Consider the following 46,380-nt stretch of genomic DNA (forward strand, 5'->3'; position numbering starts at 1 on the left):
CGGCCAGAACTCCATCGTCGTCTATCTCGCCTTCTTCCTGCCGATGGTCGTCTCGCGCGAGGTGATCCTGCGTTCCGGCCTCGTCAGCGATGTCAGCCTCATCGCGCTTTTGGTGACGGCGGCCGGCGTCATCGGACCGATTATCCTCTACGAGCTGACGCGGCGCACCGGCTGGTGCACCTTCCTCTTCGTGCGGCCTTCCTGGGCGCGCATCGACCAACCCTGGCAGAAGGGCGCGGCGCGCGGCCAGAAGGCGGCCATCGCCCCGGCAGAATAGGCTCGCGGCCGCGGGCGGCGCCGTGCCCAGGCGCCGCCTTCGCTCCGCCGGACTTTGCTTGAAATTGCCGCCCGGCCGGTCAAATCTCCGGCCATGACCGCCTCATCCCCCGAATCGAAAGCCGAATCGAAAGCCGCCGGCATCAAGCCCGGCGACCATCTCGTCCTCGTCGACGGCTCCGCCTTCATCTTCCGCGCCTTCCACGCCCTGCCGCCGCTGACACGCAAATCCGACGGCCTGCCCGTCGGCGCCGTCTCCGGCTTCTGCAACATGATCTGGAAGCTGCTTCAGGAAGGGCCGACGCCACAGCCCGGCGACGAGCCGACGCATTTCGCCGTCATCTTCGACTATTCGGCGAAGACCTTCCGCAACGACATCTACGCCGAGTACAAGGCCCACCGTCCCGAGCCGCCGGAGGATCTGATCCCGCAATTCGGCCTCATCCGCGAGGCGACGCGGGCCTTCTCGCTGCCTTCCATCGAGCAGCGGGGCTTTGAGGCCGACGACCTCATCGCCACCTATGCGCGCCTTGCCAGCGCGGCGGGGGCGGCGACCACCATCATCTCCTCCGACAAGGATTTGATGCAGCTTCTCGGGCCTTCCGTCGTCATGTTCGACACCATGCGCGATCAGCTGATCGATGCCGCCTTCGTGGAGGGCAAGTACGGCGTCCTGCCGGAGAAGATGATCGACCTTCAGGCGCTCACCGGCGATTCGACCGACAACGTGCCGGGCGTGCCGGGCATCGGGCCGAAGACGGCGGCGCAGCTTCTGGAGGAATATGGCGACCTGGAGACGCTTCTGTCGCGCGCCGCCGAGATCAAGCAGAACAAGCGCCGCGAGAACCTCATCGAATTCGCCGAACAGGCGCGCATCTCCAAGAAGCTGGTGACGCTCGATGACGATGTGCCGCTCGATGTGCCGCTCGCCGATCTCAAGGTCGAGGCGCTCGACGGCAAGAAGGCGATCGCCTTCTGCCGGGCGATGGAGTTCAACACCCTGACGCGCCGCGTGGCGGAAAAGCTCGGTGTGGAAGCCTCCGAGATCGAGCCGGCGAGCCTCGTCATCGAAGGTTGGGGCGAGGGCGGGGGCGGCCCGGCGCATGGGCCGGATCTGCAAGAAACCCCTTCGGGGGAGGAAGGCACGGAGGCCGCCGGGAAGGCGGCTTCGCACTTCGCCGGCGAGCGCGGCTATCTCGGCGCTCCGGCGGGCCTGGCGCGGGCGCGCGCCGAGGCGGCCGAGACGCCGAAAATCGATTATGACTCTTATGACTGTGTGCGCGATGCCGCCGCGCTGCGCGCCTGGATCGAGGCGGCCTATGAGACCGGCCTCGTCGCCTTCGACGCCGAGACGACCGATCTCAACCCGCTGCGCGCCAGGCTGTGCGGCATCTCGCTGGCCGTAGCGCCCGGAAAGGCATGCTATGTCCCGATCGGCCATCGCCCCGCGGCGGATGCGGCGGGCGAGGACCTCTTCGGCGGCGAAGCTTCTCCGAAGAACTCTTCAGGCGAAGATGACGATAGTGACGAGGATGGCTATCGGCAGATTTCCGAGGCGGAGGCGCTGGAACTGCTGAAGCCGCTCCTGGAGGACGCCGCCATCCTCAAGGTCGGGCAGAACCTCAAATACGACTGGCTGCTGATGAAGGCGCGCGGCATCGAGATCGCCCCCTACGACGACACCATGCTGATCTCCTACGCGCTCGATGCCGGCTTCGGCCAGCAGCACGGCATGGATCTCCTCGCCGAGCGGCATCTGCACCACAAGCCGATCGCCTATAAGGACGTCTGCGGGTCCGGCCGCGACAAGGTCACCTTCGACCTTGCGCCGATCGACAAGGCCACCGCCTATGCCGCCGAGGATGCCGACATCACCTTGCGCCTGTGGCGCGTTCTGAAGCCGCGGCTGGCCGCCGAGGGGCTGACGCGCGTCTACGAGCGGCTGGAGCGGCCGCTTGTCCCGGTTCTCGCCAGGATGGAGGAGCGCGGCATCAAGGTCGACCGCGATATCCTTTCGCGCCTTTCCGGCCGCTTTGCCCAGAAGGCGGCGGCGCTGGAGGCGGAGATCGTCGAGATGGCCGGCGAGAGCTTCAACATCGGCTCGCCCAAGCAGCTCGGCGAGATCCTCTTCGGCAAGCTCGGCCTGCCGGGCGGCAGGAAGACCAAGGGCGGCCAGTGGTCGACCGACGTGAAGGTGCTGGAGGATCTGGCGGCCGAGGGCCATCCCCTGCCGATGAAGATCGTCGCCTGGCGCCAGCTCACCAAGCTGAAGGGCACCTATACCGACGCCATCCCCGCCTATCTCGACGAGCGCGGGCGCGTCCACACCTCCTATTCGCTCGCCTCCACCACCACCGGCCGGCTATCCTCCTCCGAGCCCAACCTGCAGAACATTCCGGTGCGCACGGAGGAAGGGCGGGCGATCCGCACCGCCTTCGTGGCCGAGGAGGGCACCAAGCTCCTTTCCGCCGATTATTCGCAGATCGAGCTGCGCGTCCTTGCCCATATGGCCGACATCGCGGCCCTCAAGCAGGCCTTCGAAGACGGTCTCGACATCCATGCCATGACCGCCTCCGAGATGTTCTCCACCCCGATTGAGGGCATGGACCCGATGATCCGTCGCCGCGCCAAGGCGATCAATTTCGGCATCATCTACGGCATTTCCGCCTTCGGCCTGGCCGCCCAGCTCGGCATTCCGCGCGAGGAGGCGGGCGATTACATCAAGACCTATTTCAAGCGCTTCCCCGGCATCCGCGACTATATGGAGGCGACCAAGGAACGCGCCCGCGAGAGGGGTTACGTGGAGACGCTCTTCGGCCGGCGGGCGCATTTCCCCAATATCAAGCACTCCAACCACGCCATCCGCGCCGGCGCCGAGCGCGCCGCCATCAACGCGCCGATCCAGGGCTCGGCCGCCGATATCATCCGCCGGGCGATGATCGGCATGGAGGGGGCGCTGCAACAGGCGAAGCTGTCGGCCCGCATGCTCCTGCAGGTGCATGACGAGCTCATCTTCGAGGTGCCGCAGGAGGAGGTGGAGGCGACGATCCCCGTCGTCGCCAGGGTAATGGAGGAGGCGCCGCTCCCGGCGCTGCGGCTGAAAGTGCCGCTCAAGGTCGATGCCCGCGCCGCCGACAATTGGGAAGCGGCGCATTAGCGCCACACCTAGGAAGCGGCGCATGCGCGCCGCAGAATGGCGAGCGACACGGCAAGCGGCGCCTGGACGCCGGAATGTCGAACGCCAAGCAAAGCCGGCCTGGCGACGGCCGGCCCGTTCGCGTCACAGCATCGGGCGGCCGCGTCAGCTGGCGGCCGCGGATCTGAGCTTACGCGGCGTTGCCGCCGCCGTTGGGCGGTCCCGCCGGAGCAAGGTCGAGCACGGCGCCGGAGGCCTTCGGCTCGATCGGCGCCAGCTGCTTGCGCTCCTCGTCGGTCCAGGCGGCGATATGGATGACGGCCGCCGGCTCGCCCGGCTGGCTCGGATCGTCGACCGGCTCCAGGACGAGCAGCCCGGTATTGTCGACATAGAAGGTGTGGTCGCCGAAGTTCTGCTTCAGCGGCTCCATCGCCGGATTGTCTTCCGGAATGGGCTCCGCGCCCACGGTCTCGCGGACCGCGGCGATCTGATCTTCTGAGAGTTTCAAGACTGGCCCCCAAAGCTTGGGGTTCGGACCCTCTTTGCCGCCGAAAACTACACGGGTCCATCTTCAAGGTGAAGGCGGCTCATCTGCAAGAGAGTAGGAAATGACGGCCGATCCGCAAGGGGTAAGGGAAAAATCGATGCGCCCGGCCGCCTCTTGTCCCGCCCGCGGCGCTGGTGCGCACCGATCTGCAAAAGGATTGTCCGGCGATCGCCGGCTGAGCTCGCGGCAATTCGGGCCGTTGCCTAAGCCGCCGCCTCGCCCGGTGCCGCTCTCAGCACGCCGTCCGGCGCCTGCTCGCGGTGCTGGATGCGCTTGTGCACATGCACCATGAAGGCGGTGGCAAAGAGCGGCGCCAGAAGGTTGAGGATCGGAACGGCGGTGAAGCCGGCGATGAGAAGGCCGGCGAGGAAGATGCGCCCCGAATGCCTCAGCCGCAGCACCTTGGCCGTGCGCCGGTCGTGGAAGCGCCGCGCCGCGAGGTCGAAATATTCCCGGCCGAGGAGATAGCCGTTGGCGATGAAGAAGATGACGACGCCGGAGCCCAGGAAGAGGACGAGCGGCAGGGCGACAAGGTTGACCGCCACAACCACCGCGGTGAATTGCAGCGTCGTGACAATGCCTTCCAGGAGCGGCAGCGGCCGGCCCGCCGGCTCGCCCGGATAATGCTGCGCCTCCACCACCTCGGCGATCTCGTCGAGGAAGATGCCGGCAAACAGCGACGTCGCCGGCGCCACCAGGAAGGCGAGGCCGACGATGAGGCCGAGGCCGGAGAAGATCTCAATGCCGGTCTCAAGCCAGCCATAGGGCAGGGCGAGGAAATAGGCGAGAAGGCCTTGCAGGGCGAGCCAGACGAGGAAGAGAAGGCCGAGCGTCAGCCCGACCGACTTCCACAGGACGCTGCGGAAGGGCGGGGAGAAGATTTCGTCGAAGGCGCGCTTGGCGTCGAGGAACATGGCCGGCTTCAGATAGGCGCCGCCAGGGGCGCGGGCAAGCGGCGATCCGCCGCCGCGGCGGCCGACGATTTGCATCTGCGGGTGGGATCGGCTAGGCGGCCTTGCCGCCGAAAAAACGCCCAGCCGAGGGGGGAGCATGTCCAACGCCGCATCCCGAGCACGATACGATGTCCTGACGATCGGCAATGCCATCGTCGACGTCCTCGCCCAGACCGACGAGGCCTTTCTCGTCAGGGAAGGACTGGCGAAGGGGTCGATGCGTCTCATCGAGGCACAGGAGGCGGAGCGCCTTTACGAGGCGATGGGCCCGGCCCAGCTCGTCTCCGGCGGCTCGGCCGGCAACACCGCCGCCGGCATCGCCTCCCTGGGGGGCAACGCCGCCTTCATCGGCAAGGTCGCCGAGGATGATCTCGGCCATTTCTTCCGCCACGACATGAACGCCGTCGGCATCGCCTTTCCGACCGCCGCGCTTCAGGAGGGCGCCCCGACCGCGCGCTGCATGATCCTGATCACGCCGGATTCGGAGCGCACCATGAACACCTATCTGGGCGCCTGCCAGGAGCTGACGCCGGCCGATATCGACCGCGACACGGTGGAAGGCTCGGCGATCACCTATATGGAGGGTTATCTCTGGGACCCGCCCAAGGCCAAGGAGGCCTTCCGCGCCGCCGCCGACATGGCGCATGCGGCCGGGCGCAAGGTGGCGCTGACCTTGTCCGATTCCTTCTGCGTCGACCGCTTCCGCGGCGAGTTCCTGGAGCTTCTGCGCTCCGGCGTCGTCGACATCATCTTCGCCAACAACCACGAGGTCGCCGCGCTCTACCAGACGGGCGACCTTGAGACCGGCATCGCCGCGCTGGCCGAGGATGCCGAGCTCGCCGCCGTCACCCTCGGCGCCAAGGGCTCCCTGGTTCTGAGCGGCGGCGAGCGCATCGCCGTGCCGGCGCCCGATGTCGACGAGCTCCTCGACAAGACCGGGGCGGGCGACCTTTTCGCTTCGGGCTTTCTCTTCGGCCTGGCGCGCGACATGCCGCTGGCACGCTGCGCCGAGCTCGGCAGCCTCGCCGCCGGCGAGATCATCTCCCATATCGGCGCCCGCCCGCAGCATTCCCTGAAGGCGCTCGCCGAGCAGCATCGCCTTTTGGGCGACATGGCGGCGTAGCGCGGCCCCTTTCTCTCCCCTTGCGGCGCGAGCGGCGCTCTGCGGCCGGCGCCTTCCTGCTTGGAGAGCGGAACGGAATGGATGCCAAGGCGGGGCCTTGGCATGACGACAAAATAGGCTCAGCGCTCCCAGGCCCCGCGTCTGCCTTTACACCCCGTCGTCCTGGCCGGGCCTGACCCGGCCATCCATGCCTCGACGGTTTCGGCGCCGGCGCCTGCGATCGCAGAGCCGCGCCCGCGGGCCCTAGAGAATGAACCGGCTGAGATCGGTGTTGCGGGCAAGGTCGCCGATATGCTCCTCCACATAGTCGGCGTCGATCCTCACGCTCTCGCCGTGCCGGTCCGGCGCGGTATAGGAGATGTCGTCGAGGATGCGCTCCATCACCGTCTGCAGGCGGCGGGCGCCGATATTCTCCACATTGGAGTTGATCTCCACGGCGATGCGGGCGATGGCGTCGACGGCATCGTCGGTGAAGTCGAGGGCGACGCCCTCCGTGGCCATCAGCGCCACATACTGCTTGACGAGGCTGGCTTCGGTCTCCGTCAGGATGCGCCTGAAATCCTCCTCCGTCAGCGCCCGCAGCTCGACGCGGATCGGCAGGCGCCCCTGCAGCTCCGGGAGAAGGTCGGAGGGCTTGGCGACATGGAACGCGCCGGAGGCGATGAACAGGATGTGGTCGGTCTTCACCGGCCCGTGCTTGGTGGCCACCGTGGTGCCCTCCACCAGCGGCAAGAGATCGCGCTGCACGCCTTCACGTGAAACGTCGCCGCCGACGCGCCCGTCGCGGGCGCAGATCTTGTCGAGCTCGTCGAGAAAGACGATGCCGTCATTCTCCACCGCCTGGATCGCCTCCTGCACGATCTGCTCGTCGTCCAGGAGCTTGTCGGATTCCTCGGCGATGAGCAGGTCGTAGGAATCCTTCACATTGGTCTTGCGCGTCCTGGTGCGTCCCTGGCCGAAGGCCTTGCCGAGCATCTCGCCGACATTCATCACCCCGACGGAGGCGCCGGGCATGCCCGGCACCTCGAAGGCACCCATCGGGTTGGAGGTGTCGCGCACCTCGATCTCGATCTCCTTGTCGTCGAGAAGGTTGTCGCGCAGCTTCTTGCGGAAGGCGTCGCGCGTCGTCGGGCTGGCGTGCTGGCCCACCAGCGCGTCCAGCACCCGCTCCTCCGCCTGCTGGTGCGCCTTGGCGGCGACCTCCTTGCGGCGTAGCTCGCGCACCAGGCCGATACCGGCCTCCACCAGGTCGCGCACGATCTGCTCCACGTCGCGGCCGACATAGCCGACCTCGGTGAATTTCGTCGCCTCCACCTTGATGAAGGGAGCGTTGGCGAGCTTGGCGAGCCGCCGGGAGATCTCCGTCTTGCCGACGCCGGTCGGTCCGATCATCAGGATGTTCTTGGGCAGGACCTCTTCCTTCAAAGGGCCCTCCAGCTGCTGGCGGCGCCAGCGGTTCCTGAGCGCGATGGCGACGGCGCGCTTGGCCTCTTTCTGGCCGATGATGTAGCGGTCGAGCTCCGAGACGGTCTCGCGGGGGGAAAAGGTGGTCATGCGGAAAGGCTTTCGATGATGATGCTATCGTTGGTGTAGACGCAGATTTCCGCGGCGATCTGCATGGCGCGGCGGGCAATCGCCTCCGCATCGGCGGCATCGTCGCTTTCGGCAAGGGCCCGCGCGGCGGCGAGGGCGTAATTGCCGCCCGAGCCGATGGCCGCGACGCCGCCCTGCGGCTCAAGCACGTCGCCGGTTCCGGTCAGCACCAGGGTCGTCTCCTTGTCGGCGACGATCATCATGGCTTCCAGGCGCCTCAGATAGCGGTCGGTGCGCCAGTCCTTGGCGAGCTCCACGCAGGCGCGCATCAACTGGCCGGGATATTGCTCCAGCTTGGCCTCAAGCCGCTCCAGGAGCGTGAAGGCGTCGGCCGTGGCGCCGGCGAAACCGGCGATGACGTCGCCCTTGGCGAGCGGGCGCACCTTGCGGGCATTGGCCTTCATGATGGTCTGGCCCATGGTCACCTGGCCGTCGCCGGCGATGACCACCTTGCCGTCCTTGCGCACCGTGACGATGGTGGTGCCGTGCCAGGGCGCGGCTGAATGGGTGTCGTTCACGAAATACTCCTCTGCAAGCGGGCGCGGGCGAGCCGGTGTCGGCCTCCTCCGGCGCCCCTTGTTGCGCCCTATGTAGGCATGGAGAAAACCGCTGCAAACCGGCCGCGACCTGCGTGACCTGCGCGCCGGGCGCGCTTCGCATTTGCAAGCCGGGCGCCCGCTGATAGAAGACCGGCACGAGGAGCGGGCGAAGGACAAGCCATGCGCAAGGCCGAGATTTCCCGAGATACCAGCGAGACCAGGATCGGCCTCGCCATCAATGTCGACGGCACGGGCCGCTACGACATCGCCACCGGCATCGGCTTCTTCGACCATATGCTGGAGCAGCTCGCCCGCCATTCGCTGATCGACATCAGCTTGAAGGCCGATGGCGATCTGCATATCGACCAGCACCACACGGTGGAGGATGTCGGCATCGCCCTCGGTCAGGCGCTCGACCGCGCCCTCGGCGAGCGGCGCGGCATCACCCGCTACGCCTCGCTGGATCTGGCCATGGACGAGACGCTGACGCGCGCCGCCATCGATGTTTCCGGCCGGCCCTATCTCGTCTGGCGCGTCGATTTCCCGCGTCAGAAGGTCGGCGATTTCGACACCGAGCTCTTCAAGGAGTTCTTCCAGGCCTTCGCCCAGAACGCGCGAATCACGCTGCATGTGGAAAATCTCTACGGCAACAACACCCATCATGTCGCCGAGACCTGCTTCAAGGCGCTCGCCCGCGTGCTCCGTGCCGCGCTGGCGCTCGATCCGCGCATCGCCGACGAGGTGCCCTCCACCAAGGGCACCTTGATCGCCTGAACCCCGGAGATTTGCGACGATGCGGCACTACACCGTGCATCTGCCGGCCGAGCTCGCCGAGCGCCCCTTCGCCGAGGCGGCCGTGGAGCGCGCCGTTTTCGTCAAGGACGGCTTCAACTGGCCGGCGCTCTTCATTCCGCTGATCTGGCTCCTGTTCCGGCGCATGTGGCTGGCGCTGCTGCTCTATTTGGCGGCGAGCGCGGCGATTGCCGGCATCGGCGCCTTCGCCGGCGAGACGGCGGCGACCTGGAGCGGCATCGCCTTTGCCATTCTCTTCGCGCTGGAGGCGAACAATCTGCGCCGCTGGACGCTGGAGCGGCGCGGTTATCGCGAAGTGGGCTCCGCCTCCGGCGCCGGCGAGGAGGAGGCCGCGCTGCGTTTTTTCTCCGACGGCGGGCTGGCCGGCTCTTACCGGCCGGCGGTGGGCGAAGCGACGCTTGACCGGGCGCCGGCGAGCGTGCCGCGCTTTTCTCCGCGGCGGGCGAGCGGGCGCGCCGATGGCGAGGAGCCAGCGGTGATGGGCCTCTTCCCGGAGCGTGGCGGATGAGCGTTGCCATCGTCGATTACGGCTCGGGCAATCTGCGCTCGGCCGCCAAGGCCTTCGAGCGCGCCGCCCGCGATGTCGATTACGGCGGCGATGTCGTCGTCACCGCCGATCCGCAGGCGGTGCGCGCCGCCGATCATATCGTTCTGCCGGGCGTCGGCGCCTTCGCCGATTGCCGGCGCGGCCTCGATGCGGTCACGGGCATGGTGGAGGCGCTGAACGAGACGGTGCTGTCGGCCGGCCGCCCCTTCCTCGGCATCTGCGTCGGCTGCCAGCTGATGGCCACGCGCGGCCTGGAGAAGGAGACCTCGGCCGGTTTTGGATGGATCCCGGGCGATGTCGTGGAGATCGCGCCATCCGACCCGGCGCTGAAAATCCCGCATATGGGCTGGAACGAGCTTGAGGAGAGGGCCGAGCATCCGCTGCTGGCCGGCATCCCGGAGGGGCTGGACGCCTATTTCGTCCATTCCTACCACCTGCTTGCCGCCGATCCGGAGCATGTCCTGGCGAGAGCGGAATATGGCGGCAAGGTGACGGCGATGGTGGGGCGCGACAACCTTGCCGGCACCCAGTTCCACCCTGAGAAGAGCCAGGGCCTCGGCCTTCAATTGATCGCCAATTTCCTCAACTGGCGGCCTTAGAGCGTGTCCAGACCCTAGCGAAAGACCCATGGGATGATTCTGTTTCCGGCGATCGACCTCAAAGGCGGCGAATGCGTGCGCCTTCAGCGCGGCGAGATGGACCGCGCCACCATCTACAACGCCGATCCGGCGGCGCAGGCTCTGGCCTTCGCCGAGACCGGCTTTTCCTGGCTGCATATGGTCGACCTTGACGGCGCCTTCGCCGGCGAGAGCCGCAACGGCGCCGCGGTCGAGGCGGTGCTTGCCGCGGTCGGGCAGAGCCTGCAGGTGCAGCTCGGCGGCGGCATCCGCCGCCAGGAGCAGATCGAGGCCTGGCTGGAGAAGGGGGTGGCCCGCGTCATCCTCGGCACGGCGGCCTTGCGCGACCCGGCCTTGGTGCGCGAGGCGGCGCAACGTCATCCCGGCCGCATCGCCGTCGGCATCGATGCGCGCGGCGGCCGCGTCGCCGTCGAGGGCTGGGCGGAGACCTCCGACATGGAGGCGCTCGATCTCGCCAGGCGCTTTGAGGATGCCGGCGTCGCCGCCATCGTCTACACCGATATCGACCGCGACGGCGTTCTGGCCGGAATCAACTGGGAGGCGACCATCGCCCTTGCCGAAGCCGTCGCCATTCCGGTCGTCGCCTCCGGCGGCCTTGCCTCCATGGCCGATATCGTGCGTCTGACGATGCCCGATGCCAGGGTTCTGGAGGGCGCCATCTCCGGCCGCGCCCTCTATGACGGCCGCATCGACGCCAGGGCGGCATTGCAACTCTTGGGTGAATAGAGCGCCATTAGCTCTGTGTTCACCGCATCGGTAGGATGGAATTGAGCCCCGTGCCATAGACACTTATCACGCATGAGACGAGACAACCGTCTGTTGCTGTCATGCGCGACAAGAGCCGTAGCCTGAGAATCGCTCTGCTGCTTGGCCTCGTCCCAATCATCGCGATCGGGGCGGCGCTTCTGGTGGGTTCGCAGGCGGTGGAGAAGGGGCTTCGCCTCTCCGCCGAGACCGCGGCGCGCGACTGGGCCCGCTATATCGGCGGCCACATGCGCGACCTGGAAGAAATCGCGCTCGGCGCTCCGCCCTCGCAGGAAAGCCTCGACGTCATTCGCCGGGCGCGCGCGGCCGGCAGCGTCTTTCTCGTCAAGATCTACGGGCCCGACGGCACGCTGCGCCTGAGCCTCGACGAGCATGGCCGCCTGCGCGAGGAGAAGACGTCCTTGATGGACCACAGCCCCGCCGCCGCCCGTGCGGTGGCGCGCGGCGACAGCGTCATCGAGGTCAAGCGCGCCGACGCGGCGCATCGCCCGGCCTACTATGCCGAGGCCTTCCTGCCGGTGGTGCGGAACGGCGTCACCGTGGCGACGGCGGAAGTCTATGTCGACCAGACGGAGCCCTATGAGAGCATCACCGCGATGGTGCGCGAGAGCGCCGTTCTGCTTTCGCTGATCATTGGCGTCGCCTCCGCCCTGCCGGCTTTCGCCTTCGTGCGCCGCAACAACGCCAAGGTGAAAGCGGAGGAGCGGATCGCCTTTTTGGCCGAGCATGACGGCCTGACGGGCCTTCTCAACCGCGCCGGCTTGATCGCCTGCAAGAAGGAAGCCTTCGGCGCGGATGTCTCGCTGGCGCTTGTCAGCATTGGCATGAACGGCTTCGGCGCCGTCAATGCCGGCTTTGGCGCGGAGGTCGGCGACAAGTTTCTCATCGAGATCGCCGCGCGGTTGCGCAAGGTCGCCCCCGGCGGCGCGTTGCTGGCCCGCCTCGACGGGGCGGAATTCGCCTATGCCTTTCCCGCCCGCAGCGTTCGCGAAGCCGCCGGCTATGCCGAGCGCGCCCTATCGGAGCTTCGCCAACCCTTCTTCGCGCATGACAAGGCCATGCGCCTCACCGCCAGCGCCGGCCTTACCATCGGCGATCCGGAAGAGGATGCGGGAAGCCCTCTGGCGCGCGCCTCCATCGCCATGCGTCGCTCCAAGGCGCGCGGCGGCGATTGCCTGACGATTTTCGACCGCCGTATGAGCGCGGAGATCCGTGCCGGTCACGATCTGGAATCGTTGCTGCGCCAGGCGGTGGAGAGCGGGAGCTTCGAGCTCTATTTCCAGCCCTTCTTCGGCGCCGGCGGGCACCGGCTGGAGGGCTTTGAGGCTCTTCTTCGCATGCCCAACGGCGAGGGTGGCCACATCCCGCCGGGCGATTTCATCCCGCTGGCGGAGCGGCTCGGCCTCATCTGCAACATCGGCCGCTGGTCGCTGCGGCGGGCCTGCGAGGTGGCCGCCGCCTGGCCCGATGAGATCACCGTCGCCGTCAATATCTCGCCGGTCCAGTTCGAGCGCGGCGATATCGTCAATCTCGTCCGCGAGGCGCTGGAAGCCACAGGCCTGGCCCCGCACCGCCTGGAGCTGGAATTCACCGAGGGCGTGCTGGCCGCCGATGCGCTGGAAGTGACGCGCCAGTTGCAGACGTTGCGTGAGCTCGGCGTGAGACTGGCGCTCGACGATTTCGGCACCGGCTTCTCCAGTCTCAGCTATCTATGGAAGTTTCCCGTCGACAAGCTGAAGATCGACCGGTCCTTCCTGCGCGGCATGCACAACGGCGAGGAGGGCGCGGCCTCCATCATCTGCTCCATCGTGGCGCTCGGCCGCTCCCTCGGCTTGAAGGTGACGGGCGAGGGCGTGGAGACGCTGGAGCAGATGCGCTTTCTCACCGAGGTCGGCTGCGAGGAGCTGCAGGGCTTTTATCTCGGCCGTCCGGCGCCGGCCGGTCTTGCCGCCGCCCAGGTGATACGGGCGACGCACCGCCGGCTCGCCGCGCCGGGCCGGCCTTCCTCGCAGGCGCCGGCGGCGATTTGCGATCCCGTTCCCGCCAAAGCTCTACGCAACGCGTAGAACATCTCGGCCTTGGACCGATAGGCGACGCGGACATCCTATCGCGGGGCGCGGCCGTCTCGCCCGTTGCACTTGCCGGCGCGCGGCTTTAGATCGCTCTGGTGTTGAAGGCTCGTCTCATCCCCTGTCTCGACGTCAAGGACGGCCGTGTCGTCAAGGGCGTCAATTTCGTCGATCTTGTCGATGCCGGCGATCCCGTCGAAGCCGCCAAGGCCTACGACGCGGCCGGCGCCGACGAGCTGTGTTTCCTCGACATCACCGCCAGCCACGAGGAGCGCGATACGCTCCTCGATGTCGTCGCCCGCACCGCCGATGAGTGCTTCATGCCGGTCACCGTCGGCGGCGGCGTGCGCTCCACGGAGGATATCCGCCAGCTTCTCCTGGCCGGCGCCGACAAGGTGTCCATCAACACCGCCGCGGTGGCCGACCGCGCCTTTGTCGGCCGCGCCGCGGAGAAGTTCGGCGATCAATGCATCGTCGTCGCCATCGACGCCAAAGAGGTGGCGCCGGGGCGATGGGAGATCTTCACCCATGGCGGGCGCCGGCCGACCGGCATCGACGCGGTGGACTATGCCCGCGAGGTCGTCTCGCTGGGCGCCGGGGAGATTCTCCTGACCTCCATGGACCGAGACGGCACCAAGAAGGGCTTCGACATCGAATTGACGCGCACCGTCGCCGACGCGATCCGCGTGCCCGTCATCGCTTCCGGCGGGGTCGGCACGCTCGATCATCTCGTGGAAGGCATTCAGGAGGGCCACGCCACGGCGGTGCTGGCGGCCTCCATCTTCCATTTCGGCACCTATTCGATCGCCGAGGCGAAGGCCCATATGGCGAAGGCGGGTATACCGATGCGCCCCGTTTCGCATTAGAAGGCTGTGCCAGAAGGCCGTGCCGGCACGCCGTGCCGGAACGTGCTGGCGGAACGCCCCGAAGGAGACCCGACGCCTCTCATGACTGGCTTCACCCTGGAAGAGCTTGCCGAGACCATCCGCCAACGCGCCGCTTCCGGCGATGCCGGCTCCTATACAGCGCGCCTTGCCGGCAAGGGCGTGGCCAAATGCGCCCAGAAACTTGGCGAGGAGGCGGTGGAGGCGGCGATCGCCGCGGTAGAGCGCGACCGCGCCGGCCTCACCGGCGAGGCGGCGGATGTGCTCTATCACCTTCTCGTCCTCTTGGAGGTGTCGGGGGTGCCCTTTGAGGATGTGAAGGCGGAGCTCGGGCGCCGCACCTCGCAGAGCGGACTTGAAGAAAAGGCCTCGCGGCCGGCGGCAAAGGGCGGGCGGTGATGGATCAGGTATCGCCGTGCTCGCTCTCGCCCTACCGCTATTTCAGCGTCGAGGAATGGTCGAAGCTGCGCGCCGATACGCCGATGACGCTGTCGGAGCGTGAGATCGACACGCTGAAATCGCTGAACGATCCGATCTCCATCGAGGAGGCGGAAGCCGTCTACCTGCCGCTGTCGCGTCTTCTCTCCTTCCATGTGGAGGCGCGCGACAAGCTCTATGCCGTGCGCTCGCGCTTCCTCGGCTCGCAGGAGGGCTCCATGCCCTTCATCATCGGCATCGCCGGCTCCGTGGCGGTCGGCAAGTCGACCACCGCCCGCATCCTGGAGGAGCTTCTCGCCCGCTGGCCCGGCCATCCGCGGGTCTCTCTCGTCACCACCGACGGCTTCCTCTATCCCAACGCGGTCCTGGAGGCGGAAGGGCTGATGGAGAAGAAGGGCTTTCCGGAAAGCTATGACGTGGCCGCGCTGTTGCGCTTTCTCTCCGACATCAAGGCCGGCAGGCAAAGCGTGACGTCTCCGGTCTATTCGCATCTCACCTACGATATCGTGCCCGGCGAGACGATGACGGTGGAAAAGCCCGACATCCTCATCCTGGAGGGGCTCAACGTCCTGCAGAGCCGGGCCCTGCCCAAGGACGGCAAGGAGGTGCCCTTTGTGTCGGACTATTTCGACTTTTCCATCTACATCGACGCGGAGGAGGCCGATATCCGCCGCTGGTATATCGACCGCTTCATGCGCCTGAAGGAAACCCGCTTTCGCGATCCGCGCTCCTATTTTCATCGCTACGCCGATGTCGACGACGCCAAGGCGCGCGAAGTGGCGCAGGGCCTGTGGGACCGCATCAACCTCGTCAATCTCGACGAGAACATCCGGCCGACCAGGCCGCGCGCCGATCTCATCATCGCCAAGAGCGCCGATCATTCGGTGCGCGAAGTGGCGCTGAGGAAGCTGTGAGCGCGAACTTCGCCAAGGCTCTCGGGGCCGGGCAGGGCCGGCTTTCCCGCCCCGCTTCGGCGCGCGAGCGCCTCATCGTCGGCCTCGACCTGCCCGATTGCGCCGCGGCCGAGGCGATGGTCGCCGAGCTCGGCGATGCCGTCTCGTTTTACAAGATCGGCATGGAGCTCGTCTTTGCCGGCGGCCTTGCCCTGGCCGAGCGGCTTGTCGGCGAGGGCAAGCGGGTCTTCCTCGACATGAAGCTCCTCGATATCGACAACACCGTCGCCGGCGGCATCGCCAATATCGTCCGCCTCGGCGCGACGCTGACGACGGTGCATGCCTATCCGAAGGCGATGCGCGCCGCTGCCGCCTCCCGCGGCGAAGCGGCGCTCGGGCTTCTCGCCGTCACCGTCCTGACGTCGATGGACGATAACGATCTCGCCGAGGCGGGCTATGGCGAGAGCGCCGCCGAGCTGGTGCGCCGCCGCGCCTTGCAGGCGCGTGAGGCGGGTATGGACGGCATCGTCTGCTCGCCCTTGGAGGCGGCGAGGATGCGCCAGCTTCTAGGCTCCGACATGCTCATCGTCACGCCCGGCGTGCGCCCGCAAGGGGCGAGCGCCGGCGACCAGAAGCGCGTCCTGACGCCGGGCGAGGCGGTGAGGGCCGGCGCCGATTATCTCGTCGTCGCCCGTCCGGTGGTGAAGGCGGAGCGGCCGCGGCAGGCCGCCGAGGCGATCGTGGAAGAGATGGCAGCTTTTTCCTGAGGAAGGGGGATTTTCATGCCCAAAGGCTACTGGATTGCCCGCGTCGATGTGCGCGAGCCGGAGCGCTACAAGGATTACGTCGCCGGCGCCGCCCCCGCCTTCCGCAAGTTCAAGGCGAGGTTCCTGGTGCGCGGCGGGCCGGCGCATTCGCTGGAAGGCAAGACCCGCGCGCGCAACGTCGTCATCGAGTTTGCCTCCGTGGAGGACGCGCTCGCCTGCTACCATTCGCCGGAATATCAGGCGGCGCGCGAGATCCGCTCCGCCGTCTCGGAGGCCGAGCTCGTCATCGTGGAAGGCTATGACGGCCCGCAGCCGGGCGATGGCTGAGCCGGCGTGAAGGCGGCCGCGCGCTCGTGAAGGAAGCAACCGATGACCTGGCGCCCGATGAGATCGAGCGCTATGCCCGCCATATCGTCCTGCCGGAGATCGGCGGCGCCGGCCAGCGGCGTCTGAAGCGCGCCCGCGTGCTCATCCTAGGCGCCGGCGGCCTCGGCTCGCCCGCCGCCCTTTATCTCGCCGCCGCCGGCATCGGCACGCTCGGCATCGTCGACGACGACGTGGTGGCGCTGTCCAATCTGCAGCGGCAGATCGTGCATGCCACCGACGATATCGGGCTGGCCAAGGTGGAGAGCGCGGCAAAGGCGCTCCGCCGCGTCAATCCGCATGTCGCCGTCGAGCCGCATCGGCTGCGCCTGAGCGAGGAAAATGCCGATCAAGTGCTTGCGAGCTACGATGTCGTTCTCGACGGCAGCGACAATTTCGCCGCCCGCGCCCTTCTGGCGGAAGCGTGCGAGCGGGCGGAAAAGCCCCTGGTGACGGCCGCGGTCGGCCGGTTCGACGGCTCCGTCACGGTTCTGAAGCCCTATGAGGGGGACAATCCGCGCTTTGCCGATCTTTTTCCCTCGCCGCCGCCGGAGGGGCTGGTGCCGAGCTGCGCGGAGGCGGGCATCGTCGGCGCGCTGACCGGCGTCATCGGCTGCATCCAGGCGCTGGAGGCGATCAAGCTCGTCGCCGGTTTCGGCGAGCCCTTGATCGGCCGGCTGTTGCTCTATGACGCGCTTGCCCAGCGCTTCGAGACCATCCGCTACAAGCGCCGCAAGGGCTGAGCGCCGGCGCGGGCGGCCGTTTTCGAGCCTTTCCGGTCAGACCGAGCCCGGCAGCACCCTGTCGGGCGGCTTGTGCCCGTCCATCCAGGTGCGGATGTTGATGATGACCTTCTCGCCCATCTCCACGCGGCCCTCGATGGTCGCCGAGCCCATATGCGGCAGGATCACCGCCTTGCCCTCGCGCGCCAGCTTGGCGAGCTTGGGATTGATCTTCGGCTCGCCCTCAAAGACGTCGAGCCCGGCGCCGGCCAGCGCCTCGCTTTCCAGGCATTCGATGAGCGCCGTCTCGTCGATCACCTGGCCGCGCGCCGTGTTGACGATGAAGGCTTCCGGCCGCATCAGCTTCAGCCGCCGGCGCGACAAGAGATGGAAGGTGGCCGGCGTGTGCGGGCAGTTGACCGAGATGATGTCCATGCGCGCCAGCATCTGGTCGAGCGAATCCCAATAGGTCGCCTCCAGCTCCTCCTCCGTCTGCGGATCGACGGGCCGGCGGTTGTGGTAGTGGATGGACAGGCCGAAAGCCTTGGCGCGGCGGGCGACGGCCGTGCCGATGCGTCCCATGCCGACGATGCCAAGGCGCTTGCCCCAGATGCGATGGCCGAGCATCCAGGTCGGCGACCAGCCGCTCCAATGCTCGCCGCTGGCGAGGATCTGCGCCCCCTCCGTCAGCCGCCGCGGCACGGCGAGGATCAGCGCCATGGTCATGTCGGCGGTATCCTCCGTCAACACGTTCGGCGTGTTGGTGACGGTGATGCCGCGCTCATAGGCCGCGTCGATGTCGATGTTGTCGACGCCGTTGCCGAAATTGGCGATCAGCTTCAGCCGCGGCCCGGACTGGGCGAGCATGGAGGCGTCGATGCGGTCGGTCACGGTCGGCACCAGGACGTCGACGGTCTTCAAGGCCTCCACCAGCTCCGCCTGGGCGAGCGGTCGATCCTCCAGATTGAGATCGGCGCGGAAAAGCTCGCGCATGCGCGTTTCCACCGCGTCGGGAAGCTTGCGCGTGACGATGACGTGCGGCTTGGCCTTGCTCATTGACCAGGTCTCCTGCGGCGATCCTTGTTGGGGAGAAAATCGTCCGCCTGAATGACAGCGCTCCTGTCTAGCAAAGGGGCGGCCAAAAACAAGGAACCAAACCAGCGCTTGGCCTTGCCGTGCAATGGCGCTAACACCGTTCCGTCTCACCAAGATGGCAATAGATGGCTGCTGATATCCGCACCGTTCGGGGCCTCATCCCTGCTCTTGCTCTAGCTCTTGCCCTTGCTGCCACGCCGCTTGCCGCGGCGGCGCAATCCGTGCAGGTGGGGCCGAGCGGCCAGCCCTTGCCGCGCTTCGTCAGCCTGAAATCGAGCGCCGTCAATGTGCGCCGCGGCCCCGGCAAGGATTATCCGGTCGCCTGGCGCTTCGTGCGCGCCGGGCTGCCGGTGGAGATCATTCAGGAATTCGATACCTGGCGGAAAATCCGCGATTCGGACGGCGCCGAGGGCTGGGTGCATCAAAGCCTCCTCTCCGGCCGCCGCACCGCCATCGTCGCGCCCTGGAGCGAAGGCGAGCGGTTCCAGGCGCGCGCCGAGCCGAGCGCGCAGAGCCCGGTCGCCGCGATCTTGGAATCGCGCGTCATCGCCGATGTGGTGCGCTGCGACACCGGCTGGTGCAACGTCCGCGGCGAGGAATACGAAGGCTGGCTTCCGCAGGAGACGCTCTGGGGCGTCTACCCGAACGAGAAGGTCGCCGGCTGAGCTCTCGGCCCGATTGACGGCCTGATTTTCACAAGGCGCGACAATCCAACCCAAGCCCGGCCGGCCCGGCTTCGCATGTCATGCTCGGTTGTCTTCGGATTGCCCCCCGAAGACCGCCACGCGGCCTGAAGCGTGCGTTCAGGAATCGGTGCGACGCACCCGCACCACCACCTCAACGGCGGTGATTTCCATGCCTTCGGGCGGCTCGGGAACCTCAGTCAGGCTCACGGCATCGGGGATGTCCATGAGAAGGTTCTCGCCTTCCACGAAGAAATGGTGGTGGTCCGACACATTGGTGTCGAAATAGGTGCGCGCGCCATCCACGGCGACTTCCCGCAACAGGCCGGCATCGGTGAACTGATGCAGGGTGTTGTAGATGGTCGCAAGCGAGACCGGCACCCGCATGGACTGTGCCTCTTCGTGCAGGATCTCCGCCGAGATGTGGCGGTGCCCCCGCTTGAAAAGGAGCCCGGCGAGCGCGACACGCTGGCGCGTCGGACGCAGACCGGCGCGACGCAGGCGGCGCGTGATCTGTTCCGGCGTATGGCCCTGATGATGGTGGCCATGATGGTGTAAAGCGGTCATTTCCTTGGCCCTCGGCAGCCGGATATACTTTGGAAGCTGCCCAAGCTGTATATGCGAATTTGTATGGTTCTGACAACTCTGACGGTATGTCGCTGCCATGCGAGGCAGGCCGCCGCAGCTTGGTTTCGTTTGACAATTCGCTATGTTAGGAAGCCGCCGGTGCCGCCGAGGCAACTCGGCGGCTGAAGCTGGGGAAGAAAGATCTCGATGCAAGAGCGCCGCAGTCATTTTGAATACGAGGACCTGCTCGCCTGCGGGCGCGGGGAGCTGTTCGGAGAGGGCAATGCTCAGCTCCCTTTGCCGCCGATGTTGATGTTCGACAGGATTTCCAGCATCGCCGAAGAGGGCGGCGAGTATGGCAAGGGCAAGGTGCTCGCCGAGCTTAACGTCCGCCCGGACCTGTGGTTTTTTCCCTGCCACTTCCGCGGCGACCCGGTGATGCCGGGCTGTCTGGGCCTCGACGCGCTGTGGCAGCTTCTCGGCTTTTTCCTCGGCTGGCTCGGCGCCCCGGGCAAGGGAAGGGCGCTGTCGGTCGGCGAGGTGAAATTTTCCGGAATGGTGCTGCCTTCCGTCAAGCGGGTGGAATATGGCGTGGAGCTGAAGCGGATTTTGCGCACCAAGCTCACCCTCGGCATCGCCGATGGCTGGTTGAAGGCCGATGGCGAGACAATTTATCGCGCGACCGACCTCAAGGTCGGCCTGTTCAAGAACGCGACGGCAGTCTCCTCTGCATGAGGCGGCCGGCGCGGCCTTTCGACAAGGAGTAACCTGATGCGGCGTGTCGTCGTCACAGGCATGGGGATCGTATCCTCCATCGGCAATAACACGCAGGAGGTGATGGCCAGCCTGCGCGAAGCGCGTTCGGGCATCGTCTTCTCGCCCGATTACGCCGAGCACGGCTTTCGCAGCCAGGTGCACGGCGCGCCGACGCCCGACCCCGCGGAGGCGCTGGACCGGCGCACCACCCGCTTCATGGGCAAGGGCGCGGCCTGGAACTACATCTCCATGCAGCAGGCGATCGCCGATGCGGGCCTGGAGAAATCGGAGATTTCCAACCCGCGCACCGGCATCATCATGGGTTCCGGCGGACCTTCCACGCGCACCATCGTGGAGGCGGCCGACATCACCCGCGAAAAGGGCCCCAAGCGCGTCGGCCCCTTTGCCGTGCCCAAGGCCATGTCCTCGACGAATTCGGCGACCCTGGCGACGCCCTTCGAGATCAAGGGCATCAATTATTCCATCTCGTCCGCCTGCGCGACCTCCAACCATTGCATCGGCAACGCCGCCGAGATCATTCAGATGGGCAAGCAGGACATCATCTTCGCCGGCGGCGGCGAGGAGCTGGACTGGACCTTGTCGGTGCTCTTCGACGCCATGGGCGCCATGTCGACGCATTACAACGAGACGCCCTCGAGCGCCTCGCGCGCCTATGACGTCAACCGCGACGGCTTCGTCATCGCCGGCGGAGCGGGCGTCCTCGTTCTGGAGGAGCTGGAGCACGCCAAGGCGCGCGGCGCCAAGATCTACGCCGAGATCGTCGGCTATGGCGCAACCTCCGACGGTTACGATATGGTGCAGCCTTCCGGCGAGGGCGCCGTGCGCTGCATGCAGATGGCGCTGCAGGATGTCGGCGAGAAGATCGACTACATCAATCCGCATGCGACATCGACGCCGGTCGGCGACATCAAGGAGATCGAGGCGATTCGCGAGATTTTTGGTTCCGGCGACGACTGCCCGCCCATCGCCGCCACCAAGTCGCTCACCGGCCATTCGCTCGGCGCGACCGGTGTGCAGGAAGCGATCTACACGCTCTTGATGATGCAGAACGGCTTCATCTGTAAGAGCGCCCATATCGAGGAGCTCGACCCCGCCTTCGCCGATATGCCGATCATCTGCGAGCGGCGCGACGGCGTGGAGATCAACACGGCGCTTTCCAACTCCTTTGGCTTTGGCGGCACCAACGCCACGCTCGTTTTCCAGCGCCTCAACGCCTGAAGCTGATGAACAATCTTATGGAAGGCCGGCGCGGCCTTATTATGGGAGTGGCCAACGACCATTCCATCGCTTGGGGCATCGCCAAGAAGCTCGCCGAGCACGGGGCGGAGCTGGCTTTCACCTATCAGGGCGAAGCCTTTGGCCGCCGCGTCGCGCCGCTCGCCAAGAGCGTCGGCTCACAGATCGTCCTTCCCTGCGATGTGGAGGATGCCGAGACGGTGGAGGCGGCTTTCGAGGCGCTCCAGAAGGAATGGGGCGGGCTTGATTTTATCGTCCATGCCATCGCCTTCTCCAACCGGGCCGAGCTGAAGGGTCGCTACGCCGATACGACGCGCGAGAATTTCGTGCGCACCATGGTGATTTCCTGCTTCTCCTTCACCGAGGTGCTGCGCCGCGCCGCCAAGATGATGGGCCCCGGCTCCTCGGCCCTCACCCTGACCTATGGCGGCTCCATGCGGGTGATGCCGAACTACAACGTCATGGGCGTCGCCAAGGCGGGGCTGGAAGCCTCGGTGCGCTATCTGGCCTCCGATTTCGGCGAAGCCGGCATCCGCGTCAACGCCATCTCGGCCGGACCGGTGCGCACGCTTGCCGGCTCCGGCATCGGCGATGCGCGTCTGATGTTCAACTACCAGCGCAGGACCGCGCCGTTGCGGCGCTCCGTCACCATCGAGGATGTCGGCGGGGCGGCGCTTTATCTCCTCAGCGATCTTGCCGGCGCCGTCACCGGCGAAATCCATTATGTCGATGCCGGATACAACACCATCTCCATGCCCCGGCTCGACATGATGCGGCGCGAGGAGCGACGCAGCGACGACGAGGCCAAGGAATAGGCGCCTCTAAGAATCGCCTTTTGTCTTCGGAGTTTACGCTTCCCTAAGCCGACCCCCCTAAGGTCCGGGTCGGATAGGGCGGTGCGCCGAGAGATGGAAGGGCAAGCACGTGCAGCATGTCGGCAGGCGCTTTGGGTTCGCTAGCCTTACTGCCGTTTTCATAGCCGTCGGCCTCGTCATATGGATTTTCTTTCTTGGCCATTTGCAGATCCGCTCCGTCCTGAAGAAGGAGGGCGATCTCATCGCCATGGCCTGGTACGAGAATGTCCGTCATAGCGAGGCGGGCATCGCCGGGCTCCTTGCCGGCAACTCTCCCGCGCTGAACGAGAACCGTCTGAAATCCTTCGCCATCGACACCCTGGCGGTGGTCAGGGCGGACGGCTCGCTCGCCACCCTCTACGGCAAGCCGGTTGCCACGGAGACCGAGCTGCGGCCGGCGCTTGGCGAGGTTCTCGCTCAGGCCTCGGGCAACCAGCGCAGCACCGTCCTCGTCGACCGTTCCTCCCTCTTCGTCCCCGCCATGGCGACCTGGGTGGTCTTCCCGGCCGTTTCGGAGCAGCAGATCGCCGTTCGCTTCGACCAGGCGCTCGAGGCGGCCGCCTTGTCCACCACCTTCAAGCGCGAGCTCGTCTATCTCTCCGGCATCGCCGTCGTGACCTTCTTCTCCTTCATGGCGGGCTTCACCTATCGCACCCGACAGATGCAGCGCGAGAAGCAGGATCTGGTCTATCTCGCCATGCATGACGAGCTGACCGGGCTCGCCAACCGCAAGCATTTCGAGCAGAAGCTCGCTGAGGCGCTGGACGCGGCGGAGCGCCTGGAGCACAAGACCGGCCTTCTCATTCTCGACCTCGACGGCTTCAAGGCCGTCAACGACACGCTCGGCCATCCGGTCGGCGACAATCTCCTGCGCGCCACCGCCGAGCGGCTGAAGAACTCGCTGCGCGAGGAAGATCTCCTATGCCGCCTGGCTGGCGACGAGTTCGCCGTCATCGTGCCGGTGGTGCAGGAGGTGGGGGCGCTGCGCTCGCTCGCTGAGCGCATGATACGCCTGATCGAGCAGCCCTTCCGCATCGACGGCCAGGAAATCCAGATCGGCTGCTCCATCGGGGTGACCGTCGGTCCCGACAATGGCGAGGACGTCAAGACCCTCATCCGCAACGCCGACTTCGCCCTCTACCGCGCCAAGGGCGGCGGCCGGCGGACCTGGCGCTTCTTCGATCCGAAGATGGCGGAGGATCAGCGCTCGCGCGAGACGCTGGAGGACGGGCTGCGCTATGCCATCCAGAACGAACTCTTCACGCTCCTCTACCAGCCGCAATACGATCTGAAGTCGGGCGAGGTGGTCTGCTACGAGGCGCTTCTGCGCTGGAAGCTGCCGAGCAAGGATCTCGTGCCGACTTCCATGTTCCTGTCCGTGGCGGAGGAGACCGGCCTCATCATCCCGATGGGCGAATGGGTGGTCCGCCAGGTGGCGCGCGACCTAACGGTGCTGCCCTCGCAAGCGCGCATCGCTATCAACCTGTCGGCGGCCCAGCTGCAGCGCGACGGCACCGACACCTACATCATCGAAGCCCTGGCCAGCGCCGATGTGGCGCCGGAAAGGCTCGAAGTGGAGGTCAACGAGAGCATTCTCGGCCGCGGTGAAAAGGCGGCCTTCACCCGTCTGGAGGGGTTGCGCCGGGCCGGGGTCTCCGTGGTTCTCGACAATTTCGGCGTCGGCACCTCCAGCCTCGGTCTCGTCTCGCGCTATCCCTTCGACAAGATCAAGCTCGACCGCACCTTCCTCGCCCGTATCGACGACCCGGACAAGGTGCGCGCGGTGGTCGGCGCCATCTGCAATCTCGGCCGCTCGCTCGGCATGGTCGTGGTCGGCGAGGGGGTGGAGACGCGCGAGCACAAGCACATGCTGGCCCAGTGCGGCTGTCAGCTCGGCCAGGGATACTATTTCGGCCATCCCATCACCCTGGAAGCGGTGATCGAGGAGGCCGCCCGCCACGCGGCGCAGAAGGCGCGCGCCGCCATGGCCGAGCCCGGCGACAAGGGCGCCACCGCCGACGACAAGGCCAAGCCGCAGATCCGCCTCGCCGCCAGCGCCTGAAGCGGCCGGCAACGCGCGCCGGCAAGCGGCGAAACGGAAGGCAGAAAAAAGGGCGCCTCTGAGGGCGCCCTTCTTGTTCGCGCTGGCCTTCGGCTCAGGCGGCCTCGATCTCCTGGGGCTCGCCCGTCTCCTGATTGACCACCTTCATGGACAGGCGCACCTTGCCGCGCTCGTCGAAGCCCATCAGCTTGACGTAGACCTCGTCGCCTTCCTTGACCACGTCGGTGACCTTCGCCGGCCGGCCGCTGGAGAGCTGCGAGATATGCACCAGCCCGTCCTTGGAGCCGAAGAAGTTCACGAAGGCGCCGAAATCGACGACCTTGACGACCGTGCCCTTGTAGATCTCGCCGACTTCCGGATCGTCGGTGATGGAGCGGATCCATTTGATGGCGGAGCGGATGGATTCGCCGTTGGGCGAGGCGACCTTGACCGTGCCGTCGTCGGAGATGTCGACCTTGGCGCCGGTCTTCTCCACGATCTCGCGGATGACCTTGCCGCCCGAGCCGATGACCTCGCGGATCTTGTCGACCGGGATGGACAGGGTCTCGATCCTGGGCGCGTACTCGCCGAGCTCCGGGCGGGCCTCGCCGAGCGCCTTGCCCATCTCGGAGAGAATGTGCAGCCGCCCGTCCTTCGCCTGGCCGAGCGCCACCTGCATGATCTCCTCGGTGATGCCCTGGATCTTGATGTCCATCTGCAGCGAGGTGATGCCGTTGATGGTGCCGGCCACCTTGAAGTCCATATCGCCGAGATGGTCCTCATCGCCGAGGATGTCGGAGAGGACCGCGAAGCGCTCGTCTTCCTTGATGAGGCCCATGGCGATGCCCGCGACCGGCTCCTTCAGCGGCACGCCGGCATCCATCAGCGCCAGCGAGGTGCCGCAGACCGTGGCCATGGAGGAGGAGCCGTTGGATTCGGTGATCTCGGAGACGACGCGGAAGGTATAGGGAAATTCGTGCACCGGCGGCAGCATCGGATGGATGGCGCGCCAGGCGAGCTTGCCGTGTCCGACCTCGCGCCGGCCGGGAGAGCCGATGCGGCCGGTCTCGCCGACGGAGAAGGGCGGGAAATTGTAGTGCAGCATGAAGGCTTCCTTGTAGGTGCCTTCCAGGCTGTCGATCATCTGCTCGTCCTCGCCGGTGCCGAGCGTGGCGACGACCAGCGCCTGCGTCTCGCCGCGGGTGAACAGCGCCGAGCCATGCGTGCGCGGCAGGATGCCGACTTCCGACACGATCGGGCGCACCGTCTTCAGGTCGCGCCCGTCGATGCGCACGCCTTCCTCCAGGATGCGTCCGCGCACGATCTCGCTCTCCAGCGCCTTGAAGAGGTCGCCGACGACCTGCTTGCTCGGGCTTTCCGGATTGGTCTCGTCGACAAGCGCCTCGACCGCCTTGGCCTTGGCCGCGTCGACGGCGTTGCGGCGCTCGCCCTTGTCGGCGACGAGATAGGCCGCCTTCAGCTCGTCCGCGACGAGGCTCTTCACCTTGTCGAGGAGGGCGCTGCGATCCTCCACCTCATGGGCGCGCGGCGCCTTGGCGGCGCGCTCGGCGAGCTGGACGATGGCGTCGATCACCGGCTGGAAGCCCTTATGGCCGAACATGACGGCGCCGAGCATGACGTCTTCCGGCAGCTCCTCGGCCTCCGATTCCACCATCAGCACCGCGTCGGCCGTGCCGGCGACGACGAGATCGAGGCGCGATTCCTTCACCTCGTCGACGGTCGGGTTGAGGACGTAATTGCCGTTGATGTAGCCGACCCGCGCCCCGCCGATCGGGCCCATGAAGGGAACGCCGGACAGGGTGAGCGCCGCGGAGGCGGCGATCATGGCGACGATGTCGGGATCGTTCTCAAGGTCGTGCGACAGGACCGTGGCGATCACCTGGGTGTCGTTCTTGTAGCCCGGCGCAAAGAGCGGGCGGATCGGCCGGTCGATGAGGCGCGAGGTCAGGGTCTCCTTCTCGGTGGGACGGCCCTCGCGCTTGAAGAAGCCGCCGGGGATGCGTCCCGCGGCGTAGTATTTCTCCTGGTAGTTCACCGTCAGCGGGAAGAAGTCGAAGCCGGGCTTGGGCTCCCTTTCGGAGACGACGGTGGCCAGCACCGAGGTCTCGCCATAGGTGGCGAAGACGGCGCCATCGGCCTGGCGGGCCATCTTGCCGGTTTCCAGACGCAGCGTGCGCCCGCCCCATTCAATCTCTACGGTTTGATGATCGAACATTCCGTTCTGCCTTTCCTTGTCGGATGTGCAAGGCGAGAAGGACCATGCGCAAGATGGCGGGATGGTCGCGGACGGCGCCGGATCGGGCTGTGCGCCGCGACCACCCGGCGATCCTGCCATGGCCGTTCAAGCCTTAATGTCAAAAGGCAGCGCCGGCTCCTGCCGTGCGCTGCCCGCAAAATGCACCTATCGGCGCAGGCCCAGACGGGAAATCAGCGTCTGGTAGCGCTCTTGGTCCTTGCGCTTCAGGTAATCGAGGAGCCGCCGCCTCTGCGAGACGAGCTTCAGAAGGCCCCGCCGGGAATGGTTGTCCTTGGCGTGGGACTTGAAGTGCTCCGTCAGGTTGGAGATGCGCTCCGAGAGGATCGCCACCTGCACTTCGGGCGAGCCGGTGTCGCCCTTCTTCACGGCGTAGTCGTTGATGAGTTCCTGCTTGCGATCGGGTGTGATCGACATCGTCGTTCCTTTCTTTGGGTGATGCCTCTGGCCGGGATGTCGTCCAGCCAAGGCCGCATTCGGCTCAACCGCCCTTCTTCCGCGTCAGCCTGCAAGCTTTCAGGCTCGGCTCACGGGGGGCGCCGCCGGTGGCGCCCATATACGGGCAATTGCGGCTTTTTTAAAGTGCAGTCTTGCTGTCGCCAAAGGGCAGAGGCTCAAAGCTTGAAGACGCGGCGCGGATTCATCTCCCCGCGCTGAATATCGACGAGCGCCACCAGGCGGCCCTCCGAGACGGCGTAGGCGCTGCCGCCCGCCGGCGCGCCGGCGCCGCGCAGAAAGGCCGGCTGGCCCTGGCGCAGCCGCGTTGCCGCCTGGCTGTCTATTCTGAGCGCCGGCAGATCGGCGAGCCCCGCCTCCACCGGCAGGAGCAGCGTCTGCGGCGCCTCTGAACCTTCCATCGCCGAAAGCGGCACCATCTCCTCTTCGCCGAAGGGGCCGACGACGAGGCGGCGCAGCGCGGCCACATGGGCGAGCGTGCCGAGCGCGATCGCCATGTCGCGGGCCAGCGCGCGCACATAGGTGCCCTTGCCGCATTCGGCGTGGAAGACTGCGTGGTCGGCGTCCGGACAGGCGATAAGGTCGAGCCGGTGCACCACGATCTGGCGCGGCTCCAGCGTCACCGTCTCGCCCTCGCGGGCAAGGTCGTAGGCGCGCTCGCCGGCGATCTTCACCGCCGAATAGCGCGGGGGAACCTGCGACTGCGTGCCGGTGAAGTCGGGCAGGACGGCGCGGATGTCGTCGGCGGAGGGGCGGTGCGCGGCGCTGGCGATGACCTCGCCCTCGCGGTCGTCCGTTTCCGTCTGGGCGCCCCAGGCGACCGTGAATTCGTAGACCTTGCGCCCGTCCATGACGAAGGAGACGGTCTTGGTCGCCTCGCCGAGCGCGATCGGCAAACAGCCTGAGGCGAGCGGGTCGAGCGTGCCGGCATGGCCGGCCTTGCGCGCATCGAGTGCCCGCTTCACCCGCGCCACGGCCTCCGTCGAAGTCATGCCGACGGGCTTGTCGAGAACGAGCCAGCCGTCGATGTCGCGTCCCTTGCCCCGCCGCCGCGCCATGTCAGTCCTCGTCGTCGTGTTTGAGGTCGCGCGCCACTTCCGGCGAATGCAGGAGCGCGTCGATCCTGGCATCGTCCTCAAAGCGGGTGTCGAGCCGGAATTTTAGATCCGGCATGGAGCGCATCTGCTTTAGCGCCGGGGTGATCCTGCCGCGCAGAAAACGCGCGTTCCGGTTGAGCGCCTCGACCACGCCTTCGCCGTCCTCAATGCCAAGCGGATGCACCATGGCGGTGGCATGCTTCAGGTCGGCGGACATCCTCACCTCGGCGATCGTCACGATGACGCCGTCGAGAACGGGGTCGCTGACCTCGCCGCGCTGCAGGGTCTCCGCGAGCGCGTGGCGCACGAGCTCGCCGACGCGCAGCTGGCGCTGCGAGGGCTGACCGGAACGGGAAGCGTCGAAACGGGACATCGTCGTCGGCTATCTGTGTGGGATAACGCTAGGGATGGTGGTCATGGCGGGGCTTCACCCTGCCATCCATGCCGGAACGGTCCGTCCCTGCTGCGGTTTTCGCCAAATGGAGCGCCGGATCAAGTCCGGCGACGCGTAGGTCGACGGCGGAGCTTGCCGTCCATGCGCGGCCACCTTGTTGCAGCGTTGACGGGCTACAGCGTCCTTGCCACTTCCTCCACGCGGTAACATTCGATGACGTCGCCGACGCGCATATCCTGGTAGTTCTCGAAGGCCATGCCGCATTCCTGGCCGCCGGGCACTTCGCGGACCTCGTCCTTGAAGCGCTTCAGCGTCGACAGCTTGCCCTCGTGCACCACGACATTGTCGCGGATGAGGCGCACGCCCGCCCCGCGCTCCACCTTGCCCTCCGTGACGCGGCAGCCGGCGACCTTGCCGACCTTGGTGATGTTGAACACCTCCAGGATCTCGGCGTTGCCGATGAAGGTCTCGCGCCGCTCCGGCGACAGGAGGCCGGACATGGCCGCCTTCACGTCGTCGGTGAGGTCGTAGATGATGTTGTAGTAGCGGATATCGACGCCATCGCGCTCGGCGGCCTCGCGCGCCTGCTTGTTGGCGCGCACGTTGAAGCCGATGACCATGGCGCCGGAGGCGGCCGCCAGCGTGATGTCGGATTCGGTGATGCCACCGACGCCGGCATGCATGATGTTGGCGCGCACCTCCTCGGTGGAGATCTTCTCCAAGGCTCCGACGATGGCTTCCACCGATCCCTGCACGTCGCCCTTGATGACCAGCGGCACGTTGCTCGTGCCCTCGGTCTGGAGCTGGTTCATCATCTGCTCCAGCGAGCCGCGCTGGCCGGTCTGGCGGGCGGCGTGCTTCTCGCGCTTGACGCGCTGGCGATACTCGCTGATCTCGCGGGCCCGCTGCTCGTTCTCCACCACGGCGACGCGGTCGCCGGCCGAAGGCGTGCCCTGGAAGCCGAGCACCTCCACCGGCATGGAGGGACCGGCCTCCTTCACCTGCTCGCCGTGATCGTCGATGAGGGCGCGGGCGCGTCCCCATTCGGAACCGGCGACGAGGATATCGCCGGCATTGAGCGTGCCGCGCTGCACGAGCACGGTGGCGACCGGGCCGCGGCCCTTGTCGAGCTCGGCCTCGATCACGATGCCCTCGGCGCTGCGATCGGCGTTGGCCTTCAGGTCGAGCAGTTCCGATTGCAGCAGCACCGCCTCCAGAAGGCCGTCGAGGTTCTGCCGCTTCAAGGCCGAGACCTCGACCTCCAGCGTCTCGCCGGACATGGATTCGGTGATCACCTCGTGCTGCAACAGCTCGGTCTTCACCCGGTTCGGGTCGGCCTCCGGCTTGTCGATCTTGTTGATCGCAACGATGATCGGCACCTCGGCGGCACGGGCGTGGTTGATGGCCTCGATGGTCTGCGGCATCACCCCGTCATCGGCGGCGACGACCAGGATCACGATGTCGGTCGCCTGGGCGCCGCGGGCGCGCATCGCGGTGAAGGCCGCGTGGCCCGGCGTGTCGATGAAGGTGATCTTCTGGCCGTTCTTCTCCACCTGGTAGGCGCCGATATGCTGGGTGATGCCACCGGCCTCGCCGGAGACCACATTGGCCTCGCGGATGGCGTCGAGCAGCGACGTCTTGCCGTGGTCGACATGGCCCATGATGGTGACGACCGGCGGCCGCTGATGCATGTCCTCGTCCGCATCCGGCTCGCCGAAGAGGCCTTCCTCCACGTCGGAGGCGGCGACGCGGCGCACATTGTGGCCCATCTCCTCGGCGACCAGCTGTGCCGTATCGGCATCGAGGATGTCGGTGATCTTCACCATCGTGCCCTGCTTCATCAGAAGCCTGATGACGTCGACGGCGCGCTCGGCCATGCGGTTGGCGAGCTCCTGGACGGAGATCGCCTCCGGAATGGTGACGTCGCGGATGATCTTCTCTCCGGAGGGCGAGAACCCGGATTGCTGGCGCTTTTCCTTCTCGCGCTTGCGGCGGATGGAGGCAAGCGAGCGCTCGCGGTCGGCATCCTCCAGCGCGTTGGTCACGGTAAGGCGGCCGCGGCGGCGCTCGGCGCCGCCGGCGGTCTTCTTGGCCGGCTTGGCCGCATCGGGCCGTTTCGGCCGGACGACGGCGCGAATTTCCTTCGGCGCTTCTTCGGTGGTGCCGGTGGCGGCGGGCTGCTGCGGCGCGGGGCGCCCGGCGGCCTTCTCCTCCTCGCCGAGCCGCTTGCGCGCGGCTTCCTCGGCGCGGCGGCGCGTTTCGGCTTCGGTGGCCTTGCGGGCCTCCTCTTCCTCCTTGCGGCGCTGCGCTTCGGCGCGCTCCTTGGCGAGCCGCTCTTCCTCTTCGGCGCGCCGGCGCGCATCCTCCTCGGCGCGCTGCCGCTCCTCCGCCTCACGTACGCGGGCATCGGCGAGCGCCTGCATACGGGCGCCGCGCTCCTCTTCGGTCAGCGTCTTCAACACCATGCCGCTGCGCCCGCGCCCGCTCGGGGCGGCAGGCGCAGGTGTCTCCGCGCGTGGTCTCGGCGGCGCCGGCTGGTGCGGCGCTGGGCTCGGCGCGGCGGGCCGCGCGGGCGCCGGCGCGGCGCTCTCCTGATGTCCGTCACCACGCTCGCCCGGCGTCAGCACGCGGCGGCGCTTCTTCTCCACCACGACCGATTTGGAACGTCCGCCGGAAAAGCTCTGGCGCACCGTGCCCGTATCGCGTCCGATAGACAGCGTCTTGCGTCCACCTGAACGGAGGGTCTTGTCGCCTTTGCTTGTCGTCTCGCTCATGCCACTTCCTAGTTCACCGCCCACTGGCGATGTCATCGTTCGTTTCGTGCTCTGACGGCCGCCGGTTTCCGTTATCGAAGCGGAGGTTGCGCCGCGCCGCGCTGAGGAAGCTCTCGCTTGCCGCGCCGCGCAGCACGGCAGCATGTATCACATGTGAGCGCCCCAATGCCAAATCCAATTCCGCAGAGGTAAAGCCGGTCATAAGCAACGGCGCTCTCTTGGCGCCCGCCCCCGCACCCGACTGTCCCTTGCGCGCCGCCGCCGCCAGCTTGGCGACGCCGTCCTCTGCCGCTTCGCGCGCATGCAGGAGGGCGGAAGCCTCGCCGCTCTTCAAGGCCGCCTCGACCTTGGTGAAGCCCGATACCGCCTGGCGCGCCCTGGCGGCAAGTCCGAGCCGGCCGAGAAGCTGACGCTTCAAGAGCTCCGCCACCTTCTCCGCGAGATCCTCCGGCACCGCGACCTTGGACTTCAGCGCCCGCTCGAAGACTTTGCGGCGCGAAGCTTCCTCAATGACGGAGCGCCGACCCTCCAACCACATGCCGCGGCCCGGCAGGCGGGCCTTCAGATCCGCCACCAGGATGCCGTCCGGACCGGCGACGAAGCGGATGAGCTCGTCTTCCGGCAGGACCTTGCGGGAGAGGGCGCAAATACGCGTTCTCCCCATTTTGGGTCCCGCATGCTTTTCTGCAAGGTCCGGCTGCCGGGCGCTCACGTCGTCGCGCTCTCCTCTTCGCTTTCCTCGCTCTCTTCACCTTCGACGTCTTCCGGCGGCGCCAGATCCGCTTCGGTGACGATGCCGGCCTTGAGGCGGGCCGCCATCACCATCTCCTCGGCCTCTTCGCGCGACAGGTCGAAGCCGTCGAGGATGCCTTCAAAGCGCTGCGTCTCGCCGTTCTTGCGCTCCGTCCAGCCGACGAGATCGTCGGCGGCGCAATAGGCAAGGTCCTCAACGCTCTTCACCTCGTTCTTGCCGAAGGCGACCAGCATCGCCGTGGTAACGCCCGGCACCTCCTTCAGCTCGTCGGCGACGCCGAGCACCTTGCGCTCCTCGTCCTGCGCCGCCTCCAGCGCTTCCATGTATTCGCGCGCCCGCGTCTGCAACTCCTCGGCGGTCTCCTCGTCGAAGCCCTCGATGGCGGCGAGCTCGTCGAGATCCACGAAGGCGACTTCCTCCACATTGGAGAAGCCTTCCGAGGCGAGGAGCTGGGACATCATCTCGTCGACGTCGAGCGCCTCCTGGAAGAGCTCGGAGCGCTCCTGGAACTCCTTCTGGCGGCGCTCCGATTCCTCGTCCTCGGTGAGGATGTCGATATCCCAGCCGGTGAGCTGCGAGGCCAGGCGCACATTCTGGCCGCGCCTGCCGATGGCGAGCGACAGCTGGTCCTCCGGCACCACCACCTCGATGCGCTCCGCATCCTCGTCGAGGACGACCTTGCTGACCTCGGCCGGCTGCAGGGCGTTGACGATGAAGGTCGCCGCATCCGGCGACCAGGGGATGATGTCGATGCGCTCGCCCTGCAGCTCGCCGACCACGGCCTGGACGCGCGAGCCGCGCATGCCGACGCAGGCGCCGACCGGATCGATGGAGCTGTCGTTGGAGATGACGGCGATCTTGGCGCGCGAGCCCGGATCGCGCGCGACCGACTTGATCTCGATGATGCCGTCGTAGATTTCCGGCACTTCCATGGTGAAGAGCTTGGCCATGAACTGCGGATGCGTGCGCGACAGGAAGATCTGCGGCCCGCGCTGCTCGCGCCTGACGTCGTAGACATAGGCCCGCACCCGGTCGCCGTAGCGGAAGGTCTCGCGGGGAATGAGTTCGTCGCGGCGGATGATGGCCTCGGCGCGGCCGAGATCGGCGACGACATTGCCGTATTCGACGCGCTTGACCGTGCCGTTGACGATCTCGCCGATGCGGTCCTTGTAATCCTCGTACTGGCGCTCGCGCTCCGCGTCGCGCACCTTCTGCATGATCACCTGCTTGGCCGACTGGGCGGCGACGCGCCCGTAATCGAGCGGCGGCAGCGGCTCGGAGATGAAATCGCCGACCTGGGCGGCCGGATTGCGCGCGCGCGCATCCTCCACCGCGATCTGGGTGGCGAAGTCCTCAGGCGTTTCCACCACCTCCAGCAGCCGCTGCAGGCGGATATCGCCGGTCTTGGGATCGATTTCGGCGCGCACATCGGTCTCCGCGCCGTAGCGCGACTTCGCCGCCTTCTGGATCGCATCCTCCATGGCGGCGATGACGATCTGCCGATCGATCGATTTCTCCCGCGCCACCGCATCGGCGATCTGCAGAAGCTCGAGCCTGTTTGCACTGACTGCCATCGGACAGCTCCGTTCTGGCGGCCCCAAAAGGGCCTGTTCACAATCGAAAACCCGTTACGCGTCCCGTGGCTCGGCCTGCACCGCGGCGATCAAGGCGTCGGTGAGCACGAGCTTGGCCTCGGCCATCTCCGCGAGCGGCAGCCAGACATCCTCGCTGCCGCCCTCCGCGGCAATGCGCAGACCGGCTTGCCCGTCGGCAAGGCCGAGAAGGATGCCGCGAAAGCGCTTGCGCCCCGCCTGCATCGCTTCCATCTCGATTTTGGCCTCGTGCCCCGCCCAGAGCTCGAAATCCTTCGGCCGCGTCAGCGGCCGGTCGATGCCGGGCGAGGAGACTTCCAGATGGTAGGGCCGGCCGATGAGGTCGGCGACGTCGAGCGCCGGCGACAGATCGCGGCTGATCGCCTCGCAATCGTCGATGCCCATCGTGCCGTCCGGCCGCTCGGCCATCACCTGCACGGTCATGCCGTTCTGGCCCGTCACCTTCACCCGCACGAGCTCGTAGCCGAGGCCCTCCGCCACCGGCCCGGCGATATGGGCGATGCGCGCCTCAAGTCCGCTCTCGCGCACGATCCGGCGCTGCGGGGCACCCTCCGGGCTCCAATTCGCCTGTGGTTCGGCCATAGGACTCCTGCGGGCGCGGCCCGCCTGCGGCAATAAAAAAGAGCGGGACCCGGAGGACCCACTCTCGATGTTGGATTCGAGAATTTGTTGCTAGCGGTATACGTTTTCGCCCGCAGCTTTTCAAGCCACCTGCGTTGTCCGGCAAAGATGAGCGACGCGCTTCTTCAGGCCCGGGCGAAAACCAGGATCGCCGCCGCCAGATCCTCCAGCGCCGTGCCGACCGATTTGAACAAGGTGATCTGGTCGTAAAAGCGGCGCCCGGCGCGCTCCCCGCGGGTGAGCTCGAAAAGGTCGGCGGCGATGTCCTCCGGCGCGATCAGCCCGCTTGCGAGCGGCTGCACGATGTCGCCCGCCTCCTTGGTCGCGCCCGCCCGCGTATCGACGAAGAGCCGCGCCCGCCGTATCGCCTCGTCGTTGGCCTCGCGCATATCCGGCCGGAAGGCGCCGACGAGATCGAGATGGGCGCCGGCCTTCAGCCACGCCCCGTCGATCAGCGGCTCGCTTGCCAGCGTCGCGCAGGAGACGATGTCGGCGCCGCGCACCGCCGCTTCCAGATCCTGCGTGGCGCTGACGCGGTAGCGCCGGCCACGAAGCCTTTCGGCGAGCTTGGCCGCCTTTTCCGGCCGCCGGTTCCAGATCAGCACCTCGCCGATCGGCCGCATGGCGGCATGCGCCTCGATGAGATAGGGCGCCAGCGCCCCCGCGCCGACCATCAGCAGGCGATGCGCGTCGGGCCGGGCGAGATAGGCGGTGGCGAGGCCGGAGGCGGCGGCGGTGCGCCACAGCGTCAGGGCCGAGCCGTCGATCAGCGCCAGCGGCTCGCCGCCCTTGCCGGAAAAGAGCACGTAGACGCCGGCCACCGCCGGGCGCCCGCGCTCCGCATTGCCGGGATAGACGGTGACGATCTTCACGCCGACATAGCCGCGCTCCGAATGGCCTTGCGCGGCAAAGTCGCTCCAGGCCGGCATCAGCAGGAGCGTCGCATCCGCCTGGTCCGGCAGGGCGATATCGTGATGGTGGCGCAGCGGCGTCACGGCGCCGCTGCGGAAGGCCGTTCGCAGCGTCTCGATGAGGTCGGGAAAGGTGAGGACCTGCGCGACGTCGCTTGCGGGGATGATCCGCATGCGTTTCGGCTTCGGCCGAAAGGCTCAGTGATGAGCCGGACCGGCCAGGAGCCCGGCATTCTCCTGCCCGGCATCCTCGGCCCGTCTCGCGCGGGCCTGCCACATGGCGGCTTCGTTGCGCTGCCGGCGCGCCTGACGCCGATGCTTGCGCTGGCCGTTCCAGGTGACGACGCCCCCGGCGATCGCCCCGAGCGCGAAGGCGGCGAAGCCGATCTGATAGAGGGCGAGCTCGACGCTCAGTACCTCGTCGGTCGAATCGAAGGGATTGAGATGCAGCGTCACCATCTGGTCATTGGCCACGGCCAGAAGCGCCGCCACGACGAGGATCGGCAACAGCACGATCCATTTCAGAAGCCACGCGAGTTTCGCCACCGTCCTACTCGCCTCCGCCGTTCAGTCGCATGCGCATTTCCTTACCGGTCTTGAAGAAGGGGACGTATTTCTCCGCCACCGAGACCGATTCGCCGGTACGGGGGTTGCGCCCCGTGCGGGCCGGCCGGTTCTTGACGGAAAAAGCCCCGAAACCTCTCAGCTCTACACGATCTCCGCGGCATAGAGCGCTGACGATCTCTTCCAGAATTGCGTTCACAATCGCTTCCACATCCCGCTGGTAAAGATGCGGATTGCGGTCGGCAAGCTTTTGCACGAGCTCCGACTTGATCATCGCCGGCCCCCTAGCGATCTGATCTTATTGACGAATCACCCTGCCAAACGGAAACGAGGCCGTCAACTGCTAAGCGCTCCGGAATCTGGATAAGCACTGAAGAAATGCGCTCGTCGACACCGAAGGCTTGCAGAAGAAAGGCAAGGGTTGCTGCAGTGAAATCACCAAAATCGTAGTTGTTTTTCTTCCAATCTTTCGCCGGAAGGTCGGTGGATATGGAATGCGCGCTTTCAAGCCAGGCGCGCGCCGTGTCTTCATCGCCCACTTCATCGACGAGACCGTTATCGGCCGCCTGCCGGCCGGTGAAGATTCGCCCGTCGGCGAGCGAGCGGGCCTGCCCCGCCTGCAACTCCCGCCGTTCCGCCACCAGGCCGACGAACCAGTCGTAGGAGCTGTCGATGACGCCCTGCACCATGGCGATGGCCTCCGGGCTCGGCTCTTCGAAGGGCGTCGGCTCGCCTTTGAGCGGCGTGCTTTTGACCTCCACATAGTCGATGCCGATCTTGCCCAGCAGCTCCTCAAGCGTGGCGAACTGGAAGATGACGCCGATGGAGCCGGTGATGGCGGTCTCGCGCGCGACAATATGCTCCGCGCCGATGGCGGTCATATAGGCGGCGGAAGCTCCAAGCCCGTCGATGAGGGCGACGACGGGCTTTTTCTCCGCCGCCTCGCGCACGGCCCGGTAGAGCGCCTCGCCGCCGGTCGCCGCGCCGCCGGGGGAATCGATGCGAACGATGATGGCCTTGACCGATTTGGAGCGCGCCGCCTTCTTCAGCGTCTCCACCGCATCGGGCCTTGTCGGGATGAAGCCGTCGACGGAAATGCGCGCCACCTGGGCGCCGCTGCCGCCGAGCCAGCCCGCCGAGCCGACGATGGCGATGATGGCGACGATGGCGACGACAAAAGCGGTCACGCGCCAGAAGCTGGCGCGCCGTCTCAATCGCCGCCTTTCGATGAGATCTTCAGCATCCATGGCCGCCTCCTTTTGGCGAGGTAGCAGCCGGGGCCCCCAGCCGCAAGCGCGACGAAGGCCCAAGGAATGTCGTGGGCGAGGAGTGCGCTATTGTGGCATCACCCCGGCGCTGCCGCTAGACTTCGCCGATGTCCCACGCTGCCTTTCAAGAGCCGAGCGAAGCCGCCGCCGGAGCCGGCCGGCAGAGCAAGCCGCCACAGCCGAAAGTCGGCGGCGAGCGGCCCACCCCGATGATGGAGCAATATATCGAGATCAAGGCGGCCAATCCCGACTGCCTCTTGTTCTACCGTATGGGGGATTTCTACGAGCTCTTCTTCGACGATGCGGAAAAGGCCTCGCGCTGTCTCGGCATCGCCCTGACCAAGCGCGGCAAGCATTTCGGCGAGGATATCCCGATGGCGGGCGTGCCTGTCCACGCCGCCGACGATTACCTGCAAAAGCTCATCGCCGCCGGCTTCCGCGTCGCCGTCTGCGAGCAGACGGAAGACCCGGCCGAGGCGAGAAAGCGCGGCTCCAAGGCCGTGGTGCGCCGCGAGGTCACGCGTCTCGTCACGCCCGGCACGCTGACGGAGGAGACGCTTCTCGATGCAAGGCGCAACAATTTCCTCGCCGCCATCGTCCGCATCCCCGCCTCCGACGGCGAGGCGCCCGCCCATGCCCTTGCCTGGATCGACATCTCCACCGGCGAATTCCGCGTCACCCATGTGCCGCCGGGCGGCCTGGAGCGCTTCTTGGCCCGCCTGGAGCCGAGCGAGATCATCCATGCCGAGCGGCTTTGCGGCGACGCTGAGATCGAAGCCGCCGCGTCCCTTGTCGGCGCCACGCTCTCGCCCCTGCCGGCCGCCTTCTTCGAGACGGCGACGGGCGAGACGCGGCTGACCTCCGCCTTCGGCCTTGCCGCGCTGGAGGGGCTCGGCGATTTCTCTCGGCCGGAGGTGACCGCCGCAGCCGCCATCCTCGGCTATGTGGAGAAGACCCAGATCGCGGCGCGCCCGCCGATCGCCCCGCTGGCGCGCGAGCGCGAGGGCGCGGCAATGCGCATCGATGCGGCGACGCGCGCCAATCTGGAGCTTTTCCGCACCCTGTCGGGCGACAGGAAGGGCTCGCTTCTTTTCGCCATCGACCGCACGGTGACGCCCGCCGGCTCGCGCCTTCTCGCCCAGCGGCTGGCGAGCCCGCTGACCGACCCGGATGCCGTGGGCGAACGCCTGGAGACGGTCGGCATCTTTCTGGAATCGGAACCGCTTCGCCGACGCCTTCGCCATATCCTGGCCGAGGCGCCGGACATGCTGCGGGCCTTGACCCGCCTTACCCTCGACCGCGGCGGGCCGCGCGATCTCGGGGCGCTGTCGGCGGGGGTGCGCGCGGCCGGGGCCGCGCGGGCGCCGCTTGCCAAGGCCGAGATCGGGGGGGCGGCGGAGCTCGCCGGCATCCTGGAGGCGCTGGCGGCCGCTCCCCTGGAGCTCGCCGACGCGATCGACGCCGCGCTGTCGGACGAGCCGCCGCTCCTCAAGCGCGACGGCGGCTTCGTGCGCGCCGGCTTTCGCGCCGATCTCGACGAGGCGCGGCTATTGCGCGACGAGAGCCGGCGCATCATCGCCGGCCTGCAGAAGGAATATGCCGAGGCGAGCGGCGTGCGCGGCCTCAAGATCCGCCACAACAACGTTCTTGGCTATTTCGTGGAGGTGAGCGCCGCCCAGGCGGCGCCCCTGCAGGCCGAAGGGTCGGGTTTCATCCACCGCCAGACGATGGCGAGCGCCATGCGCTTCACCACCGTTCGCCTCGGCGAGCTTGAGCGCGACATCGCCTCGGCGGGCGAGCGCGCCCTTGCCATCGAGCTTGAGGTCTTCGCCGAGCTCTGCCGCGCCGCCGGCGCGGCGGTGGCAGAAATCCGTATCGCCTCGGAGGCGCTCGCCGCCCTCGACGTGGCGGCGGGCTTTGCCGAGCTCGCCGCGCTGCAGGGCTATGTGCGCCCGCAGGTCGACGCCTCGCTCGCCTTCGACATCGAGGGCGGGCGCCATCCGGTGGTGGAGGACGCCTTGCGCGCCGCCGGCCAGAGCTTCGTCGGCAATGCCTGCAAGCTCGGCGAGCCCGGCGAGGAGAGGGGTCGCATCTGGCTCGTCACCGGGCCGAACATGGCCGGCAAGTCGACCTTTCTGCGCCAGAACGCCCTCATTGCGATCCTCGCCCAGGCCGGCGCCTACGTGCCGGCCAAGCGCGCCCATATCGGCGTCGTCGACGGCGTCTTCTCGCGTGTCGGCGCCGCCGACGATCTCGCCAGGGGCCGCTCCACCTTCATGGTGGAGATGATCGAGACGGCGGCGATCCTCAACCAGGCCGGGCCGGCCTCGCTCGTCATTCTGGACGAGATCGGCCGCGGCACGGCGACCTTCGACGGGCTCTCCATCGCCTGGGCGACGGTGGAGCATTTGCATGAGCGCAATGGCTGCCGCACCCTTTTCGCCACCCATTACCACGAGCTGACGGCGCTTTCCGGTCAGCTTTCGCGCCTTCACAACGCCACCATGCGGGTCAGCGAATACAAGGGCGACGTCATCTTCCTGCACGAAGTGGTGCCGGGCGCCGCCGACCGCTCCTACGGCATCCAGGTGGCCAAGCTCGCCGGCCTGCCGGCGCCGGTGATCGCCCGCGCGCGCACCGTCCTGGACCGTCTGGAAGCGGCCGATCGCGGCAAGAGCCCGGCCGAGCTTCTCGGCGACTTGCCGCTCTTCGCCGCGCGGCCCGCGCGCCCGCCGCAGGAGGAGGAGGAAGCGCTGGCCCTGCTCGACGGCCTCGATCCGGACGGGCTCAGCCCGCGCCAGGCGCTGGATGCGCTGTTTGAATTGAAACGCCTTCGCCGTTCCGGCAAGAGGTGAGTGCAACCGCAACGCTGATGCGAGATCTCCTTGGCCCCCCACCGCAACGCCGATCTGCCGATCGATAGGGAACGCCTGGAAGCGCTGTTCGCCGAGGCGGCGGCCGATTCCGATCCGGGCGGCGGCAAGGCCCGCGCCCGCCTCCTGGCGGGGCTGAAGGAGCTGTTGAAGGACGGGCGGGCCCAGGTGCGCGCCGATTTGGAGGAGGACGGCAAGGGCCGGCGCGCCGCCGAGCGGCTTTGCGCCCTCTTCGACGCCGTCATCGTCTCCCTCTTCGACCTGGCCGGCCGGGTCTATCGGGCGAGCAACCCTTCCCTTGCCGAGCGCCTGGCCGTGGCGGCCGTCGGCGGCTACGGCCGCGGCACGCTCGCGCCCGGCTCCGACATCGACCTTCTCTTCCTGTTTCCCTACAAGGCGACGCCCTGGTCGGAGAGCACCACCGAATTCGTCCTCTACACGCTCTGGGATCTGGGGGTGAAGGTCGGCCACGGCACCCGCACGGTCAATGAATCGATCCGCATGTCGCGCCAGGACATGACCGTGCGCACCGCCATGCTGGAGGCGCGCTTTTTATGCGGCGACGCCGATCTCTTCGCCGAGTTCCAGGAGCGTTTCGACAAGGAGGTGGTGGCCGGCACGGCGCCGCAATTCATCGCCGCCAAGCTCGCCGAGCGCGATTCCCGCCACGCCCGCATCGGCGCCTCGCGCTATCTGGTGGAGCCGCATGTGAAGGAGGGCAAGGGCGGCCAGCGCGACCTGCAGACCCTCTATTGGATCGCCAAATACGCCTATCAGAGCAGCTCCGGCGGCGAGGCGCTTCTGAAGGCGGGGCTTCTGACCCGCGCCGAATACCGTCTCTTCCGCCGCTGCGACGACTTTCTTTGGGCGGTGCGGTGCCATCTCCACTTCCTCACCGGCCGGGCGGAGGAGCGCTTGACCTTCGACCTGCAGGTGGAGCTCGCCCACAAGCTCGGCTATCAGCGCCATCCCGGCCTGAAGGCCGTCGAGCGCTTCATGAAGCACTATTTCTGGGTCGCCAAGAATGTCGGCGATCTGACGCGCATCGTCTGCGCCGCCCTGGAAGAGCGCCAGCAGAAGAAGGAGGCGCGCCTCAATCGGCTCATCCGCTCCTTCACCACCCGCCGGCACGTGCCGGAGGCGAGCGACGACTTCTATGTGGAGAACAACCGCCTGCACCAGGTGGCGGACGACGTCTACGAGCGCGATCCGGTGAACCTCATCCGCGTCTTCTCCATCGCGGCGGAGGGCAGCCACGCCTTTCACCCCGATACGCTGCGCCTCATCACCAAGTCGCTGAAGCTCGTCGACCGCACGCTTCAGAACGATGCGGAGGCGAACCGGCTTTTCCTGAAGGTCCTGTGCGCCGGCGACAACACCGAGGTGGTGCTCAGGCAGATGAACGAGACCGGCGTTCTCGGCCGCTTCATCCCCGATTTCGGCCGCATCGTCGCCATGATGCAGTTCAACATGTACCACCATTACACGGTCGACGAGCATCTCATCCGCGCCATCGGCGTGCTGGCGGCGCTCGATACCGGTCGCCTCGCGGAGGAGCATCCGGTCTCCGCGGAGTTGATGCCGGCCTTCCGCGACAAGACCGTGCTCTATGTGGCGCTGCTGCTGCACGACATCGCCAAGGGGCGGCCGGAGGACCATTCGATCGCCGGGGCGCGCATCGCCAAGCGGCTTTGCCCGCGTTTCGGCATGACGGCGCAGCAGACCGAGACGGTGGCCTGGCTGGTGAAAGAGCATCTCACCATGTCGATCATCGCCCAGTCGCGCGACCTTGCCGACCGGCGCACCATTCTCGACTTCGCCAAGGTGGTTCAGACGGTCGACCGACTGAAGCTGCTTCTCGTCCTCACCGTCTGCGATATCCGCGCCGTCGGGCCTGGCGTGTGGAACGGCTGGAAGGGCCAGCTTCTGCGCGCCCTCTATCACGAGACGGAGCTCATTTTGACCGGCGGCCATTCCAAGGTGGCGCGGGGCGAGCGCATCGCCCGCGCGCGCCAGGAACTGGCCGAGCATCTGCCGGACTGGACGCCGGAGGAGCGCGAGGCCCTACTCGATCTGCACTATCCCGCCTATTGGCTGCGCACCGCGCTGGAGGATCAGATCCGTCACGCCCGCTTCCTGCGCCGCGCCCACGAGCGCGGCGCCAGCTTCGCCCATGAGGTGAAGGTGCGCGAATTCGAGGCGGTGACGGAAATCTCCATCCTCGCCCCCGACCATCCCCGGCTCTTGTCGGTGATGGCCGGCGCCTGCGCCGCCACCGGCGCCAACATCGTCGACGCGCAGATCTTCACCACCACGGACGGGCGCGCCCTCGACACCATCGTCGTCGGCCGGGCCTTCGACAGCGACGCCGACGAGGCAAGGCGCGCCGAACGCATCGCCCGTCTCATCGAGGAAGCGCTGCAGGGCAAGGCGCGCCTGCCGGACATGCTCGCCAAGCGGCGCGAGGGGCCCTCCAAGCGCGACGCCTTCTTTATCGAGCCGGAGGTGGAAGTGGACAATTCCCTGTCCGACCGCTTCACCGTCATCGAGGTCAATTGCCTCGACCGCATCGGCCTTCTCTACGACCTCGCCAGGGTGATCGCCGACCTCAATCTCGACATTGCCTCGGCCCATATCGCCACCTTTGGCGAGCGTGCGGTCGATACCTTCTATGTCACCGATCTTCTCGGCCATAAGGTCACCGACGAGGAGCGCCACCGGCGCATCCGCGCCGAGCTTTTGGCAACGATCGGCGGCCCAAGCGAGGTCGAGCCGGCCCTGGCGCGGGCATGAGCGGCCGGCCTCGCCGAACCCCCCGCCTTTGTGAGACGGCCACGCCATGAGCCTTGTGAAGAAGTTCGTCTCCGTCGGCGGCGCCACCCTGGCGAGCCGGGTCCTGGGCTTTGCCCGCGAGGTGATGATCGCCGCCGCCCTTGGCGCCGGGCCCGTGGCCGACGCCTTCTACGCCGCCTTCCGCTTTCCCAATCTGTTTCGCCGCCTCTTCGCCGAGGGCGCCTTCAACTACGCCTTCGTGCCGCTTTATGCGCGCAGCCTGGAGGGCGACGGGGAGGAAGCGGCCCGCCGCTTCGCCGAGGACGTGTTGGCGGTGCTGCTGCTGGCGCTGCTGGCGCTGACGGGCCTTGTCATGGTGGCGACGCCCCTCATCGTCACCGTGCTCGCGCCGGGCTTTCGCGCCGATCCGGAGAAGTTCGCCCTAACGGTCGATCTCTTCCGCATCATGTTTCCCTATCTCATCTTGATGTCGCTGACGGCGATGGTGACGGGAGTTCTCAACGCCCATCGCCGCTTCTTTATTCCAGCGCTCGCCCCGGTGCTTCTCAACGTCACCACCATCGCCGCGCTCGCCGCGACCTTCTGGCTCGGCCTGGAGGGCGAGAGGGTGGGGCGCATCCTTTCCTGGTCGGTGCTTGTCGCCGGTTTCCTGCAGCTCGGCATGGTGGCGCTCGCCGCGCGCGCCATCGGCTTTACCACCCGCTTCCGCCGCCCGCGCCTCACCCCCGGCGTGAAGCGGCTTCTGTGGCTCGCCGCCCCGGCCGCGGCGACCGGCGGCATCACCCAGATCAACCTCTTCATCGGCCAGATCATCGCCTCCACCAAGGCGGGCGCCATCTCCGTCCTGCAATATGCCGACAGGCTCTACCAGCTGCCGCTCGGCGTCGTCGGCATCGCCATCGGCGTCGTGCTCTTGCCGGAGCTTTCGCGCGCCCTGAAGGCGGAGCGTATGCGCGAGGCGACGCATGTGCAGAACCGGGCGCTGGAATTCGCCCTGTTTTTGACCCTGCCGGCGGCCGCCGCGCTCATCGCCATTCCCGAGACGCTGGTTTCGGTCTTGTTTCAGCGCGGCGCCTTCTCGCCGGAGACCGCCGAGGCGACGGCGCGGGCCCTGCGCGTCTTCGGCTTCGGCCTGCCGGCCTTCGTCCTCGTCAAGGTCTTCAACCCCGGCTATTTCGCCCGCGAGGACACCAAGACGCCGCTGAAATTCTCCGCCATCGCCGTTGCCGTCAACGTCACCATGGCGCTGACGCTGTTTCCAATCTTCGCCGAGGCCGGCATCGCCGCCGCCGAGGCGCTCGCCGGCTGGACCAATATCTGCCTTCTCCTCTTCACCTTGAGAAAGCGCGGCCATTGGACGGTCGATGCGGTGGTGCTGCGCCGCGCCCCGCGCATCCTTCTCGCCGCCTGCCTGCTCGGCGCGCTGCTTTATGCCGCGGTCCTCTGGCTCGGCCCCGCCATGGCGCCCGGCGAGCCGGAGCTCGTCCGTTTCGCCGTGCTTTTGGCGCTCTGCGGCGCCGGGGCGCTGTTTTACTTCGCCCTCGCCCACGTCATCGGCGCGGCCGACCTTCATAACCTGCGCGCGCTTCTGCGCCGCAAGCCGGCCGGCACCACCACATAGCCTTGCGCCTTGGCCGGCGATTGGCCATAAGGCGCGCCGGCACCGCCACCATTCCCGCCCCGGATCCCGTCATGACCACTTTCCCCGAGCGCGTCTTCTCCGGCATGCAGCCGACGCATTCCCTGCATCTGGGCAACTATCTCGGCGCCATGGTGAATTGGGTGAAGATGCAGGACACGCACGATTGCATCTATTGCGTCGTCGACATGCACGCCATCACCGTCTGGCAGGAGCCGGAGGAGCTGACCCGCAACATCCGCGAGCTGACCGCCGCCTATCTCGCCGGCGGCGTCGATCCGGAGCGCTCCGTCATCTTCAACCAGTCGGCCGTGCCCGCCCATGCCGAGCTTGCCTGGGTGTTCAACTGCATCGCCCGCATGGGCTGGCTGAACCGCATGACGCAGTTCAAGGAGAAGGCCGGCAAGGATCGCGAGAACGCCTCCACCGGGCTCTTCGTCTATCCGAACCTGATGGCCGCCGACATTCTGGTCTACCGCGCCACGCATGTGCCGGTGGGCGAGGACCAGAAGCAGCATCTGGAGCTGGCGCGCGACATTGCCGCCAAGTTCAACAACGACTTTGCCGGCTCCATCGCCGCCCACGGCCATGGCGAGGCCTTCTTTCCGCTTCCCGAGCCCTTCATCACCGGGCCGGCGACGCGCGTCATGAGCTTGCGCGACGGCACCAAGAAGATGTCGAAGTCGGACGCTTCCGATTTTTCCCGCATCAACATGACCGACGATGCCGACGCCATCGCCCAGAAGTTCCGCAAGGCGCGCACCGATCCTGAGCCTCTGCCCTCCGAGGTGGAGGGGCTCGCCGCCCGCCCGGAGGCCGACAATCTCGTCGGCATCTTCGCCGCGCTGAAAGGCAGCTCCAAGCAAGCCGTTCTCGCCGAATATGGCGGACGCGGCTTTGCCGAGTTCAAGCCGGCGCTGGCCGAGCTTGCCGTGGAGCGGCTGTCGCCGATCGCTGCGGAGATGCGCCGCCTTTTGGCCGATCCGGCCGAGATCGACGCGCTCCTTGCCCGCGGCGCCGAACGGGCGAACGCCATCGCCGCGCCGATCATGGACGAGGTGAAGGACGTCGTGGGTCTCCTGCGGCCGAAACGCTAGCCCGCTTGCTGGCGAGCCAGGCACATGGCAGCATGAGCCCATGATGCGGCCAAGACGCGCCCGCGCCGAGGGGCATAAGCGCAAATTCCTGGTGGTGATCGACGACACCCCCGAATGCGTGCGCGCGCTGCGCTACGCCGCCAAGCGCGCCGAGCGCACCCATGGCGCGGTGGTTCTCCTCTTCGTCATCGAGCCGAGCGACTTCCAGCATTGGCTGGGCGTGGAGGAGGTGATGCGCGCCGAGGCGATGGAGGAGGCGGAGAACATCCTCTCGCGCTTTGCCGCGCGCATGGGCGAGATATCCTCCATCGAGCCGGAGCTGGTCATCCGCGAGGGCAAGCGCGCCGAGGAGGTCCGCAAGCTGATCGAGGAGGACGAGGACGTCGCCATCCTTGTGCTCGCCGCCAGCGGCGGCGCCGAAGGCCCCGGGCCGCTGGTGGCTTCGATCGCCCAGAAAGGCGCCGGAGCCTTTCCGATTCCCGTCACCATCGTGCCGGAGACGCTCTCCGACGAGGTGATGGACGAGATCGTCTGATCTCGTGAGCGGACTTGCTTTGTTCTAAGCTTTTCCCTCTCGTAAGAACAAAGAGGGAATCTGCCGAGTTGACTGTTAAGAAGCCGTCTGGAGCGCGGTTTTGGGGCCAATGGCTTTTGCAAAGGCCTCCAGGATGAGGCGCAAGAGAAGCCTCAGCCAGCGGAGGATGAGGCGGAAGTTGTAGCCGGCGGCGGTGAGGACGGCATTGGCGTGGTCGCCGTGGCGTCCCTTGAGGAAGTTGCGGCCCATGTGGCCGTCGGTCTTGAGGTGTCCGATAACGGCCTCGATGGCGGATCGTCTTCTGAGCTCCTTCTTGATGGCCCCGAACACGCCCCGCTTCTGCCCGGAGCGGAAGACGCCGAGCGGCCTTGGCGCATCGTGGCCGCGGTAGCCCTTG

The 46,380-nt window shown here is 67.1% G+C and carries 42 protein-coding genes and 1 pseudogene (1 of these 43 running past the window's edge); 24 read left to right on the forward strand and 19 right to left on the reverse strand.

The window, feature by feature from the left end; translation table 11 throughout:
• Window positions 1-277: the 3' portion of an acyltransferase family protein gene (locus tag Q331_RS20975; protein WP_034491755.1), read on the forward strand. It extends 797 nt beyond the left edge of the window; the window shows 277 of its 1,074 coding nt (coding positions 798-1,074); its start codon lies beyond the left edge, outside the window; the stop codon is at window positions 275-277.
• Between the two features lie 141 nt (window positions 278-418).
• Window positions 419-3,433 (forward strand): DNA polymerase I, encoded by a 3,015-nt coding sequence (gene polA, locus Q331_RS0109915; protein ID WP_026380551.1) that lies wholly within the window; start codon window positions 419-421, stop codon window positions 3,431-3,433.
• 169 nt (window positions 3,434-3,602) lie between these two features.
• Here polA and Q331_RS0109920 read toward each other — a convergent pair whose 3' ends face one another.
• Complete coding sequence (locus tag Q331_RS0109920; protein ID WP_026380552.1) at window positions 3,603-3,920, reverse strand: hypothetical protein; 318 nt, start codon at window positions 3,918-3,920, stop codon at window positions 3,603-3,605.
• A gap of 242 nt (window positions 3,921-4,162) precedes the next feature.
• Window positions 4,163-4,948: a sulfate transporter family protein gene (locus tag Q331_RS20980; protein ID WP_322786497.1), complete on the reverse strand. Its 786-nt coding sequence runs from the start codon at window positions 4,946-4,948 to the stop codon at window positions 4,163-4,165.
• 61 nt (window positions 4,949-5,009) lie between these two features.
• Here Q331_RS20980 and Q331_RS0109930 point away from each other — a divergent pair, with 61 nt between their 5' ends.
• A complete protein-coding gene (locus tag Q331_RS0109930; protein ID WP_026380553.1) occupies window positions 5,010-6,035 on the forward strand; it encodes an adenosine kinase in 1,026 nt (341 codons plus the stop codon).
• Between the two features lie 243 nt (window positions 6,036-6,278).
• Here the strand turns inward: Q331_RS0109930 and hslU are convergent, their stop codons facing one another.
• On the reverse strand, window positions 6,279-7,589 hold the full coding sequence (gene hslU, locus Q331_RS0109935) for an ATP-dependent protease ATPase subunit HslU (protein ID WP_026380554.1): 1,311 nt from the start codon (window positions 7,587-7,589) through the stop codon (window positions 6,279-6,281).
• Window positions 7,586-8,146: an ATP-dependent protease subunit HslV gene (hslV, locus tag Q331_RS0109940; protein ID WP_026380555.1), complete on the reverse strand. Its 561-nt coding sequence runs from the start codon at window positions 8,144-8,146 to the stop codon at window positions 7,586-7,588. The genes hslU and hslV overlap by 4 nt, the downstream gene beginning before the upstream one ends.
• A 201-nt stretch (window positions 8,147-8,347) precedes the next feature.
• On the opposite strand from hslV, the gene hisB reads away from it, so the two are divergent.
• The 11 genes from hisB to Q331_RS0109995 all read left to right on the forward strand — a co-directional run bounded on the left by hisB (window position 8,348) and on the right by Q331_RS0109995 (window position 17,087).
• Entirely contained in the window at window positions 8,348-8,941 is a 594-nt protein-coding gene (hisB, locus tag Q331_RS0109945; protein WP_026380556.1) for an imidazoleglycerol-phosphate dehydratase HisB, read from the forward strand.
• A gap of 19 nt (window positions 8,942-8,960) precedes the next feature.
• Window positions 8,961-9,488 carry a DUF2628 domain-containing protein gene (locus tag Q331_RS0109950; RefSeq protein ID WP_026380557.1) on the forward strand — a complete coding sequence of 176 codons (528 nt, stop codon included), beginning with the start codon at window positions 8,961-8,963 and terminating at the stop codon, window positions 9,486-9,488.
• Entirely contained in the window at window positions 9,485-10,126 is a 642-nt protein-coding gene (hisH, locus tag Q331_RS0109955; protein ID WP_026380558.1) for an imidazole glycerol phosphate synthase subunit HisH, read from the forward strand. The genes Q331_RS0109950 and hisH overlap by 4 nt, the downstream gene beginning before the upstream one ends.
• Window positions 10,127-10,159: 33 nt before the next feature.
• Window positions 10,160-10,891 carry a 1-(5-phosphoribosyl)-5-[(5-phosphoribosylamino)methylideneamino]imidazole-4-carboxamide isomerase gene (gene hisA / locus Q331_RS0109960; RefSeq protein ID WP_026380559.1) on the forward strand — a complete coding sequence of 244 codons (732 nt, stop codon included), beginning with the start codon at window positions 10,160-10,162 and terminating at the stop codon, window positions 10,889-10,891.
• A gap of 101 nt (window positions 10,892-10,992) precedes the next feature.
• Window positions 10,993-12,996 (forward strand): putative bifunctional diguanylate cyclase/phosphodiesterase, encoded by a 2,004-nt coding sequence (locus Q331_RS23020; protein ID WP_051630976.1) that lies wholly within the window; start codon window positions 10,993-10,995, stop codon window positions 12,994-12,996.
• A gap of 98 nt (window positions 12,997-13,094) precedes the next feature.
• Window positions 13,095-13,865, forward strand: coding sequence for an imidazole glycerol phosphate synthase subunit HisF (hisF, locus tag Q331_RS0109970; protein WP_026380560.1), 771 nt, complete (start codon window positions 13,095-13,097; stop codon window positions 13,863-13,865).
• Window positions 13,866-13,946: 81 nt separating this feature from the next.
• Complete coding sequence (locus Q331_RS0109975; RefSeq protein WP_026380561.1) at window positions 13,947-14,282, forward strand: phosphoribosyl-ATP diphosphatase; 336 nt, start codon at window positions 13,947-13,949, stop codon at window positions 14,280-14,282.
• Window positions 14,282-15,235, forward strand: a complete 954-nt coding sequence (gene coaA, locus Q331_RS0109980) for a type I pantothenate kinase (protein WP_026380562.1) — start codon at window positions 14,282-14,284, stop codon at window positions 15,233-15,235. Before Q331_RS0109975 ends, coaA begins: the two co-directional genes overlap by 1 nt.
• Window positions 15,232-15,981, forward strand: coding sequence for an orotidine-5'-phosphate decarboxylase (gene pyrF / locus Q331_RS0109985; protein ID WP_084174974.1), 750 nt, complete (start codon window positions 15,232-15,234; stop codon window positions 15,979-15,981). Before coaA ends, pyrF begins: the two co-directional genes overlap by 4 nt.
• A gap of 15 nt (window positions 15,982-15,996) precedes the next feature.
• Window positions 15,997-16,308, forward strand: coding sequence for a DUF1330 domain-containing protein (locus Q331_RS0109990; protein ID WP_026380564.1), 312 nt, complete (start codon window positions 15,997-15,999; stop codon window positions 16,306-16,308).
• 26 nt (window positions 16,309-16,334) lie between these two features.
• Window positions 16,335-17,087, forward strand: coding sequence for a molybdopterin-synthase adenylyltransferase MoeB (locus Q331_RS0109995; protein WP_026380565.1), 753 nt, complete (start codon window positions 16,335-16,337; stop codon window positions 17,085-17,087).
• A gap of 36 nt (window positions 17,088-17,123) precedes the next feature.
• Here Q331_RS0109995 and Q331_RS0110000 read toward each other — a convergent pair whose 3' ends face one another.
• Entirely contained in the window at window positions 17,124-18,122 is a 999-nt protein-coding gene (locus Q331_RS0110000) for a 2-hydroxyacid dehydrogenase (RefSeq protein WP_026380566.1), read from the reverse strand.
• Between the two features lie 164 nt (window positions 18,123-18,286).
• Between Q331_RS0110000 and Q331_RS0110005 the strand changes: the two genes are divergently transcribed.
• A complete protein-coding gene (locus Q331_RS0110005) occupies window positions 18,287-18,826 on the forward strand; it encodes an SH3 domain-containing protein (protein WP_026380567.1) in 540 nt (179 codons plus the stop codon).
• A gap of 138 nt (window positions 18,827-18,964) precedes the next feature.
• On the opposite strand, the gene irrA is transcribed toward Q331_RS0110005, so the two are convergent.
• Window positions 18,965-19,411: an iron response transcriptional regulator IrrA gene (gene irrA / locus Q331_RS0110010; protein ID WP_026380568.1), complete on the reverse strand. Its 447-nt coding sequence runs from the start codon at window positions 19,409-19,411 to the stop codon at window positions 18,965-18,967.
• 207 nt (window positions 19,412-19,618) lie between these two features.
• On the opposite strand from irrA, the gene fabA reads away from it, so the two are divergent.
• From fabA to Q331_RS23025, 4 genes are all read left to right on the forward strand, one after another.
• Window positions 19,619-20,146 carry a 3-hydroxyacyl-[acyl-carrier-protein] dehydratase FabA gene (fabA, locus tag Q331_RS0110015; protein ID WP_026380569.1) on the forward strand — a complete coding sequence of 176 codons (528 nt, stop codon included), beginning with the start codon at window positions 19,619-19,621 and terminating at the stop codon, window positions 20,144-20,146.
• Window positions 20,147-20,182: 36 nt separating this feature from the next.
• Window positions 20,183-21,406 carry a beta-ketoacyl-ACP synthase I gene (gene fabB / locus Q331_RS0110020; protein WP_026380570.1) on the forward strand — a complete coding sequence of 408 codons (1,224 nt, stop codon included), beginning with the start codon at window positions 20,183-20,185 and terminating at the stop codon, window positions 21,404-21,406.
• A 5-nt stretch (window positions 21,407-21,411) separates the two neighbouring features.
• On the forward strand, window positions 21,412-22,239 hold the full coding sequence (gene fabI, locus Q331_RS0110025; protein ID WP_026380571.1) for an enoyl-ACP reductase FabI: 828 nt from the start codon (window positions 21,412-21,414) through the stop codon (window positions 22,237-22,239).
• A 109-nt stretch (window positions 22,240-22,348) separates the two neighbouring features.
• Window positions 22,349-24,340 carry a putative bifunctional diguanylate cyclase/phosphodiesterase gene (locus Q331_RS23025; RefSeq protein ID WP_051630978.1) on the forward strand — a complete coding sequence of 664 codons (1,992 nt, stop codon included), beginning with the start codon at window positions 22,349-22,351 and terminating at the stop codon, window positions 24,338-24,340.
• A 94-nt stretch (window positions 24,341-24,434) separates the two neighbouring features.
• On the opposite strand, the gene pnp is transcribed toward Q331_RS23025, so the two are convergent.
• From pnp to sppA, 12 genes are all read right to left on the reverse strand, one after another.
• The gene (gene pnp / locus Q331_RS0110035; protein WP_026380572.1) at window positions 24,435-26,555 is read right to left on the reverse strand and encodes a polyribonucleotide nucleotidyltransferase; all 2,121 of its coding nucleotides are present in this window, start codon (window positions 26,553-26,555) and stop codon (window positions 24,435-24,437) included.
• A 186-nt stretch (window positions 26,556-26,741) separates the two neighbouring features.
• Entirely contained in the window at window positions 26,742-27,011 is a 270-nt protein-coding gene (gene rpsO / locus Q331_RS0110040; protein WP_026380573.1) for a 30S ribosomal protein S15, read from the reverse strand.
• A 197-nt stretch (window positions 27,012-27,208) separates the two neighbouring features.
• Window positions 27,209-28,108, reverse strand: a complete 900-nt coding sequence (gene truB, locus Q331_RS0110045) for a tRNA pseudouridine(55) synthase TruB (protein WP_169738489.1) — start codon at window positions 28,106-28,108, stop codon at window positions 27,209-27,211.
• Between the two features lies 1 nt (window position 28,109).
• Entirely contained in the window at window positions 28,110-28,520 is a 411-nt protein-coding gene (gene rbfA, locus Q331_RS0110050) for a 30S ribosome-binding factor RbfA (RefSeq protein ID WP_026380575.1), read from the reverse strand.
• A gap of 194 nt (window positions 28,521-28,714) precedes the next feature.
• Window positions 28,715-31,315: a translation initiation factor IF-2 gene (gene infB, locus Q331_RS0110055; protein ID WP_026380576.1), complete on the reverse strand. Its 2,601-nt coding sequence runs from the start codon at window positions 31,313-31,315 to the stop codon at window positions 28,715-28,717.
• Window positions 31,316-31,328: 13 nt separating this feature from the next.
• The gene (locus Q331_RS20995; RefSeq protein WP_281173902.1) at window positions 31,329-32,027 is read right to left on the reverse strand and encodes an RNA-binding protein; all 699 of its coding nucleotides are present in this window, start codon (window positions 32,025-32,027) and stop codon (window positions 31,329-31,331) included.
• On the reverse strand, window positions 32,024-33,643 hold the full coding sequence (nusA, locus tag Q331_RS0110065; RefSeq protein WP_026380577.1) for a transcription termination factor NusA: 1,620 nt from the start codon (window positions 33,641-33,643) through the stop codon (window positions 32,024-32,026). Before nusA ends, Q331_RS20995 begins: the two co-directional genes overlap by 4 nt.
• A 54-nt stretch (window positions 33,644-33,697) precedes the next feature.
• A complete protein-coding gene (rimP, locus tag Q331_RS21000; protein WP_051630982.1) occupies window positions 33,698-34,264 on the reverse strand; it encodes a ribosome maturation factor RimP in 567 nt (188 codons plus the stop codon).
• Window positions 34,265-34,428: 164 nt separating this feature from the next.
• A complete protein-coding gene (gene lhpI, locus Q331_RS0110075) occupies window positions 34,429-35,388 on the reverse strand; it encodes a bifunctional Delta(1)-pyrroline-2-carboxylate/Delta(1)-piperideine-2-carboxylate reductase (protein ID WP_026380578.1) in 960 nt (319 codons plus the stop codon).
• Between the two features lie 24 nt (window positions 35,389-35,412).
• Window positions 35,413-35,760 (reverse strand): LapA family protein, encoded by a 348-nt coding sequence (locus Q331_RS0110080; protein ID WP_026380579.1) that lies wholly within the window; start codon window positions 35,758-35,760, stop codon window positions 35,413-35,415.
• A gap of 4 nt (window positions 35,761-35,764) precedes the next feature.
• Entirely contained in the window at window positions 35,765-36,052 is a 288-nt protein-coding gene (ihfB, locus tag Q331_RS0110085; RefSeq protein WP_026380580.1) for an integration host factor subunit beta, read from the reverse strand.
• A gap of 10 nt (window positions 36,053-36,062) precedes the next feature.
• Complete coding sequence (sppA, locus tag Q331_RS0110090) at window positions 36,063-37,025, reverse strand: signal peptide peptidase SppA (RefSeq protein ID WP_026380581.1); 963 nt, start codon at window positions 37,023-37,025, stop codon at window positions 36,063-36,065.
• A gap of 230 nt (window positions 37,026-37,255) precedes the next feature.
• Between sppA and mutS the strand changes: the two genes are divergently transcribed.
• The 5 genes from mutS to Q331_RS0110115 all read left to right on the forward strand — a co-directional run bounded on the left by mutS (window position 37,256) and on the right by Q331_RS0110115 (window position 45,983).
• Window positions 37,256-39,901: a DNA mismatch repair protein MutS gene (mutS, locus tag Q331_RS0110095; protein ID WP_051630986.1), complete on the forward strand. Its 2,646-nt coding sequence runs from the start codon at window positions 37,256-37,258 to the stop codon at window positions 39,899-39,901.
• A gap of 30 nt (window positions 39,902-39,931) precedes the next feature.
• Complete coding sequence (locus Q331_RS0110100; protein WP_034491757.1) at window positions 39,932-42,712, forward strand: [protein-PII] uridylyltransferase; 2,781 nt, start codon at window positions 39,932-39,934, stop codon at window positions 42,710-42,712.
• Window positions 42,713-42,758: 46 nt separating this feature from the next.
• Window positions 42,759-44,333, forward strand: coding sequence for a murein biosynthesis integral membrane protein MurJ (gene murJ, locus Q331_RS0110105; RefSeq protein WP_026380584.1), 1,575 nt, complete (start codon window positions 42,759-42,761; stop codon window positions 44,331-44,333).
• Window positions 44,334-44,404: 71 nt separating this feature from the next.
• Entirely contained in the window at window positions 44,405-45,448 is a 1,044-nt protein-coding gene (trpS, locus tag Q331_RS0110110; protein ID WP_026380585.1) for a tryptophan--tRNA ligase, read from the forward strand.
• 40 nt (window positions 45,449-45,488) lie between these two features.
• The gene (locus Q331_RS0110115; protein WP_026380586.1) at window positions 45,489-45,983 is read left to right on the forward strand and encodes a universal stress protein; all 495 of its coding nucleotides are present in this window, start codon (window positions 45,489-45,491) and stop codon (window positions 45,981-45,983) included.
• Window positions 45,984-46,058: 75 nt separating this feature from the next.
• Here the strand turns inward: Q331_RS0110115 and Q331_RS21005 are convergent.
• Window positions 46,059-46,380 (reverse strand): annotated as a pseudogene (locus Q331_RS21005) (IS5/IS1182 family transposase); the annotation flags it as partial.

Source organism: Afifella pfennigii DSM 17143 (assembly GCF_000688515.1).
Classification (GTDB): domain Bacteria; phylum Pseudomonadota; class Alphaproteobacteria; order Rhizobiales; family Afifellaceae; genus Afifella; species Afifella pfennigii.

Excerpts from the sequence above, each read along its gene's own strand:
- irrA (WP_026380568.1), bottom strand. The coding sequence starts at position 19,411 with ATGACCGCTTTACACCATCATGGCCACCATCATCAGGGCCATACGCCG.
- sppA (WP_026380581.1), bottom strand. The coding sequence starts at position 37,025 with ATGGATGCTGAAGATCTCATCGAAAGGCGGCGATTGAGACGGCGCGCC.
- nusA (WP_026380577.1), bottom strand. The coding sequence starts at position 33,643 with ATGGCAGTCAGTGCAAACAGGCTCGAGCTTCTGCAGATCGCCGATGCG.
- fabI (WP_026380571.1), top strand. The coding sequence starts at position 21,412 with ATGAACAATCTTATGGAAGGCCGGCGCGGCCTTATTATGGGAGTGGCC.
- Q331_RS0109990 (WP_026380564.1), top strand. The coding sequence starts at position 15,997 with ATGCCCAAAGGCTACTGGATTGCCCGCGTCGATGTGCGCGAGCCGGAG.
- hslU (WP_026380554.1), bottom strand. The coding sequence starts at position 7,589 with ATGACCACCTTTTCCCCCCGCGAGACCGTCTCGGAGCTCGACCGCTAC.
- hisH (WP_026380558.1), top strand. The coding sequence starts at position 9,485 with ATGAGCGTTGCCATCGTCGATTACGGCTCGGGCAATCTGCGCTCGGCC.
- Q331_RS23020 (WP_051630976.1), top strand. The coding sequence starts at position 10,993 with ATGCGCGACAAGAGCCGTAGCCTGAGAATCGCTCTGCTGCTTGGCCTC.
- pnp (WP_026380572.1), bottom strand. The coding sequence starts at position 26,555 with ATGTTCGATCATCAAACCGTAGAGATTGAATGGGGCGGGCGCACGCTG.
- infB (WP_026380576.1), bottom strand. The coding sequence starts at position 31,315 with ATGAGCGAGACGACAAGCAAAGGCGACAAGACCCTCCGTTCAGGTGGA.
- hisB (WP_026380556.1), top strand. The coding sequence starts at position 8,348 with ATGCGCAAGGCCGAGATTTCCCGAGATACCAGCGAGACCAGGATCGGC.
- mutS (WP_051630986.1), top strand. The coding sequence starts at position 37,256 with ATGATGGAGCAATATATCGAGATCAAGGCGGCCAATCCCGACTGCCTC.
- Q331_RS0109975 (WP_026380561.1), top strand. The coding sequence starts at position 13,947 with ATGACTGGCTTCACCCTGGAAGAGCTTGCCGAGACCATCCGCCAACGC.
- murJ (WP_026380584.1), top strand. The coding sequence starts at position 42,759 with ATGAGCCTTGTGAAGAAGTTCGTCTCCGTCGGCGGCGCCACCCTGGCG.
- fabA (WP_026380569.1), top strand. The coding sequence starts at position 19,619 with ATGCAAGAGCGCCGCAGTCATTTTGAATACGAGGACCTGCTCGCCTGC.
- rimP (WP_051630982.1), bottom strand. The coding sequence starts at position 34,264 with ATGGCCGAACCACAGGCGAATTGGAGCCCGGAGGGTGCCCCGCAGCGC.
- Q331_RS20980 (WP_322786497.1), bottom strand. The coding sequence starts at position 4,948 with ATGCAAATCGTCGGCCGCCGCGGCGGCGGATCGCCGCTTGCCCGCGCC.
- trpS (WP_026380585.1), top strand. The coding sequence starts at position 44,405 with ATGACCACTTTCCCCGAGCGCGTCTTCTCCGGCATGCAGCCGACGCAT.
- Q331_RS0109930 (WP_026380553.1), top strand. The coding sequence starts at position 5,010 with ATGTCCAACGCCGCATCCCGAGCACGATACGATGTCCTGACGATCGGC.
- Q331_RS0110115 (WP_026380586.1), top strand. The coding sequence starts at position 45,489 with ATGATGCGGCCAAGACGCGCCCGCGCCGAGGGGCATAAGCGCAAATTC.
- ihfB (WP_026380580.1), bottom strand. The coding sequence starts at position 36,052 with ATGATCAAGTCGGAGCTCGTGCAAAAGCTTGCCGACCGCAATCCGCAT.
- Q331_RS0110000 (WP_026380566.1), bottom strand. The coding sequence starts at position 18,122 with ATGAGCAAGGCCAAGCCGCACGTCATCGTCACGCGCAAGCTTCCCGAC.
- rbfA (WP_026380575.1), bottom strand. The coding sequence starts at position 28,520 with ATGTCCCGTTTCGACGCTTCCCGTTCCGGTCAGCCCTCGCAGCGCCAG.
- fabB (WP_026380570.1), top strand. The coding sequence starts at position 20,183 with ATGCGGCGTGTCGTCGTCACAGGCATGGGGATCGTATCCTCCATCGGC.
- rpsO (WP_026380573.1), bottom strand. The coding sequence starts at position 27,011 with ATGTCGATCACACCCGATCGCAAGCAGGAACTCATCAACGACTACGCC.
- truB (WP_169738489.1), bottom strand. The coding sequence starts at position 28,108 with ATGGCGCGGCGGCGGGGCAAGGGACGCGACATCGACGGCTGGCTCGTT.
- lhpI (WP_026380578.1), bottom strand. The coding sequence starts at position 35,388 with ATGCGGATCATCCCCGCAAGCGACGTCGCGCAGGTCCTCACCTTTCCC.
- Q331_RS0110005 (WP_026380567.1), top strand. The coding sequence starts at position 18,287 with ATGGCTGCTGATATCCGCACCGTTCGGGGCCTCATCCCTGCTCTTGCT.
- hisA (WP_026380559.1), top strand. The coding sequence starts at position 10,160 with ATGATTCTGTTTCCGGCGATCGACCTCAAAGGCGGCGAATGCGTGCGC.
- coaA (WP_026380562.1), top strand. The coding sequence starts at position 14,282 with ATGGATCAGGTATCGCCGTGCTCGCTCTCGCCCTACCGCTATTTCAGC.
- Q331_RS0109950 (WP_026380557.1), top strand. The coding sequence starts at position 8,961 with ATGCGGCACTACACCGTGCATCTGCCGGCCGAGCTCGCCGAGCGCCCC.